Origin of the sequence: Streptomyces sp. NPDC058289, from assembly GCF_042880975.1 — a bacterium.
GTDB lineage: Bacteria > Actinomycetota > Actinomycetes > Streptomycetales > Streptomycetaceae > Streptomyces > Streptomyces stoeckheimensis.
On sequence record NZ_JBHVYI010000074.1, the window covers coordinates 1 to 43319 of the forward strand.

At 72.3% G+C, this 43319-nt stretch carries 30 protein-coding genes; 14 read left to right on the forward strand and 16 right to left on the reverse strand.

The features are described 5' to 3' along the window. Positions 1-101 precede the first annotated feature (101 nt). Positions 102-1109, forward strand: coding sequence for a pentapeptide repeat-containing protein (locus ACFVX6_RS29975; RefSeq protein ID WP_389696709.1), 1008 nt, complete (start codon positions 102-104; stop codon positions 1107-1109). A 15-nt stretch (positions 1110-1124) separates the two neighbouring features. Here the strand turns inward: ACFVX6_RS29975 and ACFVX6_RS29980 are convergent, their stop codons facing one another. Both ACFVX6_RS29980 and ACFVX6_RS29985 read right to left on the reverse strand, forming a co-directional pair. Then, positions 1125-3218 (reverse strand): PIG-L family deacetylase, encoded by a 2094-nt coding sequence (locus tag ACFVX6_RS29980; RefSeq protein ID WP_389696711.1) that lies wholly within the window; start codon positions 3216-3218, stop codon positions 1125-1127. A 344-nt stretch (positions 3219-3562) separates the two neighbouring features. Further along, a complete protein-coding gene (locus tag ACFVX6_RS29985; protein WP_389696713.1) occupies positions 3563-5884 on the reverse strand; it encodes a PIG-L family deacetylase in 2322 nt (773 codons plus the stop codon). A gap of 237 nt (positions 5885-6121) precedes the next feature. Between ACFVX6_RS29985 and ACFVX6_RS29990 the strand changes: the two genes are divergently transcribed. After that, a complete protein-coding gene (locus ACFVX6_RS29990) occupies positions 6122-9109 on the forward strand; it encodes a bifunctional [glutamine synthetase] adenylyltransferase/[glutamine synthetase]-adenylyl-L-tyrosine phosphorylase (protein ID WP_389696715.1) in 2988 nt (995 codons plus the stop codon). Between the two features lie 74 nt (positions 9110-9183). On the opposite strand, the gene ACFVX6_RS29995 is transcribed toward ACFVX6_RS29990, so the two are convergent. Together ACFVX6_RS29995 and ACFVX6_RS30000 are read right to left on the reverse strand one after the other, a co-directional pair. Next, the gene (locus tag ACFVX6_RS29995) at positions 9184-9597 is read right to left on the reverse strand and encodes a hypothetical protein (protein WP_389696717.1); all 414 of its coding nucleotides are present in this window, start codon (positions 9595-9597) and stop codon (positions 9184-9186) included. A gap of 529 nt (positions 9598-10126) precedes the next feature. Then, positions 10127-11002 carry an SDR family oxidoreductase gene (locus ACFVX6_RS30000; protein WP_389696719.1) on the reverse strand — a complete coding sequence of 292 codons (876 nt, stop codon included), beginning with the start codon at positions 11000-11002 and terminating at the stop codon, positions 10127-10129. A 111-nt stretch (positions 11003-11113) separates the two neighbouring features. On the opposite strand from ACFVX6_RS30000, the gene ACFVX6_RS30005 reads away from it, so the two are divergent. Then, the gene (locus tag ACFVX6_RS30005) at positions 11114-11527 is read left to right on the forward strand and encodes a winged helix-turn-helix transcriptional regulator (protein WP_389696721.1); all 414 of its coding nucleotides are present in this window, start codon (positions 11114-11116) and stop codon (positions 11525-11527) included. Between the two features lie 55 nt (positions 11528-11582). Here the strand turns inward: ACFVX6_RS30005 and ACFVX6_RS30010 are convergent, their stop codons facing one another. Beyond that, positions 11583-12323 carry a PP2C family protein-serine/threonine phosphatase gene (locus ACFVX6_RS30010; RefSeq protein WP_389696764.1) on the reverse strand — a complete coding sequence of 247 codons (741 nt, stop codon included), beginning with the start codon at positions 12321-12323 and terminating at the stop codon, positions 11583-11585. Positions 12324-12394: 71 nt separating this feature from the next. Beyond that, positions 12395-13054 carry a TetR/AcrR family transcriptional regulator C-terminal domain-containing protein gene (locus ACFVX6_RS30015; protein WP_389696723.1) on the reverse strand — a complete coding sequence of 220 codons (660 nt, stop codon included), beginning with the start codon at positions 13052-13054 and terminating at the stop codon, positions 12395-12397. A 121-nt stretch (positions 13055-13175) separates the two neighbouring features. Between ACFVX6_RS30015 and ACFVX6_RS30020 the strand changes: the two genes are divergently transcribed. After that, positions 13176-14729: an amino acid permease gene (locus tag ACFVX6_RS30020; RefSeq protein ID WP_389696725.1), complete on the forward strand. Its 1554-nt coding sequence runs from the start codon at positions 13176-13178 to the stop codon at positions 14727-14729. After that, on the forward strand, positions 14651-16252 hold the full coding sequence (locus tag ACFVX6_RS30025; RefSeq protein ID WP_389696727.1) for an amidohydrolase: 1602 nt from the start codon (positions 14651-14653) through the stop codon (positions 16250-16252). Before ACFVX6_RS30020 ends, ACFVX6_RS30025 begins: the two co-directional genes overlap by 79 nt. A 35-nt stretch (positions 16253-16287) precedes the next feature. On the opposite strand, the gene ACFVX6_RS30030 is transcribed toward ACFVX6_RS30025, so the two are convergent. From ACFVX6_RS30030 to ACFVX6_RS30040, 3 genes are all read right to left on the reverse strand, one after another. After that, positions 16288-17208 carry a phosphatase PAP2 family protein gene (locus tag ACFVX6_RS30030; RefSeq protein WP_389696729.1) on the reverse strand — a complete coding sequence of 307 codons (921 nt, stop codon included), beginning with the start codon at positions 17206-17208 and terminating at the stop codon, positions 16288-16290. 126 nt (positions 17209-17334) lie between these two features. Next, positions 17335-18375: a LacI family DNA-binding transcriptional regulator gene (locus tag ACFVX6_RS30035; protein ID WP_389696731.1), complete on the reverse strand. Its 1041-nt coding sequence runs from the start codon at positions 18373-18375 to the stop codon at positions 17335-17337. 26 nt (positions 18376-18401) lie between these two features. Further along, positions 18402-20093, reverse strand: coding sequence for a glycoside hydrolase family 13 protein (locus tag ACFVX6_RS30040; RefSeq protein ID WP_389696733.1), 1692 nt, complete (start codon positions 20091-20093; stop codon positions 18402-18404). Between the two features lie 220 nt (positions 20094-20313). Between ACFVX6_RS30040 and ACFVX6_RS30045 the strand changes: the two genes are divergently transcribed. From ACFVX6_RS30045 to pulA, 7 genes are all read left to right on the forward strand, one after another. Further along, positions 20314-21588, forward strand: coding sequence for an extracellular solute-binding protein (locus tag ACFVX6_RS30045; RefSeq protein WP_382971726.1), 1275 nt, complete (start codon positions 20314-20316; stop codon positions 21586-21588). A 7-nt stretch (positions 21589-21595) separates the two neighbouring features. Beyond that, entirely contained in the window at positions 21596-22642 is a 1047-nt protein-coding gene (locus tag ACFVX6_RS30050; protein WP_389696735.1) for a carbohydrate ABC transporter permease, read from the forward strand. A gap of 2 nt (positions 22643-22644) precedes the next feature. Beyond that, a complete protein-coding gene (locus tag ACFVX6_RS30055) occupies positions 22645-23526 on the forward strand; it encodes a sugar ABC transporter permease (RefSeq protein ID WP_389696737.1) in 882 nt (293 codons plus the stop codon). Between the two features lie 76 nt (positions 23527-23602). Then, complete coding sequence (locus tag ACFVX6_RS30060; RefSeq protein ID WP_389696739.1) at positions 23603-25219, forward strand: glycoside hydrolase family 13 protein; 1617 nt, start codon at positions 23603-23605, stop codon at positions 25217-25219. Continuing rightward, positions 25216-26223, forward strand: coding sequence for a LacI family DNA-binding transcriptional regulator (locus ACFVX6_RS30065; RefSeq protein ID WP_389696741.1), 1008 nt, complete (start codon positions 25216-25218; stop codon positions 26221-26223). Before ACFVX6_RS30060 ends, ACFVX6_RS30065 begins: the two co-directional genes overlap by 4 nt. Positions 26224-26576: 353 nt before the next feature. Then, on the forward strand, positions 26577-28328 hold the full coding sequence (locus ACFVX6_RS30070) for a carbohydrate-binding module family 20 domain-containing protein (RefSeq protein ID WP_389696743.1): 1752 nt from the start codon (positions 26577-26579) through the stop codon (positions 28326-28328). A gap of 41 nt (positions 28329-28369) precedes the next feature. Then, positions 28370-33739, forward strand: a complete 5370-nt coding sequence (pulA, locus tag ACFVX6_RS30075) for a pullulanase-type alpha-1,6-glucosidase (protein WP_389696745.1) — start codon at positions 28370-28372, stop codon at positions 33737-33739. 15 nt (positions 33740-33754) lie between these two features. Here pulA and ACFVX6_RS30080 read toward each other — a convergent pair whose 3' ends face one another. From ACFVX6_RS30080 to ACFVX6_RS30110, 7 genes are all read right to left on the reverse strand, one after another. Further along, positions 33755-34300 carry a GNAT family N-acetyltransferase gene (locus ACFVX6_RS30080; RefSeq protein WP_389696747.1) on the reverse strand — a complete coding sequence of 182 codons (546 nt, stop codon included), beginning with the start codon at positions 34298-34300 and terminating at the stop codon, positions 33755-33757. A 39-nt stretch (positions 34301-34339) separates the two neighbouring features. Further along, positions 34340-35113 carry a TetR/AcrR family transcriptional regulator gene (locus ACFVX6_RS30085; RefSeq protein ID WP_389696749.1) on the reverse strand — a complete coding sequence of 258 codons (774 nt, stop codon included), beginning with the start codon at positions 35111-35113 and terminating at the stop codon, positions 34340-34342. A gap of 35 nt (positions 35114-35148) precedes the next feature. Next, complete coding sequence (locus tag ACFVX6_RS30090) at positions 35149-36222, reverse strand: PDR/VanB family oxidoreductase (protein ID WP_389696751.1); 1074 nt, start codon at positions 36220-36222, stop codon at positions 35149-35151. Further along, entirely contained in the window at positions 36219-37163 is a 945-nt protein-coding gene (locus ACFVX6_RS30095) for a metal-dependent hydrolase (RefSeq protein ID WP_389696753.1), read from the reverse strand. The genes ACFVX6_RS30090 and ACFVX6_RS30095 overlap by 4 nt, the downstream gene beginning before the upstream one ends. A gap of 93 nt (positions 37164-37256) precedes the next feature. After that, on the reverse strand, positions 37257-39185 hold the full coding sequence (locus ACFVX6_RS30100) for a hypothetical protein (protein ID WP_389696755.1): 1929 nt from the start codon (positions 39183-39185) through the stop codon (positions 37257-37259). A 98-nt stretch (positions 39186-39283) separates the two neighbouring features. Continuing rightward, positions 39284-40099 carry a tyrosine-protein phosphatase gene (locus ACFVX6_RS30105; protein WP_389696756.1) on the reverse strand — a complete coding sequence of 272 codons (816 nt, stop codon included), beginning with the start codon at positions 40097-40099 and terminating at the stop codon, positions 39284-39286. Positions 40100-40132: 33 nt separating this feature from the next. After that, positions 40133-40798: a rhomboid-like protein gene (locus ACFVX6_RS30110; RefSeq protein WP_389696758.1), complete on the reverse strand. Its 666-nt coding sequence runs from the start codon at positions 40796-40798 to the stop codon at positions 40133-40135. Positions 40799-40864: 66 nt separating this feature from the next. Between ACFVX6_RS30110 and ACFVX6_RS30115 the strand changes: the two genes are divergently transcribed. Both ACFVX6_RS30115 and ACFVX6_RS30120 read left to right on the forward strand, forming a co-directional pair. Continuing rightward, positions 40865-41632: a hypothetical protein gene (locus tag ACFVX6_RS30115; protein WP_389696760.1), complete on the forward strand. Its 768-nt coding sequence runs from the start codon at positions 40865-40867 to the stop codon at positions 41630-41632. 85 nt (positions 41633-41717) lie between these two features. Then, positions 41718-43271 (forward strand): PepSY-associated TM helix domain-containing protein, encoded by a 1554-nt coding sequence (locus ACFVX6_RS30120; protein ID WP_389696762.1) that lies wholly within the window; start codon positions 41718-41720, stop codon positions 43269-43271. Positions 43272-43319: the final 48 nt, after the last annotated feature.

Below are 43319 nucleotides of genomic sequence, written 5' to 3' on the forward strand. Positions count from 1 at the left end.
GAGGCTGTTGTGGCGCCGGGCGGCCTCGTCTGGCGGGACGTTCCGCCCGCTCGCCGAGGACGGCGGGGCGTGCTGTGCTTGATGGTGAAAGGGGATTGAACATGCCCATTCAGCCCGTCTTGATGATCCTCGGGGGCGTGTTCGTGGCTGTGGCGATCGGCCTGTATTTCCTCTTGGGACCGATCACGGGCTGGGTCGGAGGCAGCCGGCTGAAATCGCTGCACGACGACAAGCAGCGGATCGAAGCCGAGAACGCCATCAGACAGACCCTGATCCATGCCGCCGGTGGCATGCTGCTCGCCGGAACCCTGGCAGCCACTGCCATCGCGGCCAAGCAGTCCTTCGAAACCCTCGAGGCGCAGCGGGACGCCCAGGTGACCGACCGGTACGCCAAGGCAGTGGAGAGCCTGGGGCATGACAATGCGGTGGTAAAAGCCGCCGCCATTTTCGCGCTCGGGCGCATAGCCAAGGACTCGACAAGGGACCGCGACAACATCAACCAGGCGATATCCGCTTTCGTTCGTGACGGCACCGAGCGTCCCCCGAAGGCGATGGAGCGCGAGGCGCAGCGCGACGGCGAGCCGGCGGTGGACGTCGATGCGGCGATGAGGGTCCTCGGACAGCGGGACCGCGCGGGAGAGGTGCAGAGACTTCGTCTGGAGGGGGTCTATCTGGCGAATGCGCGCATGCACGCCCTCAAACTCCCCGGAACGTTCTTCAACCGTGCCAACCTGGCGGGGGTCCAGGCGCGCGGCGAGGAAACCGACCTGCGCAATGTCGACCTCAGTCAGACGATCCTGCACTGTGCCGACTTCAGTTGGGTCGATCTTTCCAGCTATGAACCGAAGGGCACCGCCCTGACCAAGCGGACCAATCTGAAATACGCGGAACTCTACGGAGCCAAGCTGCAGCACGCCGATCTGCGAGGCGCGATGATGCAGGGGGCGAAGCTTGCGTCCGCGCACCTGGAAGGCGCTGATCTTTCCTATGCGACGGGACTGGACCCCGTTCAGTTGAGCCTCGCGTTCACCGATGACAAGACCGTGCTTCCCACGGGGATGCAGCGCGATCAGGATTTTCAGGTGCGGGAATACGACTGCTGGAATTGACCGGGATCCCTCATCTCACGCCGGCGGCACCGCGCGGTGCCAGACGGTGCGGGTGGGGGTCGGGAGGGAGGTGGCTACGTGGAGTTCGGCGTCCAGGCCCAGGACCGTCATCGTCAGGCCGCCGCCCTGTTCCTGGATGCCGGCCGGGGCGCCCGCGTAGAGCATGCGGGACTCCGTCCACGCCGGGGGGCCGCCGAGGCCCGTCGTGCTGATGGTGCCCGAGTCGGCGCGGCCCGATATGACGCGGCCCGCCACGCCCACCGCGCCGTAGCCCGCCCGGCCGCCTGCCTCCGTGACGCTGGAGACCGCAGGCTTCGCGGCGCCGGCCGCTGCCGTGACCAGGGCGGTGCGTACGACTCCCGAGTCGGGGCGCCGGAAGTAGAGGCGGACGCCCGCCGCCTCCGGGGTGGCGGTGAGGGGGACGGTGGTGGCCGGGAGCCCGGTCGGGAAGGGGCCGGCCAGCGGGGCGCCCGGGGCGGGCTGGATCCAGGCCAGTACCGACTGGGTGGTGGCGGCGTAGACGTGCCGGCGCCCGGCGGAGTCGGTGGCCGCCACCGGGTCGGACTGGAGGTCGGCGCCCCCCAGGTGCTGCCAGCCGCCGAAGGCGCCCGAGGGCTCCTGGGTACGGGCGAGCAGGGCGCGGCGGGAGTCGCGGACGTACACCGTCAGCCGCCCGTCCGGGTCGGAGACGGCCGAGGGCGCGCTGATCGAGGAGGTGCCGGGCTCGTCGCCGGGCTCCGGGGTACCGAGGGAGACCCACGCCCCGAAGGGGCCGCCGGGCACGGACTGGGCGGCGTGGACGATCTCGCGCCGGTACTCCTCCGGCCGGTCACCGAAGACGGTGCGGGTGGCCAGGACGGCGACGCGCCCGTCGGGGAGGCGGGCGGTGGTCGCGCCGGGGTCGATGCCGGTGCCCGGCAGCAGCACCGGACCCTGCCAGGCGGCGCCGGGGCCGGTGCCGGCCCCGCGGTTCCAGACGGCCATCTGGCCGTCGAGGACGGCGAAGGCGTACAGCCGGCCGGTCGTGCCCTGCACCAGCCAGGAGGAGTGGTCGCCGCGCGCGTACCGCAGCGACTGGGCCCAGTTGCGGCCGCTCGGGCTGCCCGCCACCTTGCGGTCGCCGCAGCCGGAGCGCGAGCCGCAGTAGTTCTGCTTGTCGTGCCACGCGTACGTCTTGAGGTAGCCGATCTTCGTCTCGGCCGTCTGCGGGTCCAGCGTGTGCGGCAGGGTGCTGTTGTGGTAGCCGAGGTAGCTCTGCACGGTGAACCGGGGCCGCTGCCCGACCGGGACCCGCGCGGCGTACGAGGCGGCCCCGGCCTGCGCGAACCGCGCCGCGTACATGTGGTCCTGATGGTCGGTGAGCCGGCCGGAGTCGAGGTACCGGCCCGGCGACGGGTCCTGCATCCGTATCGTCGTCGGCTTGTACAGCTCCAGGACCCCGGATATCGCCGCTATCACCTGGTCCTTGGTGTACGTGGACGGCTGCGTGACCGGCGTGCCTGCGGTGAGCTGCGGGCTGAGCGCCGGTATCCGGCCGTTCCACAGCCCGCGCAGGCTGTCCGGGGTGTCCGCGACGGGGGCCCGGGCCTCGCGCATCTGCAGCCAGACCAGGTTGACCTGGGGCTTCGCCATGAGGACGTCGAGCTCGGCGTGGCCGCCGCCCGCGGTGGGGATGACCGTACGACGCCACGGGCTGCTGCGGTCGCCGGTGGCCATCTGCGCGTAGGCGGAGCGTATGCCGTTCTGCCGGGCTTCCGCGTAGTGCCCGCGGTCGGCCGGCTGCTCCGGGTCCTTGGCCGAGCCGCCGTGGGCCTCGTTGCGGCCGTCGGCCTCGCCGGAGGTGAGGTAGAGGGTGGTGAGCGGGGTGCCGGACAGCAGGGAGCGGCTGAGGTCCGGGTTCATGAAGAACAGGTCGTCGTCCGGGTGGGCGACGATCTGGACGACCGATCCGGCGTTGGCGCTCACCGGGAGGACGGCCGAGGAGTCGGATCCCGGGACGGTCTCGGCCGCGGTCTGCTGGCCGGAGGCGACGGCGAGCGCGCCGGTGACCCCGATGGTCAGCATCGGGACCACGGTCGCGAGGAGGAAACGTCGGCGGGATACGGGCATCGGCTACGCCTTGGGGTCGTTCCGGCAGGAAGAACCGCGTGAAGCTGTCGGTCAGTCAGTGAGAGGTCATTCCGGGCAAGTTGGTTCACCCGGTTCGCCGATGAACTTCAGATGTGTGGAAATGGCCGCCCGTGTGCGTCTCTTGTGGGCATTTCGTACGTGTCCGCAGTCACATCGCACAGTCACATCGCGCAGTCACATCGCGCGGTCACGGCAAGCCGTCGCAGCACACGGTCACGGCGCGCGAATGCCGGCCGCCGGTGCGGCAGTCGCCCGCGCGAGCGCACCAAAAAACGCCCCCGTGGGGGGCGTTGATTGGGTGTCCGCAGACCTCTACCGGTCGGTCAGGGCGAGCCGTTCGGCGGTCCCGCCGGCTGCCACGGGGCCAGGCGCGCGTTCGGGTCGTCCGCCGACGAGGTCACGTACAGCCGCCCGTCCAGCCCCATGACCGCCAGGTCCACCGTGCTCTTGCCGTTCATCGTCGAGGAGGGCGCCCCGACGAACATCAGCGGCGACCGCGCCCACGGCCGGCCCCGGCCGACGTCGGAGCCCAGTTGCCCGCCCGCCGACCGCCCGGCCAGCAGGTGGCCGCTCGCCGTCACCGAGCCGAAGCCGGACAGCCCGTCCACCTCGGCGAGTCCGCTCATCTTCAGCCCGCCGTCACCCGTGAACAGGGCGGTACCGACCGCGCCCGAATCCGGCTTGCGGAACCACAGCCGTGCACCGTCCTCCCGGCTCTGCGCCGTGATCGGCAGCGCGGGCGCCGGCAGCCCGGTCGCGGTGGCGGGGCCGAGCGGTGCGCCGGCCTTCGGCTGGGCCCAGCCCAGCACGGTCTTGGTGGTCGCGGCCAGGACGATGCGCCGTCCGGCGGCATCGGTCGCGGCGGCCGGGCTGCCGTGTAGGTCGGAGCCGCCGTACCGGTCCCACGGACCCCAGGCGCCGGTCGGCGACTGCACCCGCCCGCGCAGGGTGTACGCGCCGTCGCGCACGTAGACCGCGAGCTGCCCGGAGCCGTCGACGGCCACCGCGGGCGCGCTGATGTCGGAGGTCCAGTTCTCGTCGGCGGTCTCCGGCGTACCGAGGTCCGTCCACTCCCCGAACTCCTGCGAGCCGGGCGCCCGCTGCACGGTGTAGACGATCTCGCGCCCGTAGTCGGCGGGTTTGGCGCCGAAGGAGGTGCGGGTGCCGAAGGCGGCGATCCGGCCGTCGGCCAGCGTCACGGTGGAGATGCCCTGGTCCATGACGGTGCCGTCGGCGCCGGGGAGCAGTCGGGGGCCGCTCCAGGCGCCGAGCAGGCCGTCGCGGTGCCAGAGGGCGAGCTGCCCGTCGAGCACCTTGAAGGCCCAGAGGCCGTGCTCCTTGTCGGAGGTCAGCCAGGAGGTGGCGGTGCCGCGGGCGTAGTTGATGGAGGAGGTCCAGTGGTTGCCGGCCGGGTGGTCGGCGACCTTCAGGTCCCCGCAGCCGGCGGCGCTGCCGCAGTGGTTCTGCCGGTCGGTCCAGGCGTACGTGTCCAGGATGTCCAGCTTGCTCTTGGCCTCGTCCGCGACGAGGGCGTCGGGGAGCGAGCCGTTGAAGTAACCGAGGTAGTTCTGCACGGAGAAGTGCGGACGGTCCTTGACCTCCTTCGCGTAGGCGCCGAGCGCGACCTGTACGAAGCGGGCGCCGTAGAAGTGGTCCTGATGGTCGGTGTAGTGCTTGTTGTCGGGGAACCGGCCGGGCGACGGGTCCTGGGAGCGGACGGTGGTCGGCCCGTACTGCTTCAGGAAGCCGACGAGGGTCCGTACGACTTGGTCCTTCGTGTACGTGAACTGCTGCTTGACCGGGGACCCGGAGGCGAGCATCGACTCCAGCCGGGGGACCTTGCCGTCCCAGAGGCCGTGCAGGCTGTCGGGCCGGTCGGCCCAGACGTTGCCGGCCTCGCGCAGCTGCAGCCAGACGAGGTTGACCTGCGGCTTCGCCGTGAGGACGTCGACCTCGGCGTGGCCGCCGCCCGCGGTCGGCACGACGGTGCGCCGCCAGGGGCTGTCCCGGTCGCCGGTGGCCATCCTCGCGTAGGCGGCGCGGATGCCGTTCTGGCGGGCCTCGGCGTAGGCGGGCTTGTCGGGCGGGGTGGCGGCGACCTGGGCTTCGCCCGCGTTGATGCCGTCGGCCTCGCCGGAGGTGAGGTACACCGAGGTGACGGGGTGGCCCGCCGCTATGGAATAGCGCAGGTCCGGGTTCATGAAGTAGAGGTCGTCGTCGGGGTGCGCCACGATCTGGAGCACCCGGCCGGGGTCCGCGGGGGCCGCCGGGTCGACGGCCGGGGAGACGGCGCCCACCGCCTTGCCGTCGACGGTGCCGGGGTGGGTGAGGGCGTCGACCGCCTCGTTCCCCCGCAGCAGCAGCATCCCCCCGGCGGTGGCCGCCGCACAGAACCCGACGACCTTGACGACCCTCACCTGCCGCCTACGGGCCACCGCGCGGGCCCGCCGCGTACGGGCACCGGCGCGGGCGGGGCTGCCGCCCGCGCCGTCGGCCGGGCTCCCGGACGGACCTTCGGCCGGGCCGTTGGCGGGACCTTCGGCCCGGCCGCCCGGGAGGCTGTCGCCCCGGCCGCCGGCCGGCCCGGCAGAGCGGGCCGGACGCGCGGCGGGGGGTCCCTCGGGCGGGAGTTCGGGGTCGGGCATCGGGGTCCTCCTGGCCGGTCGGCGGGGAGCGGGCCCCATTGCGCCACAAGTCTGCCAAAAATCTGACAATCCGTCCCATCGGGCATGCGGTGAGTCGAACGCCTGCTCCGGCTAGGCTCTCCCCGGGCGGAAGCGCGAACCGCGCCGAAGGCGACACCCCGCCGAAGGCGTCACCCCGCGAAACCGCCCGGCCAGGGCAGAGGCAAGGGCAGGCCGACGTACGCGGGAGGCGGCGGGATGACAGTCCCGGGACGCAGGAGCAGTACCTTCAGCCGGCTGCTGCGCAGCGGGTTCACCGACCCCTCGGCCGCCGCCCGGCTGCTCGACAACGACGTGCTGGCCGCCGTACGCACCGATCCGGTGCTCCTCGACGCCCTCGGGGGCACCGCCGATCCCGACCTCGCCCTCCTCGGGCTGGTTCGGATCGCCGAGGCGCAGACCCCCGAGGAGCTGCCCGTCCTCCTCGACACCCTCGTCAGTGCCAAACCCCTGCGCGACCGCCTCCTCGGCGTGCTCGGTGCGTCCGAGGCCCTCGGCGACCACCTGGCCCGCCACCCCCGGGACTGGCAGGCCCTCGTCACCTACGAGGCCGCCGATCTGCACCCCGGGCTCCCGGAGTTCGAGCAGGGCCTGGCCGGCGCCCACGACCCCGTGGACCTGCGCGTGGCCTACCGCCGCTGCCTGCTCTCCATCGCCGCCCGCGACGTCTGCGGGACCATAGACGTAGCCCAGACCGCCGCCGAGCTCGCCGACCTGGCCACCGCCACCCTCCGCGCGGCCCTGCGCATCGCGACCGCCGCCGCCCCCGAGGACGCGGCCGTCTGCCGGCTCGCCGTCATCGCCATGGGCAAGTGCGGAGGCAACGAGCTGAACTACGTCTCCGACGTCGACGTCATCTTCGTCGGCGACGCGGCTCCCGGCGCGGACGAGGGCAAGGCCGTCCAGGCCGCAGCCCGGCTCGCCTCCCACCTCATGCGGATCTGCTCCGAGACCACCGTCGAAGGCACCATCTGGCCCGTCGACGCCAACCTCCGCCCCGAGGGCAGAAACGGTCCGCTCGTCCGCACCCTCGCCTCCCACCTCGCCTACTACCAGCGCTGGGCCAAGACCTGGGAGTTCCAGGCCCTCCTCAAGGCCCGTGCCGTCGCCGGCGACGAGGCGCTCGGCGCCGAGTACATCGCCGCCATAACTCCCCTCGTCTGGCAGGCCGCCGAGCGCGAGAACTTCGTCCCCGACGTCCAGAAGATGCGCCGCCGCGTCGTCGACAACATCCCCGCCGCCCAGGTCGAGCGCGAGCTGAAGCTCGGCCCCGGCGGCCTGCGCGACGTCGAGTTCGCCGTCCAGCTCCTCCAGCTCGTGCACGGCCGCTCCGACGCCACCCTGCACTCCGGCACCACCCTCGACGCGCTCACCGCCCTCGCCGCCGGCGGCTACGTCGGGCGAGCCGACGCCGCCCAACTGCACGACGCGTACCGCTTCCTGCGGGCCATGGAGCACCGCATCCAGCTCTACCGGCTGCGCCGCACCCACCTCGTTCCCGAGGACGAGGCCGACCTGCGGCGCCTGGGCCGCTCGCTGGGCCTGCGCACCGAACCCGTCGCCGAACTCAACAAGGCCTGGCGCCGGCACGCCTCCGTGGTCCGCCGCCTGCACGAGAAGATCTTCTACCGGCCGCTCCTCGACGCCGTGGCCCAGCTCGCCCCCGGCGAGACCCGGCTCTCCCCGCGCGCCGCCGGCCAGCGCCTCGAAGCCCTCGGGTACGCCGATCCGGCCGCCGCCCTGCGCCACCTCGAAGCCCTCGCCTCCGGCGTCACCCGCGCCGCCGCCATCCAGCGCACCCTGCTGCCGGTGCTCCTCGGCTGGTTCGCCGACTCCGCCGACCCGGACGCGGGCCTGTTGAACTTCCGCAAGGTCTCCGACGCCCTCGGCAGGACCCCCTGGTACCTGCGCCTCCTGCGCGACGAGGGCGCCGCCGCGGAGAACCTCGCCCGGGTGCTCTCCGCCGGACGCCTCGCCCCGGACCTCCTCATGCGCGCCCCCGAAGCGGTGGCCCTGCTGGGCGACCCCGAAGGCCTGGTTCCCCGTACCCACGAGGCCCTGGAGCAGGAGGTGCTCGCCGCCGTCGGCCGCGCCGAGAACCCGGAAGCCGGGGTGGCCGCCGCCCGCGGAGTGCGCCGCCGCGAGCTGTTCCGCACCACCGCCGCAGACATCATCGGCTCCTACGGTACGGAGGACAGCCCGGCCGAGGAGGACCACGGAGCCCTGGTCGACCGGGTCGGCCGCGCCGTCTCCGAACTCACCGCCGTCACCATCGCCGGCGCCCTGCGCGCCGCCGTGCAGGCCCACTGGGGCGACACCCTGCCCACCCGCTTCGCGGTCATCGGCGTCGGCCGCTTCGGCGGCCACGAGCTCGGCTACGGCTCCGACGCCGACGTCCTGTTCGTCCACGAGCCGCGCGAGGGCGTCGACGAACAGGAAGCCGCCAAGGCCGCCCAGCACGTCGTCTCCGAGATGCGCAGGCTCCTCCAACTCCCCACCGCAGACCCGCCGCTGCTCATCGACGCCGACCTGCGCCCCGAAGGCCGCTCCGGCCCCCTGGTCCGCACCCTGCCCTCGTACGCCGCCTACTACCGCCGCTGGGCCCTGACCTGGGAGTCCCAGGCCCTGCTGCGCGCCGAACCGGTGGCCGGAGACCTCGACCTCGGCCGGCGCTTCATCGACCTGATCGACCCGCTGCGCTACCCGATGGAAGGCCTCGGCGAAGACGCCGTCCGCGAGATCCGGCGCCTGAAGGCCCGGATGGAATCCGAACGCCTGCCCAGGGGCGCCGACCCGACCCTGCACACCAAACTCGGCCGCGGCGGCCTCAGCGACGTCGAGTGGACCGTCCAGCTGATCCAGATGCGGCACGCCTGGGCGGAACCGGGCCTGCGCACGACCCGGACCCGCGAGGCCCTGGCCGCCGCGCACGCGGCCGGGCTGATCCCGACCGAGGAGGCGCAGATCCTCGACGAGGCCTGGGTGTTGGCCACCCGGGTCCGCAACGCCGTGATGCTGGTCCGCGGCCGGGCGGGCGACACCTTCCCCTCCGAGGCCCGCGAACTGGCGGCGGTCGGCCGCTACCTCGGCTACGCGGAGGGCACGGTCGGCGACATGCTGGAGGACTACCGCCGCATCACCCGACGCGCGCGGGGCGTGGTGGACGAGCTGTTCTACGGGGCGTAGCCGGCCCGGATCGTTCCGGACCCCGCCGGGTCCGGAACGATCCGGTGCTCGGCCACGCCCCGGTCAGGCAAGGGTCAGAGGTGGATGTTGACGCAGGCCTGGCCGGCCCAGTAGTGGCCGCCGTTCTGCTCGACCCAGAGCTTGGCGCAGTAGTCGCCCGCCTTCGAGACGTTGCCCTTGACGTTCTGCCAGTCCGCCTGGTTGTTGCTCCAGTACTGCTGGCTGTTCTTCCAGTGCACGTTGCCGGCCTTGACGTATTCGAAGTGGATCGACCTCGCGGGGCCGCCGTCGGTCCGCCGGGCGCTGCCTTCGACCGAATCGACGTACAGGCCGCTGCCCCAGACCGAGTAACAGACTTCCCAGTACCCCAGGCTGCTGTCTCCGCCCCATCCGCACACCTTCGCACTGGCGGAAGCGGGGCTGGCTGTTGCCAGGCTGGCGAAGACGATCACGCCGGCGGAGATGGACGCGGCAAGTGACTTACGCATGTGACTCCTTGATCAAACAGTCGTTTGGTGGGGAGTGGTCAGGCCGCGAGAAGAGGGCCGTCAGGGTTGCGACGGCGTCCGGGCCGGGACGATCACCCGGTATCTCGGTGGCCGTCGCCAGTGTGCGGACCCGGTTCGGGGCGCGTCTTGTAGAAATCGGTCCCGGGCGGTCAGGCGGCCTTGCCGGCCCCGGATCGGGCTCCTCGGCCAGTTCGGGTGCCAAGGTCAGGGCAGGCGGGGGGACTTGCTCTTGCTCGTGCCCCTGGTCCCGGAACGGGCTCGGAGTTTCCTCCTGCTCGGGCGACTGCTTTCCCGGTTCCCGTACGGCGCGACCTCACGGGCGACGGGGTGGCCGATGCTCTCGGGCTCACGACCGCGGGCAAACTCAAGGCCTCGACGTCCGGCGAGCTGTGGCGCTACACCGGCACCGGCACCGGCACCGGCACCGGCGCCGATGCCTCCAAGAGCTGCGTCCTGGTCTTCGAGGACTGGGGCGGTCTGGCCGTACACGGAGATCTCGTAGGGCTCCTCAGCCCGCGCTGGTCGCGGTGGCCACGGCCTCCGCGACCGTCAGTGCCATCGGCGTCGTGGGGCGGCCGATCAGGCGGGACAGGTCGCCGGAGGTGCCGGCCAGGCGGCCGCGCTCGATGGCGAGGTCCACGTCGACCAGGATCTCGGCGAACTGCGCCGGGACTCCCGCTCCGGTGAGGACGGCGTGGTGGGCCTCGGGGGTCACGGCGTTGTACGCGATCTCCCGCCCGGTGGCCTCCGCGACCGCCGCCGCGTACTCCGCGAAGGACCACGCCACGTCGCCGCTCAGCTCGTAGGCCCGGCCGAGGTGGCCCTCCCCGGTCACCACGGCCGCGGCCGCCGCCGCGTAGTCGGCGCGGGCCGCCGAGGCCACCCGGCCCTCACCCGCGTTGGACAGGACCGCACCGTGCGCGAGCACCGGCGCGAGGTTGCCCGTGTAGTTCTCGGTGTACCAGCCGTTGCGCAGGAAGGTGTGGGGCAGACCCGAGGCGAGGATCAGCTCCTCGGTCGCCCGGTGCTCGGCGGCGAGGTCGAAGTCCGCCTCCGGCCCGCCCAGGATGCCGGTGTACGCGAACTGCGCCACCCCGGCCTCCTTCGCCGCGTCGATCGCGGCGGAGTGCTGGGGCACCCGCTGTCCGACCTCGCTGCCGGAGATCATCAGGACCCGGTCACCGGAGCGGAAGGCCCCGGCGAGCGTCTCGGGCACGTTGTAGTCGGCGATGCGCAGTTCGATGCCCCGGGCGGCGAGCGGGGCGGCCTTCTCCTTGTCGCGGACGACGACGGCGATCTCGGCGGCGGGGACGCCCCGGGCGAGCAGCTCGTCGATGACGAGACGGCCGAGGGCTCCGGTGGCTCCGGTGACGACGATGCTCATGGCGGGTTCACTCCTGATCTGGGCCTTGCTCCCCGTTTTCCGGGGCTGTGCACTCACCGTATGTCGGGCACTAACTAAACGGCAGTACCCACTTTGAAGTAAGGTACTGGCATGGGAGTAAGTGAGATGCGCGAGAAGTGGACCCGGGCCGAGGCGATGTGCCCGCACCGGCTCGTCCTGGAACACGTCACCAGCCGCTGGGGCGTCCTCGTACTGGACGCCCTGCTCGACCGCTCGTACCGCTTCAGCGAACTGCGCCGACACGTCGCAACGGTCGCCAAGGTCAGCGAGAAGATGCTGACGCAGACCCTCCAGACGCTGGAGCGCGACGGCTTCGTGCACCGCGATGCCAAGCCCGTCATCCCGCCCCGGGTCGACTACTCGCTCACCCCGCTGGGCCGCGAGGCCGCCGAGCGGGTCCGCGCCCTCGCCCACTGGACGGGCCTGCGCATGGACGACGTGGAGAAGGCCCGCGCGGCCTACGACGAGACGAAGCGGCAGGCAGTGGCGAACCAGCAGGTCTAGGGCCTGTCGTCAAACTCCCTTCTGCCTCGCGGCGACGGGAGTTCGACGACAGGCCCTAGGCCCCGATGCGCACCAGCGCGAGCGTGATGTTGTCGGGGCCTCCGGCCTCGATGGCGGCCCTCCACAGCTCGAACGCGGCCTTGCCGTCGTCGTGCGCCCGCAGCACCTCGCCGATGGCCTCGTCGGGCACCGGGTCGGTCAGCCCGTCGGTGCACACCAGGTACCGGTCGCCCGTGGAGAGCGGGAAGGTCGCCACGTGCGGGGTGAGGACGTGCTCGGCGCGGCTCCCGCCGAGGGTCTGCGTCACGGCCGAGGTGGTGCGCTGCCCCGGCGGAAGCGGCGGGCTGTCGTCCACGCTGACCTGGCGCAGCCCGTCCTCGGCCACCCGGTACACCTTGCTGTCGCCGACGTTGAACGACAGCAGCGACTCCGGCATGACCAGGGTGCCGGCGACGGTGGTCCCCATCGACGTCAACTCCGGACGGCCGTCGGTGGCGGAGTGCACCGCGCGATTGCAGAGGTTCAGTGCGTCCTCGACCGCCTCGGCCCCGTCCAGCGTGGGGCCGAGCAGGGCGAGTTCCCTGACGACCAGCTCGCTGGCGACCTCGCCGGCCGGCTGCCCGCCGAGTCCGTCGGCGACCGCGACCACGAGCGGTCTGCCGAGGGGGAACAGGAGGGTCTGGGGGCTCCGGGTCGTGGTTCCGCACAGCGTCCACGGCCCGATGACCAGGCTGTCCTCGTTGTGCTCGCGGACCAGCCCGACATGACTCAGGGCGGTCACGGCTATGTACGCCACCACGAGCTTCCCGCCTCTCCGCAACGGCAGACGCGTTCCTTCCTCGCCCCCATTGTCACGCCGCCCGGCGGTTACCGCTGCGCCTCCGCCTCCGCCTCCCCGTCCGCCCCCGCGTCTGCCCCCGCGTCCGCCCCGCCGCGCAGGCCCCGCGCGTACGCCAGGAACGCCGTCAGGCCCACCTCGAAGGCGGCCTCCGCGCGCCCGGGGCCCTGGGCGGCCAGGGCCCGTGCGAGCAGCGGGGTGCCCGGGGTCGGCTCCCACATGGCGTCCGGGGCCGCGAGGTCCAGGGCCGAGCCCAGGACCAGGTTCTCCAGGCCCGTGAGCAGCGGCATCACCTGCTCCGTGGCGAAGCCGGCCCGCAGCAGGAGGGCGACCGCCCGTTCGTACTGCGCGAGCACCGCGGGCGCCCGTACCGGGGTGGTCATCAGCAGCGGGATGGCCCGCGGATAGGCGGCGAAGGCGGCCCGGTACGACCGGGCCCAGGCCTCCAGTGCCCGGTCCCAGGGCTCCGGCGAGGACAGCGTGCCGCCGTCGATCCGGGCGCACACCCGCTCCCGGATCAGCTCGATGACCCCCGCCCGGCCGTCCACGTGGTGATACAGCGACCCGGTCTGCACCCCGAGCGCCCGGGCGATCTGCGGGACGCTGAACTCGCCCTGCTCGGCGAGCAGTTGCAGTGCCGCACTGCCGATCCGCTCCCGGTCGAGCAGTGGGGTGCGTGGCCGCGCCATCGTATTTCTCCCGCCGTCAGGTCTTCCCGTACGCCAAAACCGGAGGCTACATTGCCGCAAACCGAAAGCCTTTAGGTTTTCCGTTCCCCGCCGCCTGCCGTTCGCAGAAGGGTGCTCCCGCATGCCCGAAACGCCCGAGCCGCCGAGATCCGGAACAAGAACCGGAACCGACCTGCGCCACGGCGCGCTCGGTACCGCCGACATCTCCTTCTTCGTCGTCTCCGCCGCCGCCCCGCTCACCGTCATGGCCGGCGTCGCCCCCGTCGCGATCCTGCTCGGCGGCATCGGCGCCCCCGCCGGCTACCTCCTCGCCGGCCTCACCCTCGCGATCTTCGCCGTCGGCTTCACCACCATGAGCCGCCACGTCCGCAGCGGCGGCGCCTTCTACGCCTACATCGCCCGCGGCCTCGGCAAGCGCGTCGGCATCGGCGCCGCCCTGCTCGCCCTCATCGGCTACAACGGCATGGAGATCGGCGTCTACGGGCTCCTCGGCACCACCACCGCCGACACCGGGCGCGCCCTCGCCGGCCTCGACATCCCCTGGCTGCCCGTCTCCCTCGCCGGCCTCCTCCTCATCTGGTACGGCGGCTTCCGCTCCATCGACTTCGGCGCCAAACTGCTCGGCATCCTGCTCGTCGCCGAGACCGGGATCCTCGTCCTGCTCGCGGGCGGCGTGCTCATCGAGGGCGGCGCCCACGGACTCTCCCTCGGATCCTTCGCTCCCGGCGCGGTGCTCGTCCCCGGCGCCGCGGCCGTCCTGGCCTTCGCCTTCGCCGCGTTCACCGGCTTCGAGTCCACCGTCATCTACCGCCGCGAGGCCCGCGACCCCGACCGGACCATCCCGCGCGCCACCTACATCGCCGTCGCCTTCCTCGGCCTCTTCTACGCCTTCATCGTCTGGACCGTCATCCAGGCCTTCGGAACCGAGGAAGTCCTCGCCGCGGCCGCCGCGGACCCCGCCGGCCTCTTCTTCACCGCCATCACCACCTACGTGGGCCCCTGGGCGGCCGACCTGATGCACGTCTTCATCGTCACCAGCGTCATCGCCTCCCTCCTCGCCTTCCACAACGCCATCAACCGGTACGCCCTCGCCCTCGCCGAGGAAGGCATCCTGCCCGCCGCCCTCGGCCGGATCCACCCGCGCCACGGCTCCCCGTACGTCGCCGGCGCGGCGCAGACCGCCCTCGGCGCCGTCATCGTCCTCGGCTTCGCCCTCGCCGGAGCCGACCCGTACCAGCAGCTCCTGCTCTGGGTGAACACCCCGGGCATGATCGGCCTCATGGCCCTGATGCTGCTCGCCGCCATCGCCGTACCCGTCTACTTCCGCCGCGTCCGGCACGACGAGGGGCCCTGGCGGACCCTGATCGCGCCCGTCACCGCCGCCGTGCTGCTGGCCGTCGCGATCTGCCTCGTCGTCTCCAAGGCGGCCCTCTTCACCATGGCCTCCACCACCGTCAACATCCTCCTCGTGGCCCTCGTCCCCGCCGTCTTCCTCGCCGGGCTCGCCCTCGCCCAGCGCCTGAAGACCCGCCGCCCCGAGGTCTACGCCCGATTCGCCGAAGAACCCGCCCCCGAAGCCCCCCAAGGAGCAGAGCCGTGCCCGCTGCCGACACCGTCCTCACCGGAGCCCGCGTCCGCACCCTCGACCCCGCCCGCCCCGAGGCCCGCGCGGTAGCCGTCCTCGGCGGCGAGATCGTCGCCGTCGGAGACGAGGCCGACGTCCGCGACTGGCGCGGCCCCGGCACCGAGACCGTGGACCTCGGCGGCGCCACCCTCACCCCCGGACTCACCGACGCCCACAGCCACCCCGTCTGGGGCATCGAGATGGCGACCGGTACGGACCTCTCCGCCGTCACCGACCTCGACCAGCTCCGCGCCGCCCTGCGCACCGCAGACCGGGGCCCCGGCGGCTGGGTCACCGGCTTCGGCCTCGACCACAACGCCTTCGGCGGCCGCCCCGTCGACAAGGCCCTGATCGAGGAGGCCCTCGCCGGAGCCCCCGCCTTCCTGCGCCTCTACGACGGCCACTCCGCGCTCGCCTCCGGCGCGGCCCTGGCCGCCGCCGGGATCACCGGCCCGCGCGCCTTCGCCCAGCGCTCCGAGATCGTCTGCGACGCCGACGGGCGGCCCACCGGCCACCTCGTCGAGCACGCCGCGATGGCCCTGGTCGGCTCGCTCGCGCCGAAGCCCACGTACACCGAGCGCCGGCAACGCCTCACCGGCCTGCTCTCCGACATGGCCGCCACCGGTCTGACCGGCGCACACGTCATGGACCTCGGCGACGGGGACGTACCCGCCCTGCTCGCGACCGCCGAGTACGAGGGCGACCTCCCGCTGCGCCTGAACCTCTCGCCCTGGTGCATGCCCGGAGCCACCGGCGAGGACCTGGAGGAGCTGATCGAGCTCCAGCGGCTCGCGGGCCGCCACTGGAAGGTCGGCGGGGTCAAGTTCTTCATGGACGGCACCGTCGAGGGCGGCACCGCCTGGCTGGAGCACGCCGACTGCCACGGCCGTGGCACCGACGCCTTCTGGCCCGATCCGCAGGCCTACGCCGAGGCGGTACGGGTCCTCGACGCGGCCGGGGTGCGCACCGCGACCCACGCCATCGGCGACGCGGCGGTCCGACACGTCCTGGACACCGTGGAGTCGCTGGGCCTGCGGGGCCGGATGCGGCACCGGATCGAGCACATCGAGACCGTCCCGGACGGCCAGCTGAAGCGGTTCGCGGAGCTCGGGGTGATCGCCTCGATGCAGCCGCCGCACACCGCGTACACCCGGGCCGACCACAGCGACGAGTGGTCCAAGCGGCTGGGGGAGGAGCGGGCCGGCCGCGCCTGGCGCTGCCGGGACCTGCGCGAGGCCGGCGCGGTGCTCGCCCTGGGCTCCGACTGGCCCATCGCCCACTACGACGCCCGCCAGGTCCTGGCCACCGCCCGCGACCCGCGCGGCGCGGCCTCGGCCGGTACGGGGGCGTGGACCGGGGCGGCCCTGAGCGGGCTGATGGCCCTGGAGGGCATGACTTCGCACGCCGCGCTGGCGGCGGGGGAGGGAGCGGTGGCGGGGCGGATCGCGGCCGGTTTCCGGGCCGACCTGACCGCCTTCGGCCTGGACCCGGTGGACGCTCCGGCGGACGAGCTGGCCGGGGTGCCGGTCCGGCTCACCATGTCGGGAGGCCGGATCACCCACAGGGAGGGGTGAGACGGCAGGGCTCAGCGCCGGAAACGGGCGGGGCCTCAGCGCCGGAAGCGGCCCAGCGCCGGATGGTTCAGCACGGCCGCCGCCACCGGGTGGCGGCCGGTCTCCTCGGGCCGGCGCGGCAGCCGGTGCGGGAGCGACCCGTACCAGGCGCGGGAGACGGCGTAGCCGAAGGCCAGGCAGAGCATGCCGCCGACGGCGTCGAGCCAGAAGTGGTTGGCGGTGGACACGATCACGATCAGCGTCGCCGTCGGGTAGAGCAGGCCCAGGATCCGGGCCCAGGGGGCGGAGGCGACCGCGAAGATCGTCAGCCCGCACCAGAGCGACCACCCTATGTGCATGGACGGCATGGCCGCGTACTGGTTCGACATGTGCTTGAGGTTGCCCGAGGCCATGGAGCCCCAGGTGTGGTGGACCAGCACGGTGTCGACGAAGCCCCTCCCGCTCAAACCCTGCCCGTTCATCAGCCGGGGCGGCGCGAGCGGGTAGAAGTAGTAGCCGACCAGGGCCACGCCCGTGGTGGCGAAGAGGATGAGCCGCGTCGCCGCGTAACGCCCGGGATGAAAGCGGTAGATCCAGACCAGCACGCCGATGGTCATGACGAAGTGGAGCGTGGCGTAGTAGTAGTTCATGCCCACCACGAGCCAGGTCACCGAATTGACGGCGTGGTTGATCTTCTCCTCGACGGCGATGCCGAGCGCCTGCTCCACCTTCCAGATCCAGTCGGCGTTCGCGAGCGCGGCCGCCTTCTGCTCGGGCACGGCGTTGCGGATCAGCGAGTACGTCCAGTAGCTGACCGCGATCAGCAGGACCTCGAACCAGATCCGGGGTCGCCGGGGGACGCGCAGCCTGGAGAGCAGTGCACGCTCGGACGACTCCGGGCGGTCCTGGCTCTCGGTCACGGGGGGTGACGAGACGTCCGTCCGGGTATCCAGTGTCTTCACGCTCGCTTCACCCATAGGAAAAGAGTCTGCCAGATGCGGACTCGCCTTCGATCATCCCTTGGGACGGTCTTGGCCGCAGCCTCTCCGCCTTCGGGACGAGCGGAGGCCTTACGTCCCTAGGGAAAACGGCAGGGGCGTCACTCAGGGGCGTGCGGGACCGCGGCCCTGCTGGGGGCCCGAAGCGGTGGAGCCGCGGACGACCAGCTCGGGGAGGAACACGAACTCGCTGTGCGGGGCCGGCGTACCGCCGATCTCCTCCAGCAGGGTCCGTACCGCGGCCTGGCCCATGGCCTGCACGGGCTGGCGGATGGTGGTCAGCGGCGGATCCGTGAACGCTATGAGCGGGGAGTCGTCGAAGCCGACCACCGACACGTCCTGCGGGACCTTGAGGCCCTGCTGCCGGGCCGCCCGGATCGCGCCCAGCGCCATCATGTCGCTCGCGCACACCACCGCCGTGCAGCCGCGGGAGATGAGCGCGGCCGCGGCGGCCTGGCCGCCCTCCAGCGTGTAGAGGGAGTGCTGGATCAGCTCCTCGACCTCGTCCTCGCCGAGTCCGAGCCGTTCCTTCATGCCCTGCCGGAAGCCCTCGATCTTGCGGAGCACCGGCACGAACCGCTTGGGCCCCACGGCCAGCCCGATCCGGGTGTGCCCGAGTGCGGTCAGGTGGGTCACCGCGAGGTGCATCGCGGCCCGGTCGTCGGGGGAGACGAAGGGGGCCTGCACCTTGTCGGAGAACCCGTTGATGAGGACGTACGGGACGCCCTGTCCGCGGAGTTGGTCGTAGCGGCCCATGTCGGCCGTGGTGTCCGCGTGCAGCCCGGAGACGAAGATGATCCCGGAGACCCCGCGTTCGACGAGCATCTCCACGAGCTCGTCCTCGGTGGACCCGCCGGGCGTCTGCGTGGCCAGCACCGGGGTGTAGCCCTGCCGGGTCAGCGCCTGGCCGATGACCTGGGCGAGCGCCGGGAAGATGGGGTTGTCGAGCTCGGGGGTTATCAGGCCGACGAGTCCCGCGCTGCGCTGGCGCAGCCGTACGGGGCGTTCGTAGCCGAGCACGTCGAGGGCGGCCAGCACGGATTCACGGGTGCCTGCGGCCACACCGGGCTTGCCGTTGAGCACGCGGCTGACTGTGGCTTCGCTGACCCCCGCCTGGGCTGCGATGTCGGCTAGCCGTGCGGTCACGGGATTGGACTGTACCGGTCGGACGTTCACAATGACCACCACGTGCACGAATCCGGGGGAAGCCGGACGGTGCGGCCGTCCGTCTCCACCGGGGCGCTGGACAGGACGGGCCGTCCCGGCGAGGGCAGTTCGAGCGGGACCGGGCGGGTGTTGAGCGTGCACGCGAAGCCGGGGCGGGTGAAGAGGAGCACGCCCTCGGGCGCGGGCAGCCACTGCATCCCGGACTCCGCGCCCCCGGCCTCTGCCGTGTCCGAGAGGCCCGCTTCCAAGACCCCTGCCTCCATGCCCCCCGCCTCCAAGACCCCCGCCTCCGGTGCCCCGAGGCCCGGCATCGCGCGGCGCAGTTCCAGGGCGGCGCGGTAGAGCTCCAGGGTGGAGTGGGGGTCGCCGGTCTGCGCGGCGACGCTGAGCCCGCCCCAGCCGGCCGGCTGGGGGAGCCAGCTCCCGGCAGGCCCGAAATCGTACGGGGGCTCCTCCCCGGACCACGGGATCGGTACCCGGCAGCCGTCGCGCAGCCCGTCCTGCCCGGCGCTGCGGGTGAAGGCCGGGTCCCGGCGGGCGGAGTCCGGGAGGTCGGTCACCTCGGGCAGGCCGAGCTCCTCGCCCTGGTAGACGTACGCCGATCCGGGCAGGGCCAGCATCAGCAGCGCGGCCGCCCGGGCCCGGGCCAGGCTGCCGTAGCGGGTCCGGTGCCGTACGACGTCGTGGTTGGACAGCACCCAGGTCGTCGGGGCGCCGACCGAGGCGGTGGCGGCGAGGGACTCGTCGATGACGGTGCGCAGTGCGGTGGTGTCCCACGGGCAGTTCAGGAATCGGAAGTTGAAGGCCTGGTGCAGTTCGTCGGGGCGGACGTACAGCGCGAGCCGCTCGGAGGTGGGCGCCCAGGCCTCGGCGACCCCGATGCGCGGGACCTCGTAGGAATCGAGCAGCCGCCGCCAGGACCGGTGGATCGCGTGCACGCCGTCCTGGTCGAAGAAGGGGAGCGGCTCGGTGCCGATGAGGGTGGCCTGTGCCCCGCGGCCGATGTCCGGCAGGCCCGGGGCCTTGACCATGCCGTGGGCGACGTCCACCCGGAACCCGTCGACGCCGAGGTCGAGCCAGAACCGCAGGACGGCGGAGAATTCCTCGGCGACCTCCGGGTTCTCCCAGTTCAGGTCGGGCTGCTCGGGGGCGAAGAGGTGCAGGTACCAGGCGCCGTCCGGGGTCCGGGTCCAGGCGGCCCCGCCGAAGACCGACTCCCAGTCGTTGGGCGGGAGCTCCCCGGAGGGCCCCCGGCCGGGGTGGAAGTGGTAGCGGTCGCGGGCTCCCGGCTCCCCGGCCAGCGCCGCGCGGAACCAGGCGTGCTGCTCGGAGGTGTGGTTCGGGACCACGTCCACGATCACCCGCAGCCCCAGCGCGTGCGCGGCGCGGATGAGGTCGTCGGCGTCGGAGAGGTCTCCGAAGAGCGGGTCGACGGCCCGGTAGTCGGCGACGTCGTAGCCGCCGTCCGCCTGGGGGGAGACGTAGAAGGGGGTCAGCCACACCGCGTCGACCCCGAGCCGGGCCAGGTGGGGCAGCCGCTCGCGGACCCCGCGCAGGTCCCCGATCCCGTCGCCGTCGCTGTCCGCGAAGGAGCGGACGTACACCTGGTAGAGGACGGCATCGCGCCACCAGCCGCCGCTCGCGGTGGCGTTGCTGGAAGCACTTGCAAGCCGGGCGGCGGTCAACTCGTGGGTCATATCGGGTCAACGCGCGTACGCACCCCCTGGTTGCGGGCCCGGACAGTCGAAGAGGGTTCGAACTAACAGCAAGCTGCGGCAACCGTACGGACACACGGATGTAACGATCACCGCTTCTTGCAGAAAGTTCCCGCAAGGTCTTTCGGTCGGCTTTCAGGCTTGTTACGTTCTCGGCAACTCGGAACCGCGAGGCGCGGCCGGGATCATCGAAGGAGTTCATATGCGGCGTGGCATAGCGGCCACCGCGCTGGTCGCGGCTCTGGCGCTCGCGGCGACGGCTTGCGGCGGTGACACCAAGGACGGCAGCGACGGCGCCAAGGCCGACGGGGAGCTCTCCGGCACGGTCACGTGGTGGGACACCTCGAACGACGCCGAGAAGGCGTCCTTCCAGAAGATCGCCGAGGCGTTCACCGCCAAGCACCCCAAGGTGACCGTCAAGTACGTCAACGTCCCGTACGGCGACGCGCAGAACAAGGTCAAGAACGCCTTCAGCAGCGGCTCCGAGGCCCCCGACGTGATCCGCGCCGACGTGGGCTGGGTCGCCGACTTCGCCTCCCTCGGCTACCTCGCCGAGGTTCCGGCCGACACGGCCAAGAAGATCGACACCGAGTTCCTGCCCCAGGCTGCGGCCAGCGGCAAGTACGAGGGCAAGACCTACGGCGTCCCGCAGGTCATCGACACCATGGGCCTCTTCTACAACAAGAAGATGCTCGCCGACGCCGGCGTCGAGCCCCCCAAGACGCTCGAAGAGGTGAAGACCGCCGCCGCGGCCATCAAGGCCAAGACCGGCAAGGCCGGCCTCTACCTGCGCGGCGACGACTCCTACTGGTTCCTCCCCCTCATCTACGGAGAGGGCGGCGACCTCGTCGACGCGAAGACCAAGACGGTCACCGTCGACAACGCCGCGGGCGTCAAGGCCTTCAAGGCCGCCCGCGACCTGGTCACCTCGGGTGCGGCGATCACCAACGCCACCGACGGCTGGACCAACATGCAGACCGCCTTCAAGACGGGCGAGGCCGCGATGATGATCAACGGCCCCTGGGCCGTGGCCGACACCTACGCGGGCGACCAGTTCAAGGACAAGGCCAACCTCGGCATCGCCGCCGTCCCGGCCGGCTCCGTCAAGGCGGGCGCCCCGCAGGGCGGCCACGACCTCGCCGTGTACGCGGGCTCCAAGAACATCGCCGCCGCGAACGCCTTCGTCGACTACATGACCTCGCAGGAGGTGCAGGTCCAGTCCGCCAAGGAGCTGAGCCTGCTCCCGACCCGGACGGCCGCCTACGAGCAGCCCGAGGTCAAGTCCAGCGAGATGGTGCAGTTCTTCAAGCCGGCCGTGGACAAGGCCGTCGAGCGCGCCTGGATCCCGGAGAACGGATCCCTCTTCGAGCCGCTCAAGGTCGAATACACCAAGGCGATCACCGGGGCCTCGAGCCCGGAGGACGCGGCCAAGGCGGCCGGCGCCGAATTCCGCAAGATCCTCAAGGGCTGGAAGTAACGAAGAGATGGCTGCTCACACCAGCCAGTCGGTGGCGAAGGCCGCGGGCAGCGAGACCGGTCCTGACGCCGGTCCCGCCGCCCGCGGCCGGAGCCGCAGGACTGACAACAGGACCGGCGGGAGCAACCGCCCGGGGCTGAAGCGGGCCCTCGCCACCCACTGGTACGCCTGGGCCATGATCACCCCCGTGGTGCTCGTGCTCGGCGTGATCATCGGCTGGCCGCTCGTCCGCGGCGTCTACCTGTCGCTGACCGACGCCACCGAGCGCAACGTCAGCCGGACCATCGGCGCCAACCACATCGAGGCGACGTACCAGTTCGTCGGACTCGACAACTACGCCGACGTCCTCGCCGACCCGGTGTTCCTGCAGCGGCTGGTGTGGACGGTCCTGTGGACCGTCGCCTGCGTGTCGGTCACCTTCGCGCTCGGCCTGGGCCTCGCCACCGTGCTCAACCGCGAGTTCAAGGGGCGCGCCGCCTACCGGATGGCGCTCATCCTGCCCTGGGCCGTCCCCGGATTCGTCTCCGTCTTCGCCTGGCGGTTCCTCTTCAACCGCGACAACGGCATCCTCAACAAGATCCTCGAAGGCGGCGGCATCTCCGCCGTCCCGTGGCTCGACGACCCGACCTGGGCCAAGATCGCGGTCATCGCCGTCAACGTCTGGCTCGGCGTCCCCTTCATGATGGTCGCCCTGCTCGGCGGCATGCAGTCCATCCCCGGCGAGCTCTACGAAGCGGCCGAGATGGACGGGGCGACCCCCTGGCAGCGGTTCCGCCACATCACCCTGCCGGGACTGCGCACGGTCAGCATGACCGTGATCCTGCTCTCCACCATCTGGACCTTCAACATGTTCCCGGTGATCTTCCTGCTCACCCGGGGCGGCCCCGGCGACTCCACCGAGATCCTGGTGACCCAGGCGTTCCGCGAGGCGTTCGTGACCAGCCCGCGCGACTTCGCGGTCTCGGCGACCTGGGGCGTACTGATCCTCCTGCTGCTCACGATGTTCGCGCTGGTCTACCGGCGCTCGCTGCGCAAGCAGGGAGAGGTGTGGTGACCGTGACGACCAACTCCGCGAGTTCTGCGAGTTCCGTGAAGGCGGCCTCCGTCCGCCCCCGCGGCAAGCGCTCCCCGCTCGCCTCCGCCGGACTGCACGCCACCCTGGCCGTCGCCGCGGTGATCGCCGTCTTCCCGGTGCTGTGGATCCTGCTGACCTCCCTCAAGCCCGCGAAGCACGCCATCTCCACGGACTTCGTCAAGGAACCCACCCTCGACAACTACCGCTACCTGGTGGAGTCGACCTCCTTCCTCACCTGGTTCGGCAACTCCGTCCTGGTCGCCGGCATCACCACCGTCCTCGGGGTGTTCATCGCCGCCACCACCGGATACGCCGTCAGCCGCTTCAAGTTCCCCGGAATGAAGCCGCTGATGTGGACCCTGCTCATCACGCAGATGTTCCCGATGGCCATCCTCATCGTCCCCCTCTACAACCTCATGGGAGACCTGGGGCTGCTGAACCAGCCGCTCGGCCTGGTGATCACGTACCTCACCATCGCCGTGCCGTTCTGCGCCTGGATGATGAAGGGCTTCTTCGACACCATCCCGGTCGAGATCGACGAATCCGGCCGCGTCGACGGGCTCAACCCCTTCGGCACCTTTTGGCGCCTCATCCTGCCGCTGGCCAAGCCCGGCCTCGCCGTCACCGGCTTCTACGCCTTCATCACCGCCTGGGGCGAGGTCGCGTACGCCTCCGCCTTCATGGTCGGAGACGAGCACCTGACGCTGGCCGGCGGCCTGCAGACCTTCGTCACGCAGTACACCTCCAACTGGGGTGCGATGAGCGCGGCTTCCATCCTCATCGCCATCCCCGCGGCGTTCTTCTTCCTCTTCGCCCAGCGTCACCTCGTCGCCGGGATGACGGCAGGCGCGACCAAGGGCTGACCAGCCCCGCGCGCATCGGGCCGACCACCCGAAGCCTGCCCCCTCTCACCCCCGGCCCGACCCATTCAAGGACGACATGACCCAGCACCTCGCCGCCGAATCCTCGTTGGACGGCCTTCCCACCTCCACCGGCACCCTGCCCGGCTGGTGGAGAGAAGCGGTGATCTACCAGGTCTATCCGCGCAGCTTCGCCGACTCCAACGGGGACGGCATGGGGGACCTCGAAGGCATCCGCAGCCGACTGCCCTACCTCAAGGAACTGGGCGTCGACGCCGTCTGGCTCAGCCCCTTCTACGCCTCCCCGCAGGCCGACGCCGGCTACGACGTCGCCGACTACCGGGCCATCGACCCCATGTTCGGCAGCCTGCACGACGCCGACGCCGTGATCCGCGAGGCGCACGAGCTGGGCCTGCGGATCATCGTGGACCTGGTCCCCAACCACTGCTCCGACCAGCACGAATGGTTCAAGCAGGCCCTGCGCGAAGGACCGGGTACGCCGCTGCGCGAACGCTTCCACTTCCGCCCGGGCCGGGGAGAGGACGGGGCCGAGCCCCCGAACGACTGGGAGTCCATCTTCGGCGGACCCGCCTGGACCCGGGTCGCCGACGGGGAGTGGTACCTGCACCTCTTCGCACCCGAGCAGCCCGACTTCAACTGGGAACACCCGGCCGTCCAGGACGAGTTCCGCTCGATCCTGCGGTTCTGGCTCGACCTCGGCGCCGACGGCTTCCGCATCGACGTGGCCCACGGCCTGGTCAAGGCGCCCGGCCTGCCCGACCTGGGACGGGGAGAGCAGCTGAAGCTGCTGGGCAACCAGGTGCTGCCCTTCTTCGACCAGGACGGCGTCCACGAGATCTACCGCTCCTGGCGGAAGGTGCTGGACGAGTACGCCGGCGACCGGATCGGCGTGGCCGAGGCCTGGACGCCGAGCGCCGACCGGACGGCCATGTACCTGCGGCCCGACGAGCTCCACCAGGCCTTCAACTTCCACTACCTGAACACCGGATGGGACGCACGGGCGCTGCGCGCCACCATCGACGAGTCCCTGGACGCGATGCGCCCGGTGGGCGCGCCGACGACGTGGGTGCTGTCCAACCACGACGTCGTGCGTCATGTGACGCGGTACGGGGGTGGGGAGCAGGGTCTGGCCCGGGCGCGGGCGGCCGCGCTGCTGATGCTGGCCCTGCCCGGATCGGCGTACGTCTACCAGGGCGAGGAGCTCGGCCTGCCGGAGGTCCTCGAGCTCCCGGACGAGGCCCGCCAGGACCCGGCCTTCGCCCGCGGCGCCGGGCAGGACGGGCTGCGCGACGGCTGCCGCGTACCGATCCCGTGGTCGGGCACCGAGGCCCCGTACGGCTTCGGCGAAGGCGGCAGCTGGCTGCCGCAGCCGGCCGAGTGGGCGGGTCTGAGCGTGGCCGCGCAGACCGGTGACCCGGCCTCCACCCTGGAGCTCTACCGCGCCGCGCTGCACCTGCGCCGCTCGCACCCGGAGCTGGGCGCGGGCGACGGGGTGGAGTGGCTGGAGGCTCCGTCGGGCGTACTGGCCTTCCGCCGGGGGGACTTCACCTGCACGGTCAACACCACGGCCGAGCCGGTACGGATGCCCGCGCCGGGCACCGTACTGCTGGCGAGCGGGGACCTCTCCGACCCGTCGGAGCTGCCGGCCGACACGGCGGTGTGGTGGCGGGGATGACCTCCCCGCTGCGGCTGACGGACATCGCCGCGCAGGCCTCGGTCAGCGAGGCGACCGTCAGCCGCGTGCTCAACGGCAAGGCGGGCGTGGCGTCCGGCACCCGGCACAAGGTGCTGGCCGCCATGGACCTGCTGGGCTACGAACGCCCGGTCCGGCTGCGCCGGCGCAGCAACGGCCTGGTCGGCCTGCTGACCCCGGAGCTCACCAACCCCATCTTCCCGGCGTTCGCCCAGGTCATCGAGCAGACCCTCGCGGGCCACGGGTACACCCCGGTGCTGTGCACGCAGACCCCGGGCGGGGCCACCGAGGACGAGCTGGTGGAGCAGCTGGAGGAACGCGGGGTCACCGGCATCGTGTTCCTGTCGGGGCTGCACGCGGACTCCTCGGCGGACCCTTCGCGCTACCAGCGGCTGGCGGCGCGGGGGGTCCCGTTCGTCCTCATCAACGGGTTCAACGAGCAGGTCCAGGCCCCCTTCATCTCCCCGGACGACCGCGCGGCGGCGGAGATGGCGGTCCGTCACCTGGAGGACCTGGGCCACCGCAGGATCGGCCTGGCCATCGGCCCCACGCGCTACGTTCCGTCGGCCCGCAAGGAGGCGGGTTTCGTCGCCGCCCTCCCGTCGGCGGCGGCCGAAGGCCTGATCCAGCGCACCCTGTTCACGGTCGAGGGCGGCCACGCGGCGGGCGGAGCCCTGCTGGACCGCGGCTGCACGGGCATCGTCTGCGGCAGCGACCCGATGGCCCTGGGCGTCATACGGGCGGCCCGCGAGCGCGGGCTGCGCGTCCCGGAGGACATCTCGGTGGTCGGCTTCGACGACTCCCCGCTGATCGCCTTCACGGACCCCCCGCTGACGACGGTCCGCCAACCGGTCCGCGCCATGGCCACGGCAGCGGTGGGAGCCCTCCTGGAGGCGGTCGCCGGCACCCCGGTCCAGCGCACGGAGTACGTCTTCCAGCCGGAGCTCGTGGTCCGGGGGTCTACGGGGCAGGGGCCTGGGGGGTAGGGGGCGGAGCCACCCGCGAGGGTGGCTTTGGCGGTTCCGGGGGAGGAGCGGCCTCGTCGGCTGCGTCTGGACACCCCTCCCGTGACCTTTGACCGCCCCCACTAGCGCAAGGACGCCCACCGGCCCTTCAGGGTCGGTGGGCGCTTCAGGTTGCTACGCACTCTCGCTCGGCTTGGCGACTGCGGCCCGTCTTGGGGTGAGTCCACCCCCGACCCCGGCCGGAAACAATTCTGCAATCTCTTGCGCAAGGTCTTGCAGCGGTTCCGCCGGGCACCTACGGTCGCTGCAATCCCCAACTCGGCCGTGACCGGTCCCCACCCGGTCCTGTGCCTCTCCGCCAGGAGGAACACCGCATGCCAACCCGAGCCCGCGCCGTCAGAGCCGCCGCCGCGCTGCTTTCCGTATCCGCCGTCACCGCCGTGGCCGCCCTCGCCGTCGTCGGGGGGGCCGCCCCCCGGGCCTTGGCCGCCGCCCCAGGTGAGAAGGACGTCACCGCCGTCATGTTCGAGTGGCGGTTCGACTCCGTGGGCAAGGCCTGCGGGGAGAGCCTCGGGCCCGCCGGGTACGGCTACGTCCAGGTGTCGCCCCCGCAGGAGCACATCCAGGGGGGTCAGTGGTGGACCTCGTACCAGCCCGTCAGCTACAAGATCGCCGGGCGGCTGGGTGACCGCGCCGCCTTCAAGGCCATGGTCGACGCCTGTCACGCGGCCGGAGTGAAGGTCGTCGCCGACTCCGTCATCAACCACATGGCGGCCGGCGACGGCACCGGGACGGGCGGGAGTTCGTACACGAAGTACAACTACCCGGGCATCTACTCCGGCGCCGACATGGACGACTGCCGGTCCTCGATATCGAACTACGGGGACCGCGGGAACGTCCAGAACTGCGAGCTCGTCCAGCTCGCCGACCTGGACACCGGCGAGGACTACGTGCGCGGGCGGATCGCCGCCTACCTCAACGACCTGCTGTCGCTCGGCGTCGACGGGTTCCGCATCGACGCCGCCAAGCACATGCCGGCCGCCGACCTCGCCAACATCAAGTCCCGGATGACGAAGCCGAACGCCTACTGGAAGCAGGAGGCGATCCACGGCGCCGGCGAGGCGGTCTCGCCGAGCGAATACCTCGGGAGCGGGGACGTGCAGGAGTTCCGCTACGCGCGGGACCTCAAGCGGGTCTTCCAGAGCGAGAACCTCGCCAACCTGAAGAACTTCGGGGAGGCCTGGGGGTACATGCCCGCAGGGCAGTCCGCCGTCTTCGTCGACAACCACGACACCGAGCGCGGCGGTGACACCCTCAGCTACAAGAACGGGTCCGCCTACACGCTCGCCAACGTCTTCATGCTCGCTTGGCCCTACGGCTCCCCGGACGTGCACTCCGGCTACGAGTGGACCGACCGGGACGCCGGACCGCCCAACGGCGGCACGGTGAACTCCTGTTACACCGACGGATGGAAGTGCCAGCACGCTTGGCAGGAGATCTCCTCCATGGTCGCCTTCCGCAACTCGGCGCGCGGCCAGGCCGTCACGGACTGGTGGGACAACGGCGGCGACCAGATCGCCTTCGGGCGCGGCGCCAAGGCGTACGTGGCGATCAACCACGAGGGCTCGGCGCTGACCCGGACGTTCCAGACCTCCCTCCCGCCCGGCGACTACTGCGACGTGCAGAGCGGGCGGGCCGTGACCGTGGACTCCGGCGGGCGGTTCAGCGCCACCCTCGGGGCCGGGACGGCCGTCGCCCTGCACGTGGGCGCCCGCAGCTGCGGCAGCGGCACGCCGAGCCCGACGCCGACCCCCACGGCGAGCCCCACCGCCACCGCCGGTGCCTCCTTCGCCGTCAACGCCACCACCGTGCTCGGCCAGAACATCTACGTCACCGGTGACCGCGCCGAGCTCGGCAACTGGAACACCGCCGCCGCCCTCAAGCTCGACCCGGCCGCCTACCCCGTCTGGAAGCTCGACGTCACGCTCCCGCCCGGCACGGTCTTCGCGTACAAGTACGTCCGCAAGGACGCCGCCGGCAACGTCACCTGGGAGAGCGGAGCCAACCGGTCCGCCACGGTCCCCGCCAACGGCAAGGTCACGCTGACCGACACTTGGCGCAACTGACCCTCCCGCCCCACCCCGTCCCGTACCCGAGGAGATCCGCCTTGATACGCCCCGCCCTCGCCGGCGCCGCAAGAGTGCTCGCCGCCACCCTGGCCGTGACGCTCCTGCCCGCCCTCCCCGCCGCCGCGGCGGCCGCCGCCAAGGCGCCACCGGCCCCGCCCTCGGACGCCAAACTGGCGGCCGAGGCCGCGCGGCACGACCTGACCCGGGAGCAGTTCTACTTCGTGCTCCCGGACCGGTTCGCGAACGGTGACCCGCGCAACGACCGGGGCGGGCTGACCGGTTCCCGTCTGGAGACCGGGCTGGACCCCACGGACAAGGGCTTCTACCAGGGCGGGGACCTCAAGGGGATCGCCGACCGGCTGGACTACATCAAGGGGCTCGGCACCACGGCCATCTGGATGGCGCCGATCTTCAAGAACCAGCCGGTACAGGGGACGGGCAAGGACGTCTCGGCCGGGTACCACGGGTACTGGATCACGGACTTCACCCAGGTCGACCCGCACTTCGGGACCAACGCCGATCTGGAGCGGCTGATCGACAAGGCGCACGCGAAGGGGATGAAGGTCTTCTTCGACGTCATCACCAACCACACCGCCGACGTCGTCGACTACCGGGAGGCGTCCTACGGGTACCTGTCGAAGGGCGCCTTCCCCTACCTGACCAAGGACGGGGTGCCGTTCGAGGACGCGGACTATGCGGCAGGGGAGGGGAAGTTCCCGAAGACCGACGGGGACTCCTTCCCCCGCACCCCCTTCGTCCCGGCCGCGAAGAAGAACCTGAAGTCCCCGGCCTGGCTCAACGACCCGACGATGTACCACAACCGCGGCGACTCCACCTTCGCGGGCGAATCCTCCGACAAGGGTGACTTCTTCGGCCTCGACGACCTGTGGACCGAGCGTCCCGAGGTCGTCGAGGGGATGGAGAAGATCTACGAGAAGTGGGTCGAGGACTACGACGTCGACGGCTTCCGGATCGACACCGTCAAGCACGTCAACACCGGCTTCTGGACCCAGTGGGCCACCGCCCTCGACGCGTACGCGGCCCGCCACGGCCGCAAGGACTTCTTCATGTTCGGCGAGGTCTACTCCGCCGACACGGCGATCACCTCCCCGTACGTGACGCAGGGCCGCCTGGACGCCACGCTCGACTTCCCGCTCCAGGAGGCGATCCGCTCGTACGCCGCCCAGGGCGCGGAGGCCGGCAGGCTGGCCTCCGTCTTCGGCGACGACTACCGGTACACCACCGACAAGGCGAACGCCTACGAGCAGGTCACCTTCCTCGGCAACCACGACATGGGCCGCTTCGGGACCTTCCTGAAGCAGGACCGGCCGGCGGCCGGCGAGCAGGAGCTGCTGGACCGGTACCGGCTGGCCAACGAGCTGATGTTCCTCTCCCGGGGCAACCCGGTGGTCTACTCCGGCGACGAGCAGGGCTTCACCGGTGCGGGCGGGGACAAGGACGCCCGCCAGCCCCTCTTCGCCTCCAAGGTGGGTGACTACCTGGACGACGACCAGCTCGGAACGGCGCGCACGCATGCGAGCGATGCTTTCGATCCGGAGCACCCGCTCTACAAGCAGATCAGTGCTCTCGCGAAGCTGACCAAGGACCACCCGGCCCTCCGGGACGGCGTCCAGAGCGAACGCTTCTCCGACGGTTCGGCCTACGCCTTCGCCCGCACCGACACCCGCACGCGCACCGAGTACCTGGTCGCGGCCAACAACGCCACCGCGCCCCGCACCATCGACCTCGACGCCCCGGCAGGCGTCCAGTACGCCGCCCTCTACGGCGGGACGGCCACGCTGATCCGCTCCTCCGCGGAAGGCAAGCTGACCGTCACCCTCCCGGCCCTCGGCTCCGTGGTCCTCCAGGCCGCCACCCCCGCCGCCAAGCCCACCACCAAGCCCGCCCTCACCCTCAAGGCCCCGGCCCCCGGCGCCACCGGCACCGTCGAGCTCTCCGCCGAGGTCACCGCAGACCCCCTGAGCCGGGTCGTCTTCGCCGCCCAGACCGGCACCGGCACGTGGCAGGTCCTCGGCTCCGCGGACCACGCCCCGTACAAGGTCACCCAGTTCATCGACCCGGCGACCGCCGCCGGCACCCCGCTGCGCTACAAGGCCGTGGTCGTCGACTCCGCCGGCCGCACCGCGAGCGCCCTCGCCGCATCGGCCACCGGTCAGACCCCGCCCGCCGAGGTCCCCACCGCCACCCAGCGCGACTACGCGATCGTCCACTACAACCGCCCCGACGGCGACTACACCGACTGGCGCCTCTACGCCTGGGGCGACCTCGCCGAGGGCGAGGCCACTCCCTGGCCCGCCGGCCACGACTTCACCGGCCGCGACGCCTACGGAGCCTTCGCCTACGTCAAGCTCAAGCCCGGTGCGAGCAGCGTCAGTTACCTCGTCATCGACAAGAACGGCACCAAGGACGTCGCCGCCGACCGCACCATCGACGTGACGAAGACCGGCGAGATCTGGCTGGAACAGGGCAAGGAGCCCGCCCGCACCGACCGCCCCGCCTACCCGCCGCAGGACACGGCGAAGGCCGTCCTGCACTACCAGCGCCCCGACGGCGCCTACGAAGGCTGGGGCCTGCACGTCTGGACCGGAGCGGCGACGCCCACCGACTGGTCCAAGCCGATCCTCCCCGTCCGCACCGACTCCTACGGCGCCGTCTACGAGGTCCCCCTCGCCGCCGGAGCCACCAGCCTCAGCTACATCCTCCACAACGGCGACGCCAAGGACCTCCCGTCCGACCAGTCCCTCGACCTGAAGGGCAACGGGCACGAGGTGTGGATGCTGGGAGGCAAGGAGAAGTACCTCCTCCCGCAGCCCGCCGGGTCGGCCGCCGCCCTCGACCTCACCAAGGCCCAGGCCGTCTGGATCGACCGCGACACCGTCGCCTGGAACGCCCCGCCCGCCGCCGCCTCCCTCCAGCTCCTCGCTTCCCGCGAAGGCGCCGTCAAGGCCGAGAACGGCACCCTGACCGGCCGGGCCCAGTGGCTGCGCCTGGCCAGGACCGAGCTGACCGCCGCCCAGAAGGAGAAGTACCCGCACCTGGCCGCGTACGCCGCCTACACGGTCGACCCGCGCGACCGGGACCGCGTCCGCGAAGCCCTGCGCGGCCAGCTCGTGGCCAGTGCCCGCGCCGCCAACGGCGCCGTCCTCGCCGCCACCGGAGTCCAGCTCGCCGGGGTCCTCGACGACCTCTACACGACCGGTTCCCCGCTCGGCCCCGTCTTCAAGGACGGCCGCCCCACCCTCTCCGTGTGGGCCCCGACCGCCCAGCAGGTGAGCCTCGAACTCGACGGCCGCACCGTCCCGATGCGCCGCGACGACGCCACCGGCGTCTGGTCGGTGCGCGGTGACCGCGACTGGACCGGCAAGCGCTACCGCTACGCCGTCACCGTCTGGGCCCCGAGCACCGGCCAGGTGGTCCGCAACCTGGTCACCGACCCGTACTCCACCGCCCTGACCACGGACTCCGCGTACAGCCTGGCCGTGGACCTCGCCGATCCGAAGCTCGCCCCGGCCGGCTGGCGCGAGCTGAAGAAGCCCGCGGCCGTCCCCTTCACCTCCGCGCAGATCCAGGAGCTGCACGTCCGCGACTTCTCGGTCGCCGACCGCACCACCACCCACCCCGGTCAGTACCTGGCCTTCACGGACACCGCCTCGGCGGGCATGGGCCACCTGCGGGACCTGGCCGCCGCCGGGACCTCGTACGTCCACCTCCTGCCCGCCTTCGACATCGGCACCATCCCCGAGAAGCCCGGGGACCGTACCGAGCCCGCCTGCGACCTGAAGGTCTACGCCCCCGACTCGGAGGAGCAGCAGGCCTGCGTGGCCGCCGCGGCCGCGAAGGACGCGTACAACTGGGGATACGACCCGCTGCACTACACGGTCCCCGAGGGCTCGTACGCGAGCGACCCGAACGGCACCGCCCGCACGGTGGAGTTCCGGCGCATGGTGCAGTCCCTGAACGGCGCGGGCCTGCGCACGGTCATGGACGTGGTCTACAACCACACGGTGGCCGCCGGCCAGTCCGACAAGTCGGTGCTCGACCGCATCGTCCCCGGGTACTACCAGCGGCTGCTGGCCGACGGCTCCGTCGCCACCTCGACCTGCTGCGCCAACACCGCCCCCGAGAACGCCATGATGGGCCGCCTCGTCGTCGACTCGGTGGTCACCTGGGCCAAGCAGTACAAGGTCGACGGCTTCCGCTTCGACCTCATGGGCCACCACCCGAAGGCCAACATCCTGGCCGTGCGCGCCGCCCTCGACGCGCTGACGCCCCAGAAGGACGGGGTCGACGGCAAGAAGATCGTCCTCTACGGGGAGGGCTGGAACTTCGGCGAGGTCGCCGACGACGCCCGCTTCGTGCAGGCCACGCAGCAGAACATGGCCGGCACCGGCATCGCCACCTTCTCCGACCGGGCCCGCGACGCGGTCCGCGGCGGCGGCCCCTTCGACGAGGACCCGCGCGTGCAGGGCTTCGCCTCCGGCCTGTTCACCGCCCCCAACGCCTCTCCGGCGAACGGGACGCCGGAGCAGCAGCGCGTCCGGCTCCTCCACGACCAGGACCTGATCAAGGTCGGGCTGACCGGCAACCTCGCCGCGTACGCCTTCACGGATTCCACCGGCCGCGCGGTCAAGGGCGCCGAGGTGGACTACAACGGAGCCCCGGCCGGGTACGCGGCGGCCCCCGGCGACGCGCTGGCGTACGTCGACGCCCACGACAACGAGACGCTCTACGACGCCCTGGCGTTCAAGCTCCCGGAGGGTACGTCGGCTGCCGACCGGTCCCGCGCCCAGGTCCTGGCGATGTCCGTCGCCGCCCTCTCCCAGGGCCCGGCCCTCTCCCAGGCCGGCACGGACCTGCTCCGCTCCAAGTCCCTGGACCGCAACTCCTACGACAGCGGGGACTGGTTCAACGCCATCCACTGGGACTGCAAGGACGGCAACGGCTTCGGCCGCGGCCTGCCGCCGGCGGCCGACAACCGCTCGAAGTGGCTCTACGCGAAGCCCCTGCTGGCAGCGCCCGCACCCGGCTGCGCGGAGATCGGCGGCGCCTCGTCCGCGTACCGGGACCTGTTGAAGATCCGTACGACGGAACCTGCCTTCGCCCTCACCACCACCGAGGCGGTCCAGGCGAAGCTGGCCTTCCCGCTCTCGGGGTCCGAGGAGACCCCGGGCGTGATCACGATGACGGTGGGCGACCTGGTGGTGGTCTTCAACGCCACCCCCGCCGCCCGGACCCAGCGGGTCCCGGCCCTCGCGGGCACGGCCTACGCCCTGCACCCGGTCCAGGCCTCGGGCACGGACCCGGTGGTCCGGCAGGCGGCGTACGACCCGGCGAAGGGAGAGTTCGCCGTCCCGGCCCGCACGGCGGCGGTCTTCAAGCGGGGGTGACGACCCGGGGGCGGCTCAGGCGGGGTTGACCAGAGTGAGCTGGTCCAGCCGCTTCTCGAGCAGGATCACCCCGTACACCCGCCCGTCCTTGCCCTCCTTGTGGGGGAACTCCCCGACCACCCGGTAGCCCGCGGACTGGTAGTACGCGAGCAGCCGGGGGTTGGTGGAGACGCAGTCCAGCCGCGCCCGTTCGCGGCCGGTCCTGGCGATGCGCCGCTCGAAGTGTTCGAGCAGCCGCCGGCCGGCCCCGGCGGGCGCGGCTTCGCGTTCGACCATGAGGCGGTGCACGTAGCCGGCCACGGGCGGCTGGATGCCCCAGGCCTCCTCGTCGGACCACCACAGCTCGTACGCCCCGACGGCGTGCCCGTTTCCGTCCGAGGCGAGCCACACCTCGCCCTCGCGCATGATCGCCCGGAAGTGTGCGGGGTCCTTCTCCCCGGGCTTCCACTGCTCGATCCCGTGCGCGGCCATCCAGCGTGCGGCCTGGTCGTACAGCGCCACCAGCGTGCCGGCGTCCTTCTCCTCGGCTTGCCGGAACACGATCCCGTCGTCAATGATCACGCGGGCATTATTGCGCGCTATTCGATCAAGAGCCGCTGATCAACGCGGACCGGGCACCGAGGGTCCGGATCCCGTGGGGCCGGATCCTGTGGGGCCGGCTCCTGTGGGGTCGGCCCCTGCGGGGACGAGGGCCACCAGCCGCCCCACCAGTTCCCCGAACGGCCCGTCGGTCGGCTCGTCCACGAGGATCCGTACGAGGATCCCCGCCATCTCCGCGTCGTAGGCGGCGCTCACCGCGGCCAGCGCCGCGAAATCGTGCACGAGCTGCAACTCCAGCTCGGCGCGCGGGATCCGCCGGCCGTCCAGCCAGATCAGCGCCGTCGACTCGGCCAGCGACACCCATGAGCGCACCACGAGTTCCAGCCGGGCGGGCGGAGCCTTACGGTCGACGCCCAGATGCGCGAGGATCTGCTCGTACGCCGCCTGGCGGACCTCGTCGATCATCGCGTTGGCCCGGCTGCTGCCGACCGCCGGACCGCCCCGCATCAGCGCCGAGAACCCGGGCCCGTGATCGTCGACGAAGGCGAAGAACCGCCCCATGACCCGGAGCAGCCGGGCCCCGAGCGGCCCCTCCCGGGGCTCCACGAAGCGCAGCGCGAGCTCGTCGGCCGCCCGTCGCAGCGCAGCCTCGTAGAGGCTCAGCTTGCCGGGAAAGTAGTGGTAGACCAGCGGCCGCGATATCCCCGCGGCCGCCGCGATCTCGTCGATGGACACGTCGTCGGGCGACCGGTGGCTGAACAGCTCCAGCGCCACCCCGATCAGCTGCTGCCGCCGCTCCTCGACACCCATCCTGCGCCGCACCCCGGTTGTCATGCGGACACCCTACTGCGCACCCCCGCAGGTGCCCCCTACAGGTCCAGGACCAGGTGGTCCGAGGCCGCGCGGGAGACGCACAGGAGCATGGAGTCCTCGCGCTCGCCGTCCGTGAGCAGGGTGTCGCGGTGATCGATGTCCCCCGACAGGACCCGGTGTTGGCAGGTGCCGCAGAATCCCTGCTCGCAGGAGTACGGGGTGTTGGGGAGCTCCCGGCGGACGGCGGCCAGGGCGGACTCAGTCGCCGCCACCTCCACGACCCGTCCCGAGCGGTGGAGTTCCACCGTGAAGGGCTTCGCGTCCCCGCCCGCGGCGGCCGGGGCGAAACGCTCCAAGTGGACGGGGGTGCCCGCCGGGGTGCCTTCGGGGGCGGCCGCCTCGACCGCTGCCTCGACCGCCGCCATCAGCGGGGCCGGGCCGCAGCAGTAGACCAACGTGTCCGGTCCGAGCGCGCCGAGCGTGCTCAGGTCGGGGAGGCCCGCCTCGTCCTCGGGGACGATCGTGACCCGGTCCCCGTACTGCGCCAGTTCGGCCAGGAAGGGCATCGAGGCCCGCGAGCGGCCCCCGTAGAGCAGGGTCCAGTTCGCGCCCGCCGCCGTCGCCGCCCGGAGCATCGGGAGGACCGGGGTGATGCCGATCCCGCCCGCGACGAAGGCGTAGGACGGGGCCGGGACGAGGGGGAAGCGGTTGCGGGGCGGGCGGACCGGGAGCTCCGCGCCCTCCACCAGCTGGGCGTGCACCTCGCGCGAGCCGCCGCGGCCGTCCTCCACGAGCCGGACCGCGATCGTGTAGCGGCCCCGGTCGGCGGGGTCGCCGCACAGGGAGTACTGGCGGACCAGCCCGGACGGGAGCTGCACGTCCAGGTGCGCGCCGGGGGCCCACTCCGGGAGCTCGGCCGATTCCAGCGTCAGGGACAGCACCCCGTCCGCAGGCTCCGTACGGGAGACGATCAGCGCCGGGATCCACCGGCGCGGCGAGTACCCCGACACGGGGGTCTCGAGGGCGGGCAGGGGCCAGAGGGGCGATCCGGAGTCGATGCGCCGGCCGATCGCACGCTTCGCCAGCCATGCGGCGCCCGCGAGCGCGGTCACCGTGAGGGCGCGCTTCATCCGCGGGCACCGCCGTTCGCGCCGTGGGAACCGCCGTCGGCTCCGTGGAAACCTCCGTTGGCGCCGGGGGAGGAGGCCAGGTAGGCGACGGCCTGCGCCGTGGAGCCCTCCTGCGAGGGGTGGTAGGTGCGCGACAGGTACGTCGGTATCGACTTCAGCATCGCGCCCGTGGACGGCAGGGTCCCCTTGCGGCCCGAGCGGTAGAACTGGCCCACCGAGGCCTTGGACCCGGGCGGGAGGCCGGGGTCGTGTTCCATGAAGTAGCGCGATCCGCGCTGCCACAGGAAGACCAGCGCCGTGAAGGCCGTGGCCCAGGTGCGCGCCCGGCGGCGGTAGCCGCCGTCGAGGTGCATGAACAGGTCGAAGGCCACCGACCGGTGCTCGACCTCCTCCGCGCCGTGCCAGCGCAGCAGGTCCAGCATCATCGGGTCCGCGCCGCGCCGGTCCAGTTCGTCGGCGTTGAGCACCCAGTTGCCCAGGAAGGCCGTGTAGTGCTCGATCGCGGCGATCATCGCCACGCGCTCCATCAGCCACCACTTGCGGGGTGCACCCGGCGGCAGCGTCCGGTCGCCGAGCAGCTTCTCGAAGAGCCAGTCGATCTGCGCCGTGTAGGGCGTCGGATCCAGACCCAGCCGCTTGAGGTGGGGGAGCACGTCGTCGTGCGCGCTCGCGTGCATGGCCTCCTGGCCGATGAACCCGACGACGTCCTCGCGCAGTTGCTCGTCCGTGATGTACGGGAGCACCTGCTTGTAGACGTGCACGAACCAGCGCTCGCCCGCCGGGAGCAGCAGGTGCAACACGTTGATGGTGTGGTTGGCGAAGGGATCGCCGGGCAGCCAGTGGAGCGGGGTGTCCTCCCAGGAGAAGGACACGTTCCGGGCCTTCAGATCTATGTGCTCCGACACCACGGGGGCGGGCGACGCGGGCGGCGTATTAGACATGGCGTCAATGTACTGATGGGTAGAGGGGAGGGAAACCCCTCTACCGCCACTTCCTGCGGCCCCCGGTCCGGGGCGGTCCGGTCCGGACCGGGACTACCTCAACACCCCCGCCTTCGAACCGTCCGTGAGCTTGCCGGTCAGCTCCACCTGGGCTCCCGCCGGAGCCTTCACCGCCAGCCGGTTGCCCACCGCGACCCCGCTCACCTGGCCGCCGCCCACGGTCAGCGAGGCGAACTGCGCACTGCCCGCCGCCAGGACGTACCACTGCCCGGCCTTCGACTTCCACAGCACCCCGGCCAGCACCCGCGGCTCCCGCGGCCCGCACGCCGGCGAACCCTCCGCCTTCGCCGCCTGCGCCGCCAGCGGCGCGCCCGGGGCCAGGAACTGCGCCTGCACCCGGTCCGCCGTGCCCTGCCAGGTCTCCGCCCGGGTGCACAGCCAGGTCGCCGTGCCGTCGCCCTCGGGCAGCGGCTGCTTCGCGTACGTCCACGCGTTGACCGTGCGCACCCCGTGCGAGCGCACCGAAGGCAGCAGGCACGCGATCCGCGACCAGTCGCCCAGCTCCGCGCCCTCCGTCACGTTCCGCTCGGCGCCCGGCGCCCCCGAGGTCAGCCGGGCCGGGGTCAGCTCGCCCAGGTCGGTGATCAGCCGGGTCGCGCCGTCACCGGTCATGGCCAGCGCGGTCCAATTCGTACAGGTGCCTTCCGGGGCGGGGCTCGGCACCGGCGGAGTGATCCCCTCCGGCGTCAGCTCCAGTCCCGTCGGGGCGTCCCCCGGCTTCAGCAGGTCCCGCTGCGTCGCGGCCGTCACCCAGGGAGCCGTCAGATAGCGGACGTTGCCGTCGACCCGGCTGAGCACCAGGGCCGCCGCCGTGTCCGCCGAGGCGCCGTCGGTCCGGGCGAAGTCGAGGGCGGCGATCTCGGTGCCGGAGCGCGGTTCGGCGTACCGCACCACGCGCAGGCCGTCGTACAGCAGGACCACGACGGCCTGGTCGACGGTCCCGGCGAACAGCAGCTGCGGGGGCCCCATCGGCGGCCCCGACGGGGTGCCGGGAGTGGCCGAGACCACGACCGAACGGCCCGGCCGGGCCCAGACGGCCAGCGCCCGCCGCAGCAGCGCGGCATCGTCGACGCGGTCGCCGCGCGCGGGCCAGCCGGAGTAGTCGGTACGGGAGGCCGTACGCCAGACCGTGGGCGCGACCCGGACCAGCTGCCCGGGGTCCAGCGCCTGCTCCGCCGCCGCGTTCTTCGCGTAGAGCGGGGCCGCGGCCCCGTCGGCCCCCCACCCGCCGCCGGGCAGCGAGAGCAGCACCCCGCACACGGCGAGGGCGATCCCGGCGGCGATCCCGGCCCGCACGAGCCGACGGCGGCGCAGCAGGTCGGTGGGCCGGGCCTGGAGCACGCAGGGGTCGAACTCGGGGGAGGCGAACAGCTCGTCGGTCGACGGGTCCCCGGACTCCGCGACGGCGGCGGCCGGGTTGACCACCCCCGCCTCGGTCAGCACCCGCAGCACCTCCGGCTCGGGCAGTCGCTCCAGCGCCCGCAGGACACACGCGGCCCGGCCGGGCCCGTCGAGGGTGGCCAGCCACTGGTCGAGCGCCAGCTCCTCGGCCCCGCCCGAGCGCGGGAACAGCCGCAGCCCCCACACCTGGGGGAGCACCGGCGGCAGTTGCGCCCGCCGGGGCAGCGCGCGGAACGTCAGCGGGATCCCGGCCTCCAGCGCGGACCGCAGCACGCGCAGCCGTACGTACGCGTACCCGGACTCGGGACCCGCCCCGCCCCGCTGCCCCGGCACCCCGCCCTGCACCGCGGCCTGCGCGGCGGCCGCCCCGTCCCGCCGCCCGCGCGGCAGGGCGCGCTGGGCCAGCGAGTGGGCGGTGAGGACCCGCCGATTGCGGCCGAGGGAGGGCGGCAGCACCAGGTAGGCCAGCCGCACCAGCCGGGGATAGTGCTCGACGATGGCGGCCTCGGCCTGCTCGACATCGGGGGAGAGGGGGCGGGTGGCGGTATCCGGCGCAGTCACGTTCAGCAGAACGAGCGAATGGTCGGATGGTCACCGGGTCCCAGCGCGCATGTTCGGACCGGTTCTCCCACCGCCGGCGGCGGATCCAGCCGGAGGCCTCAGACGATCAGGCGGGCGCGCAGAGCCTCGACCGTCTCGTCGGAGACGCCGAGTCCCTCGCGCACGTACTTCTCGATCGAGCCGTAGCGCGTGTTCACCTCGTCCAGCCCGGCCTCCAGGTAGGAGGGGAAGACGCCGATCAGTGCCAGCGCGATGTCCGGGTCGCCGCCGGCCGCCGTGAAGCCCTCGATCATCGGGGCGAAGGCGATCCGCACCGCCGGGTTGACCGACAGGTACTCGCTCATCAGCGTCTCGTCGTCGGCGCCGAGCAGCGACAGGACCACGGTCGCACCCCAGCCCGTACGGTCCTTGCCGGCCGTGCAGTGGAAGAGCACCGGCCCCGACTGCGGGTCGGCGAGCTCGGTGAGCAGCAGCCGGTACGCGGACTGCGCGGAGGCGGAGCTGACCAGGGAGCGGTAGAGGCTGGTGAACAGGGCCTGCACCTTGCCCCCGCCCAGGTGCTCCTCCGCCACCACCGGGTCGGACAGGATCTCCTTGAGCTGGGCGGCGGGTATCTTCCCCGGGCCGCCGTCGCCCGTGCTGTCGGCCGCCATCTTGTCGGCCAGGGCGTCGGCTATGAGCAGCCGGGCGCCGGCCGGCACCCGGTCGGGGTGTTCGCCGCGCTCCACGCCGGTGCGGAAATCGATGACGGTGCCGATGCCCAGCGCGGCCACCGCCTGGTCGACGTCGAGGTCGAGCCGGTCGAGCTGGCCGGAGCGCAGCACCAGACCCGGGCGGACGCTGCGGCCCCCGGCGAGCGGGGTGCCACCGAGGTCCCGGAGGTTGGCGACGGTCTTGGCGGTGGTGACGGTCATCGTGGCGGCTCCAACGTGATCAGAGAAACGTGATCAGAGAATCGAATGATCAGAGAAGTGGATGGCTCGGAATGAAGCGCGCTGGGTGACGCGTGTCATCCGTATGATTTTCGGAGATTTCGCTCCGGAAAGGTAATCGGCGGCCAGCGAGACTCCGAGGCCGAGCCCCAGGGCCACCAGGTGCCCGGCATCGGTGAAGGTTCGCTCCCGCCGCAGCACCGGGCGGACCGCGAGTGCCAGCAGACCGGCCCGGGCGGTGGTGCGCACCGGCCCGCGCGGAAGCGCCGAGGTCAAGGCCCCGAGCACGGTGTTGAACCCGTAGCTGGTGCCCACGTCCACCGCCCGCCGGGTCCGGACGTCGGCCGTCCGGCGGAGCACCCCGTACACCAGCAGGGTGGCCGTGACGTGCCCGAACAGGAAGGCGGCCGCCGTCCACCAGGCCCCGTACGCGTACTCGGCGTACCCGAGAACGGCCGCCAGGAGGAGCGCGTACGGCAGCGGCATCGGCTCCTCGACGAGGAAGGCGCTGGCCGGCAGGGTCTCCCAGCGGCCGGCGTCCAGGTTGTCGGTGTGGGTGGAGCACCGGCGCAGCAGCCGCTCCCGCGCCGCCGGATCCAGCCGCTCCAGGGCGTACGCCCCGAGCTGGACCGCACCCGTGTACACCGCGCTCAGCGGGACCGTCAAGGACAGGGGGCTCATCGGTCCATGATCGGCCACGGGGGTGCCGTACGGCGAGGCGGGGGGCCGTGGCAACATGCGCAGGTCATGTCACACAGCCCCGCGCCGATGCGCGCCATGCGGGCCGCGCTCTTCGCGGCGGTGGCCGTCGCACTGGGTGCGGCGGGGCATTCGTACATGTCAGGTACGGACCTTCCCGCGCTGGGCGTTCTGTCCGCATTCGGGCTGACCGGAGGGCTCGCCTGGCTCTCCGCCGGGCGCCGGCGCGGACCCCTCTCCATCGCCGCGGGGCTGCTCGCCGTACAGGCGGTCCTGCACCTCGTCTTCTCCGCCTCGGCCGGTGGCCGGCACCAGGCGGGCGGAGGTGAGGGCGGCGGCATGGACATGGACATGGGCGCGGGCGCGGGCGGCGGCATGGAGGGTGCGGCCGCGGATGCCGTGCACGGCGCGCACTCCATGGACGGCATGAGCGCCATGGACGGCATGAGCGCCATGGCCGGCATGGGCGACATGGCCGCCGGCCATGCCCACGACGGGCTCGGCATGATCGCCGCGCACGTCCTCGCCGGGCTTTTCTGCGCGCTCTGGCTGGCCTGGGGCGAGGCCGCCGTCTTCCGGTTCACCGCCGTCCTCGCGGCCGGGGCGCTGCTCGCCGCCCGGCCGCTCTCCCGGATCCTCGCCCTGCTCCGCGCGCGGGGGATCCCCGTACCGCCGGCGCCGGCGTTCCGGCCCGCCGGGTACCAGCGGCCGCGCACCCTGCGCGGTGCCGTGCACGCGCACACCGCCGAGCGGCGCGGGCCGCCCGCGCGCGGACGGATCCGTATCACGGCCCCCGGCCGTCCTGCCCGCGCCTGACCGAACGGCGCGCCCTCCCCGTCCCGGGTGAGGGGGCGAGACCTGGGGCCGCTCACCCCTGTCTTCGCCAACACCTAGGACACCCATGTCTCTCGACGAGGCCGTCGTCCGCGCAGCGGACCCCGACGCACCCGAAACCGAAACCGAAGCCGGAATCGGAACCGAAGCTGGAATCGGAACCGAAGCCGGAACCAGAACCGGAACCGAGCCCGGAACCGAGCCCGGAACCGCCCCCGCCCGCACGCCCGGTACCTGGGCCGCCCTGCGGCCGCTGCTCCTGCGCCTGCACTTCTACGCCGGGGTGCTGATCGCCCCGCTCCTGCTCGTCGCCGCCACCACCGGGCTGCTCTACGCCGGCTCCTGGCAGGCCGAGAAGATCCTCTACGCCGACCAGCTGACGGTCGACCGCGTCGGCGCGAGCGCGCAGCCGCTCGCCGCCCAGGTCGACGCGGCCAAGAACGCCGCGCCCCAGGGCACGGTCGCGGCCGTGTGGCCCGCGCCGGAGGCGGACGCCACCACCCGGGTGATCATGGAGAGCCCGGGACTCGCCGAGGGCGAGACGCTCACCGTGTTCGTCGATCCGTATACGGCCGAGGTCCGCGGGAAGCTCACCACCGTCGGCGACGCACTGCCGCTGCGGGCCTGGCTGAGCGAGTTCCACTCCAGCCTGCACGTGGGGGAGTTCGGCCGGAACTACAGCGAGCTCGCCGCCAGCTGGCTGTGGGTGGTCGCGCTGGGCGGGCTCGCGCTGTGGATCGGCCGCAAGCGGGCCCGTAAGGCCGCCCTCGTCGTGCCCGAGTTCCGCAAGGCGGCCGGCCGCCGCAAGACCCTGTCCTGGCACGGATCCGTCGGCGTCTGGATCGTGCTCGGCCTCGTGGGCCTCTCCGCCACCGGCCTGACCTGGTCGCGGTACGCCGGCGAGAACATCGGGGAACTCAAGGACGGTCTCGGCGGGGGCACCCCGGCCGTGGCCGCCAAGCTCCCCGGCGCCCCGGCCGCCGACGCCGGCGGCGAGCACGCCGGGCACGGCGCGGCCGCCGGTGAGCAGGCGGCGGCGCCCGTCCCGGTCGATGTCATCGGCATCGACGGAGCGGTGGCGGCGGCCCGGTCCGCCGGGGTCACCGAGTCGCTGCGGATCACCCTGCCCGCCGCGGGCAAGGGCTACGTGGTCAAGGAGCAGGACAAGCAGGTGCCGGTGCACCTGGACGCGGTCTCCGTGGACCCCGCCGACGGCCGGGTCATGGACGAACTCCGCTTCGCCGACCACCCGCTGCCCGCCCAGCTGACCCGCTTCGGCATCGACCTGCACATGGGCCTGACCTTCGGGCTCGCCAACCAGCTGGCCCTGGCCGTGCTGGCGGTCCTGGTGATGTCCATGGTCGTCTGGGGCTACCGCATGTGGTGGCTGCGCCGCCCGACCAAGGAGCGCAAGCTGTCGGCCGGCCGGCCGCAGCCGCGCGGAGCGTGGCGGAAGCTGCCGGTGACGGTGCTGCTGCCGCTGGCCGCGGCGACGGCCGTCGTGGGCTGGTTCGTACCGATGCTGGGGATCAGCCTGCTGGTGTTCCTGGCGGCCGACGTGGCGCTGGGCTTCGCCGCGTCGCGGCGCCGGGCCGGGGCCGGGGCCCGCGCCCCCGGCTAAGGGCCCGGACCGGGGGCCGGGCCGGGGTCTTAAAAAAAACAAAAGCGG

What these genes read in the sequence shown, in the direction of transcription:
- ACFVX6_RS29975 (WP_389696709.1), top strand. Translation starts at nt 102, where the DNA reads ATGCCCATTCAGCCCGTCTTGATGATCCTCGGGGGCGTGTTCGTGGCT.
- ACFVX6_RS29980 (WP_389696711.1), bottom strand. Translation starts at nt 3,218, where the DNA reads ATGCCCGTATCCCGCCGACGTTTCCTCCTCGCGACCGTGGTCCCGATG.
- ACFVX6_RS29985 (WP_389696713.1), bottom strand. Translation starts at nt 5,884, where the DNA reads ATGCCCGACCCCGAACTCCCGCCCGAGGGACCCCCCGCCGCGCGTCCG.
- ACFVX6_RS29990 (WP_389696715.1), top strand. Translation starts at nt 6,122, where the DNA reads ATGACAGTCCCGGGACGCAGGAGCAGTACCTTCAGCCGGCTGCTGCGC.
- ACFVX6_RS29995 (WP_389696717.1), bottom strand. Translation starts at nt 9,597, where the DNA reads ATGCGTAAGTCACTTGCCGCGTCCATCTCCGCCGGCGTGATCGTCTTC.
- ACFVX6_RS30000 (WP_389696719.1), bottom strand. Translation starts at nt 11,002, where the DNA reads ATGAGCATCGTCGTCACCGGAGCCACCGGAGCCCTCGGCCGTCTCGTC.
- ACFVX6_RS30005 (WP_389696721.1), top strand. Translation starts at nt 11,114, where the DNA reads ATGGGAGTAAGTGAGATGCGCGAGAAGTGGACCCGGGCCGAGGCGATG.
- ACFVX6_RS30015 (WP_389696723.1), bottom strand. Translation starts at nt 13,054, where the DNA reads ATGGCGCGGCCACGCACCCCACTGCTCGACCGGGAGCGGATCGGCAGT.
- ACFVX6_RS30020 (WP_389696725.1), top strand. Translation starts at nt 13,176, where the DNA reads ATGCCCGAAACGCCCGAGCCGCCGAGATCCGGAACAAGAACCGGAACC.
- ACFVX6_RS30030 (WP_389696729.1), bottom strand. Translation starts at nt 17,208, where the DNA reads ATGGGTGAAGCGAGCGTGAAGACACTGGATACCCGGACGGACGTCTCG.
- ACFVX6_RS30040 (WP_389696733.1), bottom strand. Translation starts at nt 20,093, where the DNA reads ATGACCCACGAGTTGACCGCCGCCCGGCTTGCAAGTGCTTCCAGCAAC.
- ACFVX6_RS30045 (WP_382971726.1), top strand. Translation starts at nt 20,314, where the DNA reads ATGCGGCGTGGCATAGCGGCCACCGCGCTGGTCGCGGCTCTGGCGCTC.
- ACFVX6_RS30050 (WP_389696735.1), top strand. Translation starts at nt 21,596, where the DNA reads ATGGCTGCTCACACCAGCCAGTCGGTGGCGAAGGCCGCGGGCAGCGAG.
- ACFVX6_RS30060 (WP_389696739.1), top strand. Translation starts at nt 23,603, where the DNA reads ATGACCCAGCACCTCGCCGCCGAATCCTCGTTGGACGGCCTTCCCACC.
- ACFVX6_RS30065 (WP_389696741.1), top strand. Translation starts at nt 25,216, where the DNA reads ATGACCTCCCCGCTGCGGCTGACGGACATCGCCGCGCAGGCCTCGGTC.
- ACFVX6_RS30070 (WP_389696743.1), top strand. Translation starts at nt 26,577, where the DNA reads ATGCCAACCCGAGCCCGCGCCGTCAGAGCCGCCGCCGCGCTGCTTTCC.
- ACFVX6_RS30085 (WP_389696749.1), bottom strand. Translation starts at nt 35,113, where the DNA reads ATGACAACCGGGGTGCGGCGCAGGATGGGTGTCGAGGAGCGGCGGCAG.
- ACFVX6_RS30090 (WP_389696751.1), bottom strand. Translation starts at nt 36,222, where the DNA reads ATGAAGCGCGCCCTCACGGTGACCGCGCTCGCGGGCGCCGCATGGCTG.
- ACFVX6_RS30095 (WP_389696753.1), bottom strand. Translation starts at nt 37,163, where the DNA reads ATGTCTAATACGCCGCCCGCGTCGCCCGCCCCCGTGGTGTCGGAGCAC.
- ACFVX6_RS30105 (WP_389696756.1), bottom strand. Translation starts at nt 40,099, where the DNA reads ATGACCGTCACCACCGCCAAGACCGTCGCCAACCTCCGGGACCTCGGT.
- ACFVX6_RS30110 (WP_389696758.1), bottom strand. Translation starts at nt 40,798, where the DNA reads ATGAGCCCCCTGTCCTTGACGGTCCCGCTGAGCGCGGTGTACACGGGT.
- ACFVX6_RS30115 (WP_389696760.1), top strand. Translation starts at nt 40,865, where the DNA reads ATGTCACACAGCCCCGCGCCGATGCGCGCCATGCGGGCCGCGCTCTTC.
- ACFVX6_RS30120 (WP_389696762.1), top strand. Translation starts at nt 41,718, where the DNA reads ATGTCTCTCGACGAGGCCGTCGTCCGCGCAGCGGACCCCGACGCACCC.